Genomic DNA, 57,671 nt, shown 5'->3' with positions numbered 1-57,671 from the left:
AACGATAAGGATAGAGCATGCAAGAGCCTCTGAATTCCTCCTACCCCGTCCTGCCGCTGCGCGATATTGTGGTGTTCCCACATATGATCGTGCCGCTTTTCGTAGGCCGTGACAAATCGGTCCGCGCGCTGGAAGAGGTGATGCAGGACGACAAGCAAATTTTGTTGTCCAGCCAGGTCGATCCCGGCGTTGACGACCCTGATGAAGAAGGCATCTACCGCACCGGCGTTCTGGCAAATGTGCTGCAACTGCTGAAGCTGCCCGATGGCACGGTAAAAGTGCTGGTCGAAGGGCAGGCGCGCGTTCAGATCACCGAGTTTCTGGAGAACGAAGAGTTCTTCGAAGCCCGCGCGGAATACCTGACCGAAATTCCCGGCGACGTCACCACGACCGAAGCACTGTTGCGCACTGTCGCGGACGAGTTCGAGCGTTACGCCAAAGTGCGCAAGAACATCCCCGAAGAGGCACTGACCGCAGTGGGCGATACAACCGAGCCTGCGAAGCTGGCCGACCTTGTGTCGGGGCATCTGGGCATCGAAGTCGAACAAAAGCAGGAGCTTCTGGAAACTCTCAGCGTCAGCGAGCGGCTTGAGAAGGTCTATGGCCTGATGCAGGGCGAGATGTCTGTTCTGCAGGTCGAGAAGAAGATCAAGACCCGCGTCAAATCCCAGATGGAGAAGACGCAGCGTGAATATTATCTGAATGAGCAGATGAAGGCCATTCAGAAGGAACTTGGCGATGGTGAGGACGGCAGCAACGAAGTTGCTGAACTGGAAGCCAAAATCGCCGAGACCAAGCTGTCGAAAGAAGCGCGGGAAAAGGCCGAGGGTGAGCTTAAGAAGCTCAAGAACATGTCGCCCATGTCGGCCGAAGCCACAGTCGTGCGCAACTATCTGGATTGGATTCTTGCTCTGCCTTGGGGCACCAAGTCCCGTGTCAAAAAGGATCTGGGCCGCGCGCAGGAGATTCTGGACGCCGACCATTATGGGCTTGAGAAGGTCAAGGAACGGATCGTTGAATACCTTGCGGTTCAACAGCGCTCGAAAAAGCTGAAAGGGCCGATTCTGTGCCTTGTCGGTCCTCCGGGCGTCGGTAAAACATCGCTGGGTAAGTCGGTTGCGAAGGCAACCGGGCGCGAGTTCATTCGCATCTCATTGGGTGGTGTACGCGACGAATCCGAAATCCGGGGCCATCGTCGGACTTACATTGGCTCGATGCCCGGCAAGATCATTCAGGCGCTGAAGAAGGCGAAAACCACGAACCCGCTGATTTTGTTGGATGAAATCGACAAGATGGGGCAGGATTTCCGGGGTGACCCGGCATCCGCGATGCTTGAGGTGCTGGACCCCGAACAGAACAACACGTTCATGGACCATTATCTTGAGGTTGAATATGACCTGTCCAACGTGATGTTCCTGACCACGTCGAACAGCTACAACATGCCCGGGCCTCTGCTTGACCGGATGGAGATCATCCCGTTGGCCGGTTACACCGAGGACGAAAAGCGTGAGATCGCCAAGCAGCACCTGATCAGCAAACAGGTCAAGAACCATGGTTTGAAAGCCAAGGAATTCGAACTGACCGATGAGGCGCTGCAAAAGATCATCCGCACCTATACCCGTGAGGCGGGCGTACGGAACCTTGAACGTGAAATCGCCAAGGTTGCGCGCAAATCGCTGACCAAGATCATCAAGAAGGACGCGGAAACCGTTAAGGTCACACCCGAAAACCTGCAAGATTTCCTGGGTGTGCCGAAATTCCGTTATGGCCTGGCCGAGCAGGACGATCAGGTTGGTGTTGTCACCGGTCTTGCCTGGACGTCAGTGGGTGGCGACCTGTTGCATATCGAAGCGTTGAAACTGCCCGGCAAAGGGCGGATGAAGACGACCGGTAAGCTGGGCGATGTGATGAAGGAATCCATCGACGCCGCTTCGTCCTATGTGCGTTCGATTTCACCTCAGATCGGGGTAAAGCCGCCGCAGTTTGACAAGATCGACATTCACGTTCACGTGCCGGATGGCGCGACACCCAAGGATGGCCCATCGGCTGGTCTGGCCATGGTCACGTCGATTGTCTCGGTTCTGACCGGTATTCCGGTTCGGAAAGACATTGCTATGACCGGCGAAGTCTCACTGCGCGGGAATGCGATGCCGATTGGTGGATTGAAAGAAAAACTGCTGGCCGCGCTGCGTGGTGGGATAAAGACCGTTTTGATCCCGGAAGAGAATGAAAAGGATCTCGCGGATATCCCGGACAACGTCAAAGAAGGGCTGAAGATCATCCCGGTCAAACATGTCTCGGAAGTTCTGGAACATGCTTTGGTGCGTAAACCGGAACCGATCGAATGGGACGAAGCCGCGGAAGAGGCCGCAGCAGCGGCGGCCGCGTCGCCCGGTAATACCGGACCTTCCGCGACCGCGCATTAAGTCTTTGGTAAATCAAAAAAAGGCGAAGCAATAGCTTCGCCTTTTTTGTTGAGGGATGTAGTGAAGACCGCACCATGCAGCGCCAAGACGCTGCATGAAACCAGCGTTTCATTTTGGGCATCGGTGTGATCTGGAAAATGGTGGGTGATAACGGATTTGAACCGCTGACATCTTCGATGTGAACGAAGCGCTCTACCACTGAGCTAATCACCCATGGGACCGGGTGATATCTTTCCCGAAGGTTGGCTGCAAGGGAAATAGAACCCGTGGCATCCGCAAAAAATCGCGCCGTATACAAAATTCTGGAATCTGGCAAAAAACTTGAAAACGCCGCTTGACGCTGCCCGAGCGTAGCCATAATACACCCAAACGTTCAGCAATGAACATGCAGCGGGCGGTTGTAGCTCAGTTGGTTAGAGTACCGGCCTGTCACGCCGGGGGTCGCGGGTTCGAGCCCCGTCAACCGCGCCACCGCTGCCAACCTTGGTCCAGGCAAAAGGCCACGAAAATAGATGCGCGGTTGTAGCTCAGTTGGTTAGAGTACCGGCCTGTCACGCCGGGGGTCGCGGGTTCGAGCCCCGTCAACCGCGCCATTTTCCTCCTCAAACAGATCAACGGTTGCGCCTTTACGGGCACCTTTTCCCAATCCATTGATCATTGAAGGTTCTAATCGGCGAAATTTCGACTGTTCACTAAATGTTCTAACTTTTCTGTTGGAGTCTTGGTCTGGCTCGCCTATCTCTTAACCACTTGTTTGTTGGGGGCCGCATATGGCTGAGCTGAAGAATATCGAGGTGCGCGGCGCGCGCGAACATAACCTCAAAGGTATAGACGTTGATATCCCTCGGGACCAGTTGGTGGTCATCACCGGACTGTCGGGTTCGGGGAAGTCCTCATTGGCGTTTGACACCATCTATGCAGAAGGCCAGCGCCGGTATGTCGAAAGCCTTTCGGCCTATGCCCGGCAATTCCTGGATATGATGGAAAAGCCGGATGTCGATCATATCAGCGGCCTGTCTCCGGCAATTTCGATTGAACAAAAGACGACGTCCAAGAACCCGCGTTCAACTGTGGGCACGGTAACCGAAATCTATGACTATCTGCGTCTGCTATTTGCCCGCGCCGGAACGCCCTACAGCCCAGCCACCGGGCAACCGATTGAGGCGCAGCAAGTGCAGGACATGGTCGACCGGATCATGGCAATGGAAGACGGCACACGCGGCTATCTTCTGGCCCCCATCGTGCGCGACCGGAAGGGTGAGTACAAAAAAGAATTCCTGGAGCTCCGCAAACAGGGTTTCCAACGCGTCAAGGTGGACGGAGAGTTCTACGAACTGGATCAACCGCCTGTATTGGATAAGAAATTCCGTCACGATATCGATGTGGTTGTTGATAGACTGGTTGTACGGGAAGGAATGGAAACGCGCCTGGCCGACAGCCTGCGCACCGCTCTGGACTTGGCGGACGGGATTGCCATTTTGGAAACTGCCCCGCGTGAAGGTGATCCGGAACGCATCACATTCAGCGAGAATTTTGCCTGCCCGGTCAGCGGTTTTACCATTCCCGAAATCGAACCACGCCTGTTTTCGTTCAACGCGCCGTTCGGTGCCTGCCCGGATTGTGACGGTCTTGGGGTCGAGTTGTTCTTCGATGAGCGCCTGGTGGTGCCGGACCAGACGCTGAAACTCTACGATGGTGCTTTGGCCCCATGGCGCAAGGGCAAATCTCCGTATTTCCTGCAAACCATCGAGGCCATCGCGCGCCATTACGAGTTTGACAAGAACACGCCCTGGAAAGACCTGCCTAAAAATGTGCAGGAGGTCTTTCTGCGAGGGTCCGGGGATGATGAAATTCAGTTCCGGTACGACGAAGGTGGGCGCGTCTATCAGGTGACCCGCAGTTTTGAAGGCGTGATCCCGAATATGGAACGGCGGTACCGCGAAACTGACAGCGCGTGGATTCGTGAGGAATTTGAACGATATCAAAACAATCGCCCCTGCGGTGCCTGCGAAGGCTACAGGCTGCGGGCCGAAGCGCTGGCGGTTAAGATCGCCGGGCTGCACGTGGGGCAGGTGGTTCAGATGTCGATCCGTGAGGCTTTGGCGTGGATCGAAGATGCGCCCAACCATCTGAGCGCCCAGAAAAACGAAATTGCCCGCGCCATCCTCAAGGAAATTCGCGAGCGACTTGGTTTCCTGAATAACGTTGGTTTGGAATACCTTACGCTGTCCCGTTCAAGCGGAACACTGTCGGGTGGCGAAAGCCAGCGTATTCGTCTGGCCAGTCAGATCGGCTCGGGGCTGACCGGGGTCCTCTATGTGCTGGATGAGCCTTCGATCGGACTGCATCAGCGTGACAATGACCGACTTTTAGGCACGCTCAAGAACCTAAGGGATCAGGGCAATACGGTGATCGTTGTAGAACATGACGAGGAAGCCATCCGCGAAGCTGACTATGTTTTCGACATCGGTCCGGGGGCAGGCGTACATGGCGGGCAGGTGGTCAGTCACGGAACGCCTGCGGAAGTCGCGGCAGATGCGGCCTCTATTACTGGGCAGTACCTTGCGGGAACGCGTGAAATCGCGGTTCCGGTGCAGCGCCGTAAAGGCAAAAAGCAGAAAGTCACGGTGGTCAAAGCCACGGGCAACAACCTGAAGAATGTCACAGCCGAATTCCCCTTAGGCAAATTCGTTTGCGTCACAGGTGTGTCGGGCGGGGGTAAATCCACCCTCACGATTGAGACATTGTTCAAAACCGCGTCAATGCGGCTGAACGGGGCGCGTCAGACACCAGCACCTTGTGAAACCATCAAGGGGCTGGAACACCTCGATAAGGTCATCGACATCGACCAGCGCCCCATTGGGCGAACGCCGCGTTCAAATCCGGCGACTTACACCGGGGCCTTCACCCCGATCCGAGATTGGTTTGCCGGCCTGCCTGAGGCTAAGGCACGCGGGTACAAACCCGGTCGCTTCAGCTTTAACGTCAAAGGCGGGCGGTGTGAGGCATGTCAGGGTGACGGTGTCATCAAGATCGAGATGCACTTTCTGCCTGACGTCTACGTGACTTGCGAAACCTGCAAAGGCGCGCGGTATAACCGCGAAACGCTTGAGATCAAGTTCAAGGGTAAATCCATCGCGGATGTGCTTGATATGACAGTGGAAGATGCGCAGGAGTTCTTCAAGGCCGTGCCGTCAATCCGGGACAGGATGGACGCCCTTGCGCGTGTGGGTCTTGGCTATATCAAGGTGGGTCAACAAGCCACGACGTTGTCAGGTGGCGAGGCGCAGCGGGTAAAGCTGTCAAAGGAACTGTCAAAGCGTTCAACCGGGCGAACGCTCTATATTCTCGACGAACCGACAACAGGACTGCATTTCGAAGATGTTCGCAAGCTGTTGGAAGTGCTGCACGAACTTGTCGATCAAGGCAATACGGTCGTAGTGATTGAACATAATCTGGACGTGGTTAAAACCGCGGATCATATCATCGACATTGGACCTGAAGGTGGTGATGGCGGTGGCGAAATTGTCGCCACCGGAACACCGGAAGACATAGCCGATGTTGAACGCAGCCACACCGGGCGATACCTGAAGTCGATGCTGAAAGGCGCGCGCGTCGCGGCAGAATAAGTGCCCAGACGCGGCCTCAGTTCAGGATATCTGCGATCGCGCCGATCAGGTTCAGGACTTTGCGTGTCTCGGGGTCGACCCGGTACACATAATCACCGGCACGGACATAAGAGTAGTTTCGGTTCAACCCATAGCGATAAGGGTCATTGATCCAACGGTAATCATTGGTAATGAAGTCACCATCGCGATAGATTTTCTTTGCCTGACCAGGCGGCACGCAGGGAACGGATTTCTTGGCCAGACCCGGAGGGCAATGCCCGGCCTTGTTCTTTGCAACCGCGGCAACCGGGGAAAGGGCCAAAGCCGCCAGAGTTGCCGTCGTTACCAAAAATCTCGTCATGTCGCCGTCCTTTGCGAATTGGCCAGCCGGGCCTTTTGTTCATGACTGCCTAGATGGTCGCTTGCCCAAGATCTGTCAAATCGTTGGGCAAGATGCCGCCAGTTGTTTCAGTCACGTCCGCGGTTTTCGAACCGTGGCAACATGGCACTGAAATCGCGTCCCTTGCCATCTTCGTTCTCGACAAATTGCTCATAAAGCGCGGTGGCCGCCTGACCCATCGGTGTATCTGCATCTGCACTCTCAGCCGCCTGCTGGCTGAGGCGCAGGTCCTTCAGCATCAGCTCGGCCGCAAAACCGGGGGCGTACCCATTGTCGGCCGGGCTTTGCGGGCCGACACCGGGGGCAGGGCAATAGGCGTTCATCGTCCAGCTGTATCCGGACGACGTACTTACCACGTCAAACATCTTCTGCCGGTCCAGACCCAGTTTGTCGGCCAAAGCGAAGGCTTCACAGGTTGCAATCATGGTGACACCAAGGATCATGTTATTGCAGATTTTGGCAGCTTGACCGGCACCGGCCTCACCACAGTGAACAGCTTTCTGCCCCATGATGTCGAACAGAGGGGATGCCTTGGCAAACGCGGCTTCTGATCCGCCAGCCATGAAGGTCAGCGTGCCAGCCGCAGCACCACCGATGCCGCCAGAAACTGGCGCGTCTACGGACAACAGTCCGGCGTTGATGGCCTGATCCGCAACTGCCCGCGCGCTTTCCACATCAACTGTCGAGCAATCGATTAGCACGGCACCTTGTGCCATTGCAGGAATGATCTGATCCGCAACGGCCCTCAGAATCGCACCGTTTGGCAGCATCGTGATGACAGCATCGGCCGCTGCAACAGCTTCCGAAGCGGTTGCGGCTTGAGAAACCCCGTCAACCGTCACGCCTGCTGTGTCAAAGCCAAGTACTTTATGACCGGCTTTTGCAAGATTGGCTGCCATTGGCGCGCCCATGTTTCCCAGTCCGATGAAACCGATTTGCATCTCTTAATCCTCTTCGAATGTCAGGGCGTCCGCACCCAGGGGCTGAAGCATTTTCGACACGGTAACCAGAGGGACGTTCATGTCAGGAAACTGCCAGTTCGGGTTGCGATCCTTGTCGATGATCTGCGCGCGGATGCCTTCCAGAAAATCGCCATGCTCCATCGCGCGGTGGGTGAAACGATACTCCATCTCCAGAGCTCGGCGTATGGTCAGAGAAGGGGAGCGCAGGCGATGAAGAACCTCGATTGTGCAAGCCACGGAAAGCGGTGCGTTTTTCCTCAGCATGCCCAGAGATTTCGCTGAAAACTCACTGTCGTCGCTGCGCAGACTGTTCAGAACGTCGCCAAGGGTTTCACCGGAAAAATGCTGATCGATTTGCGCCTGCAAGTTCGCCAATTCACCATCAGTCGGTGTATCGGCGTGGTCAGCCAACAGTTCAGCGTTTCCAGAGGCTTCGAGCAACTCGATCAGATCGGACCATTGTGATTGCGGGATGAAAAGGTCGGCAAACCCTGCATAGATCGCATCCGCAGGCCCCATCCGATAGCCCGTTGTTCCCAGAAACTCACCCGCGCGTCCAGGTGCAAGGGCCAGCATCAACGAGCCGCCGACATCCGGCACCAGTCCGATGGAGCATTCTGGCATGGCAATCTTTGCGCTTTCTCCCACAACTCGATGGCTGCCATGGCATCCGATGCCAACACCGCCGCCCATCGCGAATCCCTGAAGAAAGCTGATGACCGGTTTTGGATATTCGAAGATCAGGGCATTCAGACGGTATTCGTCACGCCAGAATATCTGACCGTAAGAAAAATCGCCCTTGGTTCCAGTTTCATAAAGTTCAGCAATATCACCGCCCGCGCAGAAGGCCTTTTCCCCTTCGGCGTCCAGGATGATCAGGTCAATCTCATCGTCCTCGCGCCAGTTGCGCAGCGCTGTGTCGATAGCCATGCACATGTCATATGTCATCGCGTTCAGCGCATGAGGACGGGTCAGGGTGATACGCCCGGCACGGCCTGTGGTGCGGATATCGATATCTGACATGGGTGCCTCAGCGATTGGCAAGCAATTGGCGTGATACAATCACACGCATGATCTCGTTCGTGCCTTCCAATATCTGGTGCACACGAAGATCACGCACAAGCTTTTCGATGCCGTAATCCGCAAGATAGCCATAACCGCCATGCAATTGCAGGCACTGGTCCACAACTTTCGATCCAGTCTCGGTAACGAACTTCTTGGCCATGGCGCAGAACTTCGTGGCATCCGGCGCGCCCTGATCCAGCTTCCAGGCTGCCTGCCTAAGGAACGTTCGCGCGGCCTGCAATTCGATCTCCATATCCGCCAGACGGAACTGAAGGGCCTGAAACTGGTCGATGGATTGGCCAAAAGCCTTACGTTCGGACATGTACTGCAGCGTCATATCCAGCCCGGCCTGAGCGGCCCCAAGCGAGCAGGCAGAAATGTTAAGTCGTCCGCCATCCAGTCCCATCATCGCATATTTGAACCCGTCACCTTCCGTGCCCACAAGGTTTCCAGCCGGGATCTTGCAATCGTCGAACTGAACTTGCGCGGTGGGTTGGCTTTTCCAGCCCATCTTCTGCTCGAGCGCGCCAAAGCTGAGGCCGGGCGTGCCGTCTTCAACGTAAACGGTCGATATCCCTTTGGGCCCATCCTGTCCGGTACGCACCATGCAGACGTAAGCGTCGGAATATCCGCCGCCTGAAATGAAGGCTTTTGTTCCGTTCAGCGTATAGCCTTCGTTGGTCCGTTCAGCGCGTGTTTTCAGCGCCGCCGCATCCGATCCAGAACCGGGCTCGGTCAGGCAATAACTCAACACAGTTTTCAAGCTCAGAACATCGGGCATGATGCGCGCCTTGAGGTCATCGTCGGCAAAGTTGTCGAGCATCTTGGCGCACATGTTATGGATCGACAGGAAGGCCGCGACCGACGGGCAGGCCATCGATAGGGCCTCAAAAACCAGGGTGGCATCCAGACGGGTCAGGTTTGACCCACCGCTGGCCTCGGACACGTAAAGGGCACCGAAGCCAAGCTCTCCGATTTGGGGCCACAAGGCTTTGGGGATTGTTCCATCAGCCTCCCATTGCCGGGCAAAAGGGGCGATATGTTCCTGCCCAAAGGCATGTGCCATGTCGAAAATGGCTGTTTGTTCCTCGCTGAGTGCGAAATCCATGGCGCTCCCTCCCATCGGCAATGAATTGAACAGTTGTTTATTTCTGAATTCTTACAGAAATTTTGCAGGTTCAACAATGGCTCTGGGCAGGGGACTGTTGTCGCCACTGTCTAAAGATCCGCGTGGAACTCTTCGATCAGGTGGCGCACGATGGCCTTGCCGGGATCTTCCCCGCGCGCGGCAGCCTCGGCATGAACGCGACGTTGGCGTGTGGCCGAGGTGCCGTTTTCGGCGATCTGCCGCAGCCGGGCCAGATCCGACATTGTACCCAGTGCCTCGGCATCTTCGGCCAGCAATCCCATCAGATCACCGATCAAATCGGACATGGGTTTGATCGAGCGATCGCCGAAATCGATCAATCCTTCGCCCACACCGTATCGCTGCGCGCGCCAGCGATTTTCACCTATCAGAAAGCGATCATATTGCCGCCAGCGCAAGTTGCGATCTTTCAAGCGGCACAACATTCGCGTCAACGCCTGCACAAGGGCGGCCAGTGAAAGCGTGTGCTCCAACCTTGGTTGGACATCCATAATCCGCGTTTCAAGTGTTGGAAAGCGATGCGAGGGGCGAAGATCCCACCAGATCTTTGTGGTATCTTCAATGACCCCCAGTTCAATCAAAATTCCCGTGGTGCGTTCATATTCGCCCCAGCTTGCAAAGACCGGCGGCAGACCGGTGCGCGGCAGATTGTCAAAGACGGTCAGACGGTACGACGACAGGCCCGTATCTTCGCCGTTCCAGAAAGGCGAGGACGTCGACAACGCCAAAAGATGCGGCAAAAAGTACGACAATTGCGGCATCAGATCAGACCGCAAGGCTTGGCTTTCAACCCCGACATGAACATGCATTCCGCAGATCAGCATCCGGCGGGCCACACCCCCCAGCGCGTGTTGCAGCGCATCATAGCGTTCCTTTCGAGTGTGATGCTGATCCTTCCAGTTCGCAAAAGGGTGGCACGACACGGCTATTGGCGACAGGTTGTATTCCGCGGCCCGTTCCGAAACACAGGAGCGCAGGCGTTTCAGGTCCTCGCGCGCTGAAGCGATGGTTGTATGTGGGCGGGTGCCGACTTCGATCTGGCATTGCAGGAATTCGGGGCTGACCTGTCCTTCGAAATCATTCTGACAGGCTTCCATCAGCGCTTCGGGAGCTTCGGACAATTGGAGGCTGTCGCGGTCTACAAGAAGGTATTCTTCTTCGATCCCGATCGTGAATTCCTGCTGCATGGCGGCCCTCGCGGTAGTTATTTTGATCAGTGAATACGGAAATTTTCTTTTTGCCAAGGGTTTGCCCGGCTTGTCCTTGCAGAGGAACGACCAGCAAAGGTATGGAATAGCGCAGCAAAGACTACGGAGCCAGCGACTTGAAACCCAGAAAATTCCCACAGATCAACGCCGCCCTGGATGAACTGGGGGTAAGACTGGTCGACAAGATCACCGAACAGGATGAGCGCGCGCGGCTGGAAGCCTTTGAGGCTGCCGGAGGTCTGACGCGCCCCGTCTATGCCTTGTCGCCGGGAATGGACGGGTTTGATATCTCTCAGCTGGTCAGTGAATACACTGCGCACAAGAATGCGCTAGAGGCGCTGAAGGATCCTGAACGCAATCAGACCGGCTATCGTGCTGGAAACGGCTATTACGACAGCCCGGACGCGGATGCCCTGTATCTGATGATCCGACGCTTTCAGCCCAGGCGGGTGATTGAGGTTGGATGTGGTAACTCGACCCGAATAACCCGGCAGGCGGCCATCGATGGCGGGTTTGACACCACAATTACGGCAATTGATCCGTATCCCCGCGCTGACATCGCCCAAGTTGTTGATCGGTTCGAACAAAAACGGCTGGAGGACGCCGACCCGGTACTGTTTTCAGAGCTGGAAGCCGGCGACATTCTGTTCATCGACTCCAGCCATGTTGTGCGGATGAGCAACGACGTCGCGCACTTGTTCTGCCGCATCATTCCGACACTGAAGCCCGGAGTCGTGATCCATGTGCACGATGTTTTTCTGCCCTATGAATATCCCAAGCGTTTCTTCTATGACTGCCCGGGCTGGGGTGAGCAGTACATGTTGCACGCTTTGCTGCAATCTGGCGCGTATTCAATGCTTTGGCCGGGATATTACCTGCAACAGGATCGGCCCGATGCTGTCGCCAATTTGCCCTTTTTGGCTGAAGGGCGCGCGCAAAGCATCTGGGTGCAGCTAAAAGAAAAGTGATCTCAGACTGATCCGGCGTGACGAAAGCCCCGTACCTCTTTCCATAACAAGCTGGAGAGGAGAAGACAGCCATGTTACGTCGTACTTTTATGGGCGCAGCCGCCGCATTTGCATTTGCCATGCCGCTCAAGGCGCAGGCAGCAGATATCGTTGATACCGCTGTAGCGGCCGGATCATTCAACACGTTGGTTGCCGCAGTTCAAGCTGCAGGTTTGGTAGATACCCTGAAAGGAAAAGGTCCATTCACCGTCTTTGCCCCAACAGACGAGGCGTTTGCTGCATTGCCCGAAGGCACGGTGGAAACGTTGTTGTTGCCGGAGAACAAAGATCAGCTCGTGTCGATCCTGACGTACCATGTTGTACCAGCCAAGGTGATGTCCGGCGACATAGCTGGCAAGCGCGCGAAGGTTCTGACTGTACAGGGTGATCGGCTGAGCGTGAATGCCAAAAACGGCGTCAAAGTGAATGACGCCAAGGTCATACAGGCGGATATCGAAGCCAGCAATGGCGTGATCCACGTGGTTGACGCTGTTATCCTGCCGGAATGATGCTCTGCTCCTCAAGAAATCAAAGCCCCGGCGTATGACCGGGGCTTTTGCTTTTCTAAGCTGGTAAATTAGACCAAACGAACCTGTGTGCCGACCTTAACCAGTGGATACAATTCTTCAACGTGTTGGTTATACAGGCCAATGCATCCTGACGAGCTCTGCCGACCGATCTTGCGCGTGTCGTGCGTGCCGTGGACGAGATAAGCAGGCCAGTCCAGATACATGGCGCGCGTTCCCAGCGGGTTGCCTGGATCGCCACCTTCCATCCGAATAGGCAGGTTGGGGTCACGCTCGCGCATCGAGGCGGTCGGTGTCCAGCTTGGAAATTCGGTCTTGCGTACAACTTTTGTGTAGCCGCGTTTTGTAAGCTCTTCGCTCATGGGCACAGAGCTGGGGTACAGCTTATAGGTGCCATCCGGCGCCCAATAGTGAACCGCGCGGCTGGTAATGTCGGCCAACAGGCAGCCAACGCCCAGCTCATCAAAGTGATCCTGCCAGTTTTGTTGCGCGAAGGATGATACATTGCGCCGTACCGGTAACTGTGTGCTGATCGCGTCTTCTGTCTCCGGAAACGCGTCCGTGCTTTGGGCCCGAACAAGGGCGGGGGTCGCCATCAGGGATGCAACGCCCAGCAGGGCGGAACGACGGGTTATTCGGGAGTGGGACAAGGGTGCCTCCGGTAAATTCACTGCTCAATGTGTATTTGGCGGCAAGATATTTCCATTGGTCGCAATTTTCCAGAGTGACGCACCTGAATTTCTTGTGAACGTGGGGAATTTGAACGCTGCTCGGCGGAAAAATGCAAAAACCCGGCCCTGAATAGGGCCGGGTTCCATAGTCATGCAGGCTGAAATCAGTCCATGGCTTTGAAGTTGAACTCGCCACCTTCCTTGATGCCCGACGGCCAGCGTGCGGTTACTGTTTTGGTGCGGGTGTAGAACTTGAAGCTGTCCGGGCCATGCTGGTTCAGATCGCCAAACATGGATTTTTTCCAACCACCAAAAGTGTGATAAGCCAGCGGAACGGGGATCGGAACGTTGATACCCACCATGCCGATATTGATCCGGCTGGCAAAATCGCGCGCTGTGTCACCGTCGCGGGTAAAGATCGCTGTGCCGTTTCCGTATTCGTGGTCCATCGCCAGACCGATCGCCTCTTCGTAGGAACCTGCACGGACAGTCGACAGAACCGGGCCAAAGATCTCCTGTTTGTAGATGTCCATGTCCGGAGTGACGTGGTCAAACAGGTGCGGGCCGACAAAGAAGCCGTCCTCATAACCTTGCAGGCTGAAATCACGGTTATCGACGACCAGCTTTGCGCCTTGCTCGACACCCGAATTGATCAGACCAAGGATACGCTCTTTCGCGGCGGCGGTTACTACAGGGCCCATGTCGACATCGTCACCAGCGGTGTAGGGGCCCACTTTCAGCTTTTCGACGCGCGGGATCAGCTTTTCGATCAGCTTGTCCGCGGTTTCTTCACCAACCGGAACCGCAACAGAGATTGCCATGCAGCGTTCGCCTGCTGCGCCAAACCCGGCACCGACCAGCGCGTCGGCGGCCTGATCCAGATCGGCGTCGGGCATGACGATCATGTGGTTCTTGGCACCACCAAAACACTGGGCGCGTTTGCCGTTTGCGGTGGCACGGCTGTAGATATACTGAGCGATCGGGGTAGATCCTACAAAGCTGACACCCTGAATGATCTCGCTGTCGAGGATCGTATCAACGGCCTCTTTGTCACCATTCACGACCTGGAACACACCCTTGGGCAGGCCGGCTTCGACAAACAGTTCGGCCAGCATCAGCGGAACCGAGGGGTCACGCTCGGACGGTTTCAGAACAACGGCGTTACCGCAGGCCAGTGCAGGACCGACATGCCACAGGGGCATCATCGCAGGGAAGTTAAAGGGCATGATCGAACCCACGACACCCAGCGGCTGGCGCATGGAATACATGTCGATGCCGGGGCCTGCGCTGTCGGTGAACTCGCCTTTCAGCATCTGAGGCGCACCGATGCAGTATTCGATCACTTCCAGACCACGCTGCAAGTCGCCTTTGGCATCGGGAATGGTCTTGCCGTGCTCGCGGCTTAGTGCCTCGGCCAGTTTGTCCATGTCGCGGTTCATCAGGCCGACCATTGCCATCATGACACGTGCACGTTTCTGAGGGTTGGTTGCGCCCCATTCGGGCTGGGCAGCGGCTGCGGCCTCAATCGCCGCCGTGGTTTCCGCAGCACTTGCCATCGGGCACTTGTATTGAACCTCGCCCGTTGCCGGGTTGTAGACGTTGTCGAAACGACCGGATGTACCGGCGACCATTTCGCCGTTCAGGAAATGGGTCAGATCTTGCATCAATAACTCCTCCGATAGATTTGTGCGCACAATAGGCTTGCAGAAATCCCGCGAACAGAGGCAATGTCTCAAAAGAGTTTTGCAAAAATGCAAAAGGAAACGGTGTGACTCCAAACTGGGACGATATGCGGATCTTTCTGGCCGTGGCGCGCGAGGAAAGTCTTTCCTCCGCTGGTCGTATCCTGAAAATCGATCCCGCCACCGTGGGGCGACGTGTTGCGCGATTGGAAACGACGCTGGATTCTGCGTTGTTCACCAAGTCGCAGCAGGGCTATGTCCTGACACCGGCAGGGCAGCGCCTGTTGGAGCATGGGTTGCATGCAGAAGAGGCGATGCGCGCAGCGGCCGGAGCCGTGGCGGGATCCACGAAATCACTCAGCGGGCAAATCCGGATCGGCGCGCCAGATGGCAGCGCAAATTACCTGTTGCCCCAGGTCTGCGCCAGGATCAGTGATTCAAACCCGGAACTGGATATTCAGATTCTGGCTCTGCCGAGGGTGATCAACCTGTCCCGTCGCGAGGCCGATATGGCCGTGACCGTCAGCGCGCCAACCGCAGGGCAGCTTTTGGTCAAGAAAGTCAGTGATTACAAACTGCACATGGTCGCGACCGATGAATATTTGAAACGTCACGAACCAATCCACTCGGTCGCTGACCTCAAGGGGCACCGGTTGATCGGTTACATTCCCGACATGATCTTTGACCGCGAACTGGATTACCTGAACGATATTGGGGTTGACCGTGTCGCGCTTGCATCGAACTCGGTCTCGGTGCAATTGCGGCAGGTCAGTTTGGGAACAGGCGTTTGCGTGGCACATGACTTTACGTTGCCGTTCCATCCGGGGCTTCGGAAAATCCTGACGGATCAAGTGAGTCTGACGCGCAGTTTCTATCTGGTTCGGCATGAAGGAGATCAGCGCAACGAACGGTTGAACCGCTTTGCCGATGCCCTGACGCGCGGTATTCGCGAGGAAGTGCTTCGATTGGAAGCAGATGCCGGTGCTTGACAGGTCGCCACAATCGCGCAACGCTTTGGAATAAGTGTTATTATTCCGGAGGAATTCTTCATGTTGGTACAGGCTATCCTGACGTCCAAAGCGACAGACGGCGTTGTAACGGTGGCGCCAATGGCGACAGTTTCAGAAGCCTCGAAGATTCTTGCGGAAAAGCGGATCGGGACGGTTGTTGTTTCTGACGATGGCGGAGAAACCGCGATTGGAATTCTGTCTGAACGCGACATCGTCCGCGAGCTTGCCGCCAGCGGTAGTGGCTGTCTCGACCAGCCTGTAAAATCCTACATGACGCAGGACCTGATCACGACGACGCGTCAGGCCTCTGTTCAGGATATCATGGCCCGCATGACAGAAGGGCGCTTTCGACATATGCCGGTTGTCGAAGACGGTAAACTGATCGGCATCGTCACACTTGGTGACGTGGTAAAGGCCCAATTGGCCGAACTGGCGATGGAAAAGGACGCCCTGGAAGGCATGATAATGGGGCACTAACAGCAAGGGGTGCCAAAGCAATCACTTGCACCTGCAGCAAAGTTGTGTTTGCTTGCGCAGAAATTTTATTGCGCAGGAGGGCGTGATGCGGGTTGGTTTGTATCCGGGAACCTTTGACCCTATCACCATAGGGCACATCGATATCATTCGCCGGGCGGCTGCATTGGTGGATAAACTTGTCATTGGCGTCGCTATCAACCGGGACAAAGGCCCCTTGTTCTCGCTGGAAGAGCGCGTCGCGATGATCGAGGCCGAATGCGCCGAACTGACCGAACAAACCGGCACAGAAATCATCGCTCATCCCTTCGAAAACCTATTGATCGATTGCGCAAGGGATGTCGGTGCACAGATCATCGTGCGCGGTTTGCGCGCTGTCGCGGATTTCGAGTATGAATTCCAGATGGTTGGTATGAACCGCGCACTGGACGACTCGATCGAAACTGTCTTTTTGATGGCCGAGGCACGCCATCAGGCGATTGCTTCAAAACTGGTGAAAGAAATTGCCCGTTTGAACGGAGACGTGTCGAAATTCGTCACGCCCCGTGTCAATGCGGCACTGCGTGAGCGGTTAGGCTAGGGCACCCATAGCGGCGGCCGTATCCAGCATCCGGTTCGAAAATCCCCATTCGTTGTCATACCAGGCCAACACGCGAACCAGCGTACCGTCGGTGACTTTGGTTTCTGCCAGTGACACCGTCGAGCTGTGCGAGTCGTGGTTGAAATCGACAGAGACCAGAGGACGGCTTTCCGCGGCCAGAACACCGGGGATCTTTGCCGCGGCATCAATGAACAGTTGATTGACCTCATCTTCGGTCGTTGGGCGCGAAACCTCGGCAACCAGATCAACGACCGAAACGTTCGGGGTTGGTACCCGGATGGCCTGACCCGTCAATTTGCCCTTGAGTTGCGGCAGTACCAGCCCCACAGCGGCGGCTGCACCGGTTGTGGTAGGGATCATCGACAGGGCTGCGGCGCGCGACAGGTAGGGGTCTTTTCCAACCGTGTCATGCACAGGCTGGCTGGCGGTATAGGCGTGAACGGTGGTCATGTTGCCATGTTTGATGCCAAGACCAGCGTCCAGCGCTGCGGCAACCGGAGAAAGGCAATTCGTGGTGCAGGATGCGTTCGAAACGATCAGATCGTCGGCGGTTAGTTCGCTATCGTTGACACCAAAGACGATGGTTTTCACACCGCCGTCACCCCGTGCAGGGGCTGAGATCAGGACTTTCCGTGATCCGTTCTTGAAGTGACGTTCAGCCGCTTCTCGTGTGCGGAAAACCCCGGTGCATTCCAGAACAACGTCGATATCAGACCAGGGCAGGTCTTCGGGATTACGCTCACTGCTCAGGCGGATCGGGCCGCGGCCCACATCCAGACCGGCGTCTGTAAGCGTGACAGGGTTGGGATAACGGCCATGAACGCTGTCAAATTCGAACAGATGCGCGTTCATGTCGGGCTTGCCCAAGTCGTTGATCGCGACGATTTCAACGTCTTTACGTCCGCTTTCCATCACCGCGCGCAGAACCCCGCGCCCGATCCGTCCAAATCCGTTGATCGCTAGTTTCAGGGTCATGGTTCGCTCCGTACAAATATCTCAGCCATATGAGTTAGCGCTAACAATTACAGATCAAGCGAAATGTCAAGAAAAACCTCTGTCATCGCCAAAAAGCGAGCCAGTCCAGAAAGTCGTATAGCTTCTTACCGAGGAACAACATGTGCTCGGTTCCATACAAGGCTACGTCCAGCATCATGCCCCCAAGCAACAGGACGCCAAGCCAGATAGCGATTTGATTGTTCATGTCGGTTCCGAACGAAAATGCCCGCCCAGATAACCTGAGCGGGCACCAACGTACAAGCGAAGTCCGAAGGGTCAGTTAAGGCGGCCCATGGCGACGGCTACGTCTGCCATGCGAACCGAGAAACCCCACTCGTTGTCATACCAGGCCAGCACGCGCACCATGCGATCATCGACGACACGGGTCTGGTCGGGTGCGAAGATCGAGCTTTCTTCGGTGTGGTTGAAATCGGTTGATACCAGCGGTGCGGGCTCATATCCCAGAACGCGCTGCATCGGGCCCTTGGCTGCTTCTTCGACGATTGCGTTGATCTCGGCCACCGAGGTGTCACGCGACGCGCGGAAGGTCAGGTCAACCGCAGAAACGTTCGGGGTAGGGACCCGGATGGCAGAACCGTCCAGACGGCCTTTCAGGTTTGGAAGAACTTCACCCAAAGCTTTGGCAGCACCGGTTGAGGTCGGAATCATCGACATTGCGGCAGCGCGGGCGCGATAGAGGTCACTGTGACGACGGTCCAGCGTGGGCTGGTCTCCGGTATAGGCGTGAATGGTGGTCATGATACCGTGTTCAATGCCGACACCTTCGTCCAGCACCTTGGCCAGCGGGGCTAGGCAGTTGGTGGTGCAAGAGCCGTTCGACACCATGTTGTCGTTCGCGGTCAGGGTGTTGTGGTTCACACCAAAAACGATGGTTTTGTTCACGTTCTTGCCGGGGGCAGACAGCAGCACCTTGCCGGCACCGCGATCCAGATGTGTTTTGGCCTTGGTGCCGTCATTGAATTTACCGGTGCACTCCAGAACGACGTCACAGCCTTCCCAGTCCAGTTCATTCATATCGTAGGTCGAAAACATCTGCATCGGGCCACGGCCCAGATCCATTGTGTTGCCTTCGATCGAAACTTCGCGCGGGAACCGCCCGTGAACGCTGTCATATTTCAGCAGATGCGCAGAGGTTTCCAATGGGCCGGTTGCGTTGACTTTGATCACTTCGATGTCGTTACGCCCCGACGCGGCGATGTGCGACAGGGTGCAGCGGCCAATACGGCCAAAACCATTGATACCGACCTTGATGGTCATGTGACGTCTCCTGATGCGCTTGCGTTGAGGGCCATATAGCGGCGAAATGGGAATCTCAAAAGGGCAAAAACGGCATATTTTTAAGGTGTTAGCGCAAACCTGCGACGGTTGCGCTAACGCTTGCGCTAGCCGTTGGATCAGGTAGGGTCCAGATGCGGCAGCGAAAGGGAAAGGAAACGCAATGAGTGGTCTTTTGGCCTTGTTGGACGATGTGGCCGGGATCGCCAAGGTTGCGGCGACATCGGTGGATGATGTCGTGGCTGCGGCGGGCAAGGCTGGGGCCAAGACTGCGGGAGTGATCATCGACGACGCCGCAGTGACACCGAAATACGTTCAGGGCTTTGCCCCGGCGCGCGAATTGCCGATCATCTGGCGTATCGCGCGCGGTTCGGTTTTCAACAAAATCATACTCCTGTTGCCGGTAGCCTTGCTGCTGGCCAATTTCGCCCCGTGGCTGATCACCCCACTGTTGATGCTGGGTGGATCATATTTGTGTTTTGAAGGTGCCGAGAAGATTTTTCACGTTCTGTTTCCTCATGGAAGTCACGTCATAGAGGAAGACATGAAAAACCGGGATCCGGGCCATCTGGAAGAGCAGAAGGTCAAGGGCGCGATCAAAACTGATTTTATCCTCTCAGCCGAGATTATGACCATTGCACTGGCGGCGATCGAAGCGCCAAACCTTTGGATGCAGGCCGCAACTTTGGCCGTTGTGGGGATTGGCGTGACTGTGGCGGTTTATGGCTCGGTGGCGTTGATCGTGAAGATGGATGATGTTGGGCTTTATCTGGCGAGTAACGCTCCAACGCCTGTTGGTCGTGGCTTGGGTCGCGGTCTGGTCAAGGCAATGCCGGCTGTGATGAAAACCTTGTCGGTCGTCGGAACTGCGGCGATGCTTTGGGTCGGTGGCTCGATTGTCATCCACGGTCTGGAAGTGCTTGGTTTTGGTTGGCTGCAGCATCAGATCTATGACTGGGCCAAAGCGATTGCGTATTCAGCGCCCGAGGACTGGGCCGCTGCGGTGAAATGGCTGGCCAAAGCGACAATGGACGGAGTTCTGGGCCTAGCCTGGGGACTGGTTTTGATCCCAATGGCCACCAAGGTGATCATGCCTTTGTTCGGCAAGTCCAAAGCGCACTGAAAAGAAACGGAAAAGGGCGGCTGAAGCCGCCCTTTGGTTGATTGTTCTGGTATAAGCTTACAGCCCCAACATTTCCTTGACCTTGGCCACGGTTGCTTCGGCGGTGATGCCGAAATGCTTGTACAGCTCACCGGCAGGGGCCGAGGCACCAAAGCTCGACATGCCGATGAACCCGGCTTTGGCTTCGCGGCCACGTTCACCCAGCAACCAACGATCCCAGCCGCCAGCACGAACCGCGGCTTCGATACCAACGCGGACCGGACCTGCCGGAAGGACGCGCTTGCGGTAGGCTTCGTCCTGTTGCGCGAACAACTCCATGCAGGGCATCGAGACGACGCGGGTGCCGATACCTTCGGCCTCGAGCGTCGCTTTGGCTTCCATGGCCAGCGACACTTCGGAACCTGTTGCAATCAGGATCGCCTGACGCTTACCTTCTGCTTCGGCCAGAACGTAAGCACCTTGTGCGGTCAGGTTCTTGGTCTTGTGCTCGGTACGAACCGTTGGAACACCCTGACGGGTCAGCGACAGGACCGAGGGGCTTTCCTTGAAGGTCAGCGCCAGTTCCCATGCCTCGGCGGTTTCAATGGTGTCAGCGGGGCGGAACACAAAAGTGTTGGGTGTTGCGCGCGAAATCGCCAGGTGTTCGACCGGCTGGTGGGTCGGGCCGTCCTCGCCCAGACCGATCGAGTCATGAGTCATTACGAAGACAGACGGGATCTTCATCAGTGCCGCCAGGCGCATGGACGGGCGGGCATAATCTGTGAAGGCCATGAACGTGCCGCCATAGGGACGGATACCACCATGCAGGGCCATACCGTTCATCGCCGCCGCCATGCCGTGTTCACGGATACCGTAGTGGATGTAGCGGCCCTTGCGGTTTTCCGGCAGGAATACACCCATATCAGCCGATTTTGTGTTGTTCGATCCGGTCAGGTCCGCCGAACCACCAACGGTTTCGGTCATGATCGGGTTCACAACGTTCAGGACCTTCTCCGACGACGAACGGGTGGCCAGTTTTGGCTGATCTTCGGACATCTGTTTTTTGAAGGCACGAATGGCTCCGGCCAGACGTTTGGGGGCCTCGAACGCATAAGCGCGAGTGAACTCAGCCTGCTTGCGCTCGGACAGTTGTGCAAAACGCGCTTCCCATTCCGCACGCTCGGCAGCGCCACGCGATCCGATGGCTTCCCATGCGGATTTGACATTGGCAGGCACGTCAAACGCATCATGCGCCCAGCCATAGGCCTTTTTGGCGTCCTTCAGCTGATCCGCATCGGTCAGCGCGCCGTGCCCCTTTGACGTGTCCTGCGCCGCGTGGCCCAAAGCAATGTGGGTTTTACACGCAATCATGGTCGGCTTGTTCGACTTCTTCGCCTGAACGATGGCCGCGTCGATGGCCTTGGGATCATGACCATCGATTTCGATCACATGCCAGCCCGAGGCCGCAAAGCGACGAACCTGATCGGTGCGGTCCGCGATATCGACGGTGCCGTCGATGGTGATGTTGTTGTTATCCCAGAAGACGATCAGCTTGCTCAGCTCGTGACGACCGGCCAGCGTGATTGCCTCCTGGCTTACGCCTTCCATAAGGCAACCGTCGCCCGCGATGACATAGGTATAGTGGTCAACAACCTTCTTGCCATAATGTGCACGCTGGATTTCTTCGGCCATCGCAAAGCCCACGGCGTTCGAGATACCCTGACCCAGCGGGCCGGTCGTGGTCTCAACACCAGCGACCAGAAAGTTTTCGGGGTGGCCTGCGGTTTTTGCGCCCAACTGGCGGAAATTCTTGATCTCCTCCAGCGTCACATCTGCATATCCCGTAAGGTACAGCAGCGAATAGACCAGCATCGAACCATGGCCGGCGGACAGGATGAAGCGGTCGCGATCCGGCCAGTTCGGGGCCGAGGCGTCAAACTTCAGATGCTTTTCGAACAGGACGGTGGCGACATCAGCCATGCCCATGGGCATACCGGAATGTCCGGAGTTTGCAGCGGCGACGGCATCAAGGGTCAATGTGCGGATGGCCGCAGCTTTGTCCCAGTGTTCGGGGTTGGCATTGCGCAGCGCAGTCAGGTCCACGGGCGTTGTTCCTTTGGATAAAAAGCAGATTGCGGGCTCAATACCACTCAGCACTCAAAGTGCAAGCAGAACCGGGGTTTATCCGCCTGGATTGCTTGAAGTGCGTGGCCCAAGTGGTTGAAAGCAAACAGTGGGTATTTTCTGTCGCATTCCGTTAGACTGGCGGCAGGCGGGATTCGATTTTGATTCGGATCGCTTCGCAACAGAATGAACCTTGATAAAGAGGTGACAGGGGCATGAGCCAACTTGAGGAATTACAGCACCGCATTATTGCGGCGATGGACCGTATCGGAGCGGGCGTCGACGCATTGGGCGGTGCGACCGTAGATGCCCGGCCAGATGACGGCCTCCAGGCAGCGCTTGAAGATGAAAAAGTTGCGAACGCGCAGCTTCAGGAACGTCTGAGAACCCTGAAGGAACAGCACGAACAGGAAGTGGACGGGTTGCGTGCCGATCTTGAGGAGTTGCGAACCGCTCCGGCCGATACAGCCGAAACAGACGCTCTGCGATCCGAGCTGGAAGAAGCCCGTGCGAAAATCGCATCGGTCGAAGCCGCACGCGCTGAACTGGCCGAAGCCAAGGCCGCATTGGACAATAGCACCGAGCTGGAGGCGCTGAAGGCGGAAAACAGCCGTCTAAAGGAAGAACTGTCAGACACTGTCCGCGTCGACGACCTGAGCGCCGAGCTTGAGATGCTGCGCGCTGAACGGACCAGCCACGGCGCTGCAATGTCGCGGCTGGACGACGATCTGCAACGGATGCGCAAGGCAAACGAGCAGTTGCGCACTGCGATAGACGAATTGCGCGCCGCCGCCGCCGAAGGTGTCGCAGATGCCGAGCTGCTGAACCGGGCCACCGTCGCGGAACTGGAAGCAACGCGCGCGGCGCAGGCGTCAGACGCCGCCGAAGCGCAGGCCGTTCTTGCAAGGTTGGAACCTCTGCTCTCGCAGGCGAAACTTGTTGAAGGTGAGGTAGAGTAATGCCCGAAGTGACCATTCATATCGGCGGGCGCGGTTTTGACGTATCCTGCCGGGACGGGGAAGAGCCCTTTCTGCACGCTGCCGCCAAAGTGTTGGACGACGAGGCGCAGGTGCTGTCCGATCAGATCGGTCGTATGCCGGAATCCCGCATGTTGCTGATGGCCGGTTTGATGCTGGCCGACAAGACTGCGGCGACAGAGGACAAGGTCAAGTCGCTCGAAGGGAAACTGGCCGAAGCCGAAGCCGAGCTTCAGGCGCTGCGAAGCGCCCCGGCGCCCGAACCTGAGCGCATTGAAGTGGCTGTGGTTCCACCATCCGTTACAGATACGCTGGCCGAACTGGCCGCACGGGCCGAAGCGCTGGCCGCAGTAGTTGAGGAGAAAAAGGCACGATGAAGTTCCTGAGCAAATTCATCTGTGCGGTGGCGCTGATTGCGCCCGCGACAACAGCATTGGCTGAGATCGATATTCTGTCTGTCACCTTCACCTGCGAGAACGGAATACCGCTGCCTGTCACCTATTTCAACGCGCCGGACAGTACGGGTGCAGCGGCAACCTTGGTGGACAATTCTCTGGTTGTGATGCGTCAGGTCCAAAGCGGGTCTGGTATCCGCTACGAATCCATTGGTGATGGTGGAACCTACATCCTGCGTTCGAAAGGGTGGGACGCGTCCGTAAGCTATTTGGCGGCAGGCGCCGCCGTTGAGCAGGAGATCTACCGGGGTTGTTCCAGCCGTTAGGCTGGATTACGCGTTTGCTTCGCGAATTTTGTCGGCTGCTTCCTTGTTGTAGCCGACGTTGTTTTCATCGAACAACGCATCCAGTTCACCCGACAGCGTCATCTCGGTGATGATATCGCAGCCGCCAACAAACTCGCCTTTGACATAAAGCTGGGGCACGGTCGGCCAGTCGGAATAATCCTTGATCCCCTGACGCACCTCTTCATCGGCCAGAACGTTCACATCCGTGTATTCAACGCCCATGTAGTTCAACACCCCGGCCACGCGCGAGGAGAACCCGCATTGCGGCATTTCCTTGGTGCCTTTCATATACAGCACCACATCGTTGGCTTTGACGGTTTCGTCGATCTGGGTCTTAACGTCGGTCATTTTGTATTTCCTTTTCATCCGCATCTGCGGGGATTGTTCCATCACTGGGCAAGCTGGGTGCCCATCCTTCCGTTTCAAGCCGCCGGTGTTCGGCCTGCGCCATTTTCACCGGATCAAGCCCGTATCTCTCAAGGCCGCCCACTTTGCTGAGTTCACCCGGATCTGGACGCATGTCGGCGAGGTTGCGTTTTCTGCTCCGCTTCACATAGGCTTCGATCAGCGCGGCGGCAACTATCAAAGCTGCGATTGCTGATATCCAAACCTGCCATGAATTCATTTTTTGGGAACCATCGCTTTGGCGTAGGCCTGTGGGTCTCTGGTGACCCGAGACACGGTTACATGACCACCGCCGCCTCCCAACACGGTTCCGTGGTCTATCAATTGGTCTCCGTGACCAGGTTTCACGCCCCGAATTTTGTCGGAGCGCCTATTTTTCATTGCCGATCTGACAATAAAGGCGCTGCCGACAAAGGCAATCAGTCCACAAATGCCGTATATCCAGACGGTTGCACTCACTCAGGTACTTTCGTCGTCAGCGCCAGCGCGTGCAGCTCACCATCTGGGCCATCCATCTTGCCTTTCAGCGCGGCATAAACCGCGCGTTGTTGCTGCACCCGGTTTTTGCCGCGAAAGCTTTCGTCCACCACCATGGCGGACATATGAACACCGTCGTTGCCGCCGACCTGAATATCCGCATCAGGAAAAGCTTCTCGCAGCAGGTGTTCGATTTGATGGGCGCTCATCGGCATGTAGGTAACTCCTGAAGGTCTTTCCAAAGATGTAGAGCGCCTGAACCGGGCGCGCAAGGGCACATGAATGCGCCAAAACGACGAAACCTGCGCTTATTCAGGGCGCAGGTTTCGAGCAAGTTTTATTCAGCCTGATCAGGCGACGGCGTCGGCAAAACTGTTGCGGAAAATGGCCGTCAAGTCTTCCAACGAGGCCTCCGAGCTTCCGATCCTGATCGTTTCGCCGGTGAAACGGCCAACCGAGACCAGCGGCACACCTGCCTGACCCGCCGCGATCATCAACGCCTCGGCCTGATCAAAGTTGCACGCGACCAGATACCGTGCCTGATCTTCCCCGAACAGAAATTCCGTCGGTGCATCATCCAGGCACACGCCAACCCCGGCGGCCTCGGCAAGTTCGAAGGCCGCCAGCGCAAGGCCGCCATCACTCAGGTCAGTGCAGGCCTTGATCATTCCACGATTGGCGCGAATGAAATCACCGTTGCGTTTTTCAGCGTCCAGATTCACATGTGGCGCGTCGCCATCTTCTCGGTTGAAGACTTCGGCCAGAAGGGCTGACTGACCCAAATGGCCTTTGGTTTCACCGATCACCAAAGCCACGTGACCCTCGCGCACCTCGTTGCCGATGATTTCATCGCTGTGGTTCAGCAGCCCGACAGCGCCGATTGTGGGGGTGGGCAGGATCGCCTGGCCGTCGGTTTCATTATACAGCGACACGTTGCCGGACACGATCGGCATATCCAGCGCGCCGACTGCGGCGCCGATTCCCTGAATGGCGCCAACAAACTGGCCCATGATTTCGGGCTTTTCCGGGTTGCCGAAGTTCAGGTTGTCGGTGGTAGCCAACGGTTTCGCCCCAACAGCCGTCAGGTTACGGTAGGCTTCGGCCACCGCCTGTTTGCCGCCTTCAACCGGGTTGGCGCGGACGTAGCGCGGAGTCACGTCAGAGGTAAACGCCAGCACCTTGTCGGTGCCGTGCACGCGCACCATACCCGAACCCAAGCCCGGTGTCCGGTTTGTATCCGCCATCACCATCGTGTCGTATTGCTCATAAACCCACTGCTTGCCCGCGTAGTTGGGCGACGAGAGTAAGGCGCGCAGGCCGTCAATCGGGTCGATCTGAGGCACTTCGGCCAGTTCCTCGGCTTCGGGCGTCGGCACCCAAGGGCGATCATATTCGGGCGCGGTCGAAGACAGTTTGGACAGGACGAGATCGGCCTTGACCTCACCGTTGTGCATGATCAGGAAGCGGTCTTCGGCAATGGTTTCGCCAACGATTGCGAAATCGAGATCCCATTTTTCGAACACGGCGCGGGCCTCGGCCTCAAGTTCGGGTTTGAGAACCATCAGCATGCGTTCCTGAGATTCGGACAGCATCATTTCATAAGCTGTCATGTTCTCTTCGCGCTGGGGGACGTTTTCCAGATCCAGACGTACGCCCAGACCGCCCTTGTCGCCCATCTCAACCGCGGAACAGGTCAGGCCCGCAGCACCCATGTCTTGAATCGAGATCACGGCACCGGTCTGCATCAGCTCAAGCGTTGCTTCCATCAGGCGTTTCTCGGTGAAGGGATCACCCACCTGAACAGTAGGGCGTTTTTCCTCGATGGTGTCGTCAAACTCGGCCGAGGCCATCGTCGCGCCGCCAACACCGTCGCGTCCGGTCTTGGCACCCAGATAAACCACAGGCATGCCCACGCCCGACGCGGCAGAGTAGAAAATCTTGTCGCTGTCGGCCAAACCGGCGGCAAAGGCGTTCACAAGGCAGTTGCCGTTGTAAGCCGGGTGAAAGCGGACCTCGCCCCCAACGCAAGGCACACCGAAACAGTTGCCATAGCCGCCAATGCCTTCGACCACGCCGTTAACCAACTGGCGGGTTTTGTGGTGGCCGGGTTCACCGAAGGACAGCGCGTTCATCGAAGCGATCGGGCGCGCACCCATGGTGAACACGTCCCGAAGGATGCCGCCGACACCCGTTGCCGCGCCTTGATAGGGCTCGATGTAAGACGGGTGATTGTGACTTTCCATCTTGAAAACAACGGCCTGACCGTCGCCGATATCCACGACACCGGCATTCTCGCCCGGTCCGCAAATGACCTGAGGTCCCGAGGTCGGAAGAGTGCGCAACCACTTCTTCGACGACTTGTAAGAACAGTGTTCGTTCCACATAGCCGAGAAAATGCCAAGCTCGGTAAAGGTCGGTTCACGCCCGATGATCTCGAGGATCATGTCGTATTCCTCGGGCTTGAGCCCATGTGCGGCAATCAGATCGGGTGTGATGGCGGGCTCTTGCATCTTCTGTCCTGTGTCCAAGTGGGCCGAGATTGCGCGCCTTGTAGGGCAAGCGCGCGCGTGTGGAAAGGGTCAAGACGGCGCAGGCCGCGTCTTTCAAAGAAAAATGGAACCGGCCTCACGGCCGGTTCCAAAAAACCGCACAGCAGTCCTGCTGCAATTCGCAGACGTAAACCCCGAAGGTTACGCCGATCCCTGGTCCTTGTTGACCTCGGCAGCAGCTGCGGCGCCAACAGCAGCCTTTTGCTCGGGCGTCAGATGCTCGACCTCATCCAGGCCCGGAATCGCAACGCGCACCTCGCGGCGGGCAAAGTCGATGCCGTTTTCCTTGAAGGCTGCTTTGACCCGATTGAAGATTTCCTTGCGCAGGGTGAATTGCTTGCCCGGTTTGGCCATAAATTTACCGCGAATGATCATGCCCACATCATCAAAGTCGAATACACCCTGAGACTTGAAGGGCTGTAGGAAGCCTTCTTTGTGGGTTTCGTCCTCCATCATTTCGGCCCCGATCTTCTTGAAGATTTTCTTGACCTTGTTGGGATCGGTATCGAAGGGCACGGTGAACTTCAGCTTCATAATCACCCAGTCACGGCTGTAATTCGTCAGCTTCTGGATTTCACCATAAGGGATTGTGTGCACAGGCCCCCTGTGATGACGCAGTTGCATTGAACGGATCGAGATTTTTTCGACCGTTCCGGTGGTTCCGCCCACATCGACATATTCGCCGACGCGGAAGGCATCATCGACCAGAAAGAAAACACCACCGACGATATCCGCCACCAGTTTCTGAGCACCAAAGCCGATGGCCAGACCCAGAACACCGGCACCGGCCAGAAGCGGTGTGATGTTGATACCCAGCGCACCCAAGGCCAGCAGGCCAAAGATTACCGAAATTGTGACTTGGGCCGTAATCCGCATCAGCGGCAGAACCGTCGCCAGACGAGAGCCCCCGGCACCGCCGCCTTCACCGCTTGCTTCCTCGTCGACTGCTTCAGCTGCGGTCTGTTCCTTGGCCAGCCTGCGGTTGATCCATAGTGAAACAACCTCGTTCAGGATGTAGCCGACCGCAATGATCAGAAGGAATTCAATAACAGCGCCGCCAACTTCGGCACTGACACCGGCCGAGGCGACATTGCGCAGGTCAAGATGCCACGTGCGGGCGATCATGAAAACCACGACCAAACCCGCAATAACCCGCCCAATCCGGATATAGCTGCGCTTGGCCGCGCGATGAGCGCGTTCGGCCAGCGGGCCTTCTCCTGACATTGGCGGCTGCAAGTGGCGCACCAGCCCGCGGATCAAAGTGTCGAGGGCAGGGGCAATCAGCAACCAGAACATGGTTGTGAAATGCGCACCACCTCCAAGCAATCTGAGCGTCGACGGATCGCGTTGCGCGACCAGGAATTCGACCAGCAGCCAGATTGTCACCGAAACGCCAATGGCGAAGTAGGGATAATAATGCGCAACTTCTTCATCGAATTTTGTGCGGTCCGGGTCTGTTCCCAGCATCATCTGAGACAACCCGTCGCGCGCGGTCCAAGCGATGACGGCGATATAGACATGGATTGCCGCATTCAGCCAGAAGGCGATGCGTGTGTCGTCCCCTGTGATACCATTTAGGGCGTTGAATCGCACAACAAACAGTGTGAACCCGATCAGGATCAACAGCCCGATCAGATTGCGATGCAGATATTTTGCCCAATGGTCGTCAATACTCACCAGCCGATATTTTGGCTTCTCCGGTGCCAGAACAAAACGTGAGGCCGCAGCCCCCAGGCGTGGAATCCAGATCAGATAGAAAACAAACGGAGCGGCATAAGTGATCTGTTCGGGTGTCAGAAGCCCGCGACCAATCGCGCGAATGACAACATAGAACACGATCAGCCCGGCAATTTCGCGGCAGAACCTGCGGAACAGGTAACTGATGGCGCCCCTGAGATCGGCCTCATCCCCAACTTCGGTCGCTTCATGCCAGCGACGGGTCAGGAAAATGAACAGTTTCTCGGCTATGAAACCCGCAATCAACACAGAAAGAATAAGCCCAAACAGGGTAAGGACGCCGGACGTTCCAAACGTGTCGCTGAAATTGCCAAACGCAGTTATCTGTGCCGTGACAATATTGGGAAGCGTGGTCAGAACATGTGTCCAGGACGAGACCATCTCGGCCCATATCTCACTGATTTCGGTCAGCGGGTCTTCCACGTTCGCCTTCTCGGCAGCCTGCTTTTCGGCGACCGCATCAAGGCGCTCTAACAGAATGGCGCGCACCTGGTCATCTGACATGCGGGCAACCAGACCATCGACCTGCTCAGGTGTTAGATCGTCCGGAATGGTCACTGAAGAAGTTGAGCCGGTATCTTGCGCATAAAGCGGAACCGCCAAAAATAGAGTGCAGACAATCGCCAACATAAGGCGGAATGGGTGGAACATGATTCTCCCTCGAACACGAAATTATCTCGTTTTTTTGGGATCATATGCCTATGCGTGTATTTTTCCCAGAGCTTTCGCTGACTTGATGCAACGCCTAGAGCAAAAAAAAGGCCGAGCAATAAGCTCGGCCGTAGTCCAACAGGGAGGTATGAAGATGATGAGCGTTTCAGCATCACCGCCTTCGAGTGCTCATTTAGGGGTCAGATTGTAAACGTTCAAGGAATTTAACCCTGAAATGTCCTCATGCCCGCTATGCCATTTATGCATAGCTAAAGTTTTCCCATCTTTTTCAGTTGTTTGCGCTGTGCGATGATCTCGTCCTGCACAAAGTCGCGGAACGCCCCGACACGTTTGGAGTGTCGGAGTTCTTCGGGATAAGCCAGATAGACCGGCACGTCAGCGGTTTCGACATCCGACAGAACTGGCACAAGATGCGGGAAATCCTGTGTGACGTAATCTGGCAGAACCCCAATGCCGAGATTGTGCAACACTCCCTGAAGGACGCCGAAGTAGTTGTTTACCGTCAACAGGGATGCGGGATTGTAGGTCATAAGGTGGCGAACCATGGCCGCGCTGGCGCCCACCTGGGGTGCCGCGGGTGTTTGACAGATCAGCCGGTGATTTTGGATATCCTCCAGAGATTTCAGCATTCCACCATGGGCTTCGATGTAGTTGTGCGTCGCGTAAAGCGCCATCTGAACCGTCATCAGGCGTTTTCGCACAAGATCTGCCTGGCTGGGTTCCTTCATGCGAATGGCGACATCCGCTTCTCGCATGGGAAGGTCCAGAACTCGTTCTTCCAGCATCAGGTCGATGTTCAGATCAGGATATTGTTCATAAAGCTTGGGCAGGCGAGGGGCGAGCCACAGTGTGCCGAACCCAAAGGTCGTCGTGACCCGAAGAACGCCAAAGACCTCTTCTTCACTGTCGCGAATGCGTGCGGCAGCTGCGTCCAGCCGTTTTGACATGGCGGATGTGGCGTCGAACAACAATTCACCCTGTTCGGTGAGAATCAGCCCCCGGGCGTGACGGTGAAAAAGGGTGGCATCCAACGACTCTTCCAGCGCACGGATCTGTCTGCTCACGGCGGATTGAGACAAATTGAGCTTGTCCCCGGCATGTGTGAGGCTGCCCGCATCGGCCACCGCGTGAAATATTCTAAGCTTGTCCCAATCCATCGCCGCAACTTTCGTTATCTTTTCGAACGCCTATATGAAACAGGTAACAAGTTCTACAATCAAAGGCCGAAATCGTTACAGTTCAGTGCATAAAACCTATACAGGTCAGAAATTATGACCTAAAATGCGCTGAGTACATGCACACTGATCTGGCGAGGGGAGACGTCTGATGAGTCAGCCACAGATTACGTTAAACGACCGGTTCGATCTTGAGAAAAGCCCCGTTCTTCTGAACGGAACACAGGCACTTGTCCGGTTGATGCTGATGCAAAAGGCCAGAGACCGGCAGGCGGGACTGAACACTGCGGGGCTGGTGACTGGATATCGTGGCTCGCCACTTGGCGCTGTTGATCAGCAGATGATGCGGGCGCAAAGGCAGTTGTCCCAAAGCGATGTTACGTTTCAATTCGGATTGAACGAAGATCTGGCGGCAACGGCGCTGTGGGGCAGCCAACAGGCCGGCTTGCGCGGCGACGGCAAGTTCGATGGGGTTTTTGGGCTTTGGTACGGCAAGGGGCCGGGCGTAGACCGGTCCGGTGATGTCATGCGCCACGCGAATATGGCCGGAACCGCCAAGCATGGCGGTGTGCTTATGGCGATGGGTGATGACCATACCGGCGAAAGCTCGACCGTGTTGCATCAGTCCGAATGGTCACTGGTAGATATGTATATGCCTGTCGTCAGCCCGGCGGGTGTGCAGGAAATCCTCGACTACGGAATTTACGGCTTTGCGCTCAGCCGTTTTGCTGGGGTTTGGGTTGGGCTAAAGACCATGAAGGACACAATCGAGGTTACCTCGGTTGTGGATGGTCGCCCCGACCGAATGCAGGTCGTCGTACCTGATTTCGATATGCCGGAAGGCGGTTTGAATATCCGCCTTGGGGACACGCCGCACCTGCAAGAAACGCGTGTCATCGACTACAAAAGGTTTGCAGCCGAGACGTTTTCGCATGCCAACAAGCTGGACAGGCGGATATGGGGCAAACCGGGTGCAAAGATCGGGTTTGTTGCGGCGGGCAAGAACTGGCTGGACCTGACCCATGCGCTGTCGCTTTTGAATATCAATGAATCCGAAGCCGAACGGCTGGGGATCACGACCTACAAGGTGGGGCAGACCTTCCCGCTGGACATGGTCGGGTTCCACGACTGGGCCGAAGGGCTGGACCTGATCGTGATTGTCGAGGAAAAGCGCAAGCTGATCGAGGTTCAAGTCAAAGAGGCTATCTTTGACGACCGTCGCGGCCGCCGGGTTTATGGGTGGTACAAAGGCGGTGCCGGTACGTTGCACCGCGATGAACTGTTCCCGACCCGTGGCGCGCTCGACCCGATCATGATTGCTGAAAAGCTGGGTGAGATCCTGATCGAAGAAGGGCGTGAAACCGATGGTATTCGGGCCGGGCTGGCCTCTTTGTCCGAGGCACGCCGGGCCGACAACGCACAGGAAATCGCAACACGGCTTCCGTATTTCTGCTCGGGCTGTCCGCACAACAGTTCGACCAAAGTCCCGGATGGCAGCCGTGCCTATGCAGGGATCGGTTGTCATTACATGGTTCAGTGGATGGACCGGAACACCACCGGCTTTACCCAGATGGGCGGTGAAGGCGCGAACTGGATCGGTGAAGCACCGTTTTCGACCACCAAACACGTGTTCCAGAACCTTGGCGATGGCACCTATAACCACTCGGGCGTTCAGGCGATCCGCGCGGCGTTGTCAGCAGGCACGAACATCACCTTCAAGATCCTGTTCAACGATGCCGTCGCCATGACGGGCGGGCAGGAGAATGAAGGCGATCTGACCGCAGAACGGATCGTTGCCGAGGTCAAGGCCATGGGTGTCCGTGAGGTTGCTCTGGTCTATGACGAAAAGGAAGACGTGAACTTCAAGGCTTTGCCGTCGAGTGTTCAGACGTTCGAGCGTGCGGAACTGATGCAGGTACAGGAGAAATTTCGCGAGATCGAGGGCGTCTCGGTCATCGTTTATGTTCAGACCTGTGCGGCCGAAAAACGCCGTCGCCGCAAACGCGGCACGTTCCCGGACCCGGACAAGCGCGTATTTATCAATACCGATGTCTGCGAAGGCTGCGGCGATTGCGGGGTGCAGTCGAACTGTGTGTCGATTGTGCCCAAGGAAACAGAACTCGGACGCAAGCGCGCCATCGATCAGTCAAGCTGCAACAAGGATTATTCCTGCCTGAACGGCTTTTGCCCATCCTTTGTCACGCTTGAGGGGGCGAAAATCCGCAAAGAGGCAACGACCGAAATCGACTTGCCGGACCTGCCGATGCCGGTGTTGCCCAAGATCAGCGGCACCCATAACGTGGTGATCACGGGTGTCGGGGGAACCGGTGTTGTCACGCTGGGCGCGATTCTTGCGCAGGCTGCCCAGATTGACGGCAAAGGCGCGGGCATGATGGAAATGGCGGGCTTGGCGCAGAAGGGCGGCGCGGTTCACATCCATTGCCGTCTGGCCAACGCACCCGAAGACATCAGCGCCATCCGTGTCGCAACCGGCGAAGCCCATGCGCTGATCGGCGGTGATCTGGTGGTGTCCGCTGGAGCCAAAACTTTGGGCCTGACGCGCACAGGCCGTACAGGCGCCGTTGTGAACAGCCATGAGACGGTAACAGGCGACTTTACGCGCAATACCGAGTTCCGCATTCCTGCCGATCAGCTGGAACTGGCCCTCCAGGCACGGTTAAAAGAAGGTGTCTCGCTGTTTGACGCGACCGAGTTGGCACGCGCCGTGATGGGCGACTCGATCTATTCCAACATGATGATCTTTGGCGCGGCGTGGCAGCGGGGGTTGTTGCCCGTCAGCCATCAGGCGATCTTTGATGCCATCGAATTGAACGGAACTACGATTGAACGGAACAAGCGTGCGTTCGATATCGGGCGTTGGGCGGTTCTGCATCCCGCTGAAGTGCAGTCCATTCTGTCCCCGACCGTGACCGAGATGCCCAGATCGCTGGATCAGAAGATCGAATTCCGCGCAAGCCATCTGACCGATTACCAAAGTGCGCGGCTGGCCAAACGGTATCGCAAGCTGGTCGACAGTGTTGAGGATGCGGATATCCGCGAGGCGGTGGCAAAAGGCTATCACAAGCTTTTGTCCTACAAGGATGAATACGAAGTCGCGCGCCTTCTTCTGACAAGCCGTGACAAAGCGGCTGCCGAGTTCGATGGTGATTTCAAGATGACGTTCCATCTGGCCCCGCCCTTTTTGGGGGAATCGGGCAGCAACGGCAGACCCCGCAAACGTGCGTTTGGCGAAGCCATCCTTGGCCCACTGAAGCTTTTGACCCGGTTGAAGGCACTGCGCGGTACGCCACTGGATATCTTCGGCTATTCGTCGGAACGCAGGATGGAACGTGCGTTGATCCGTCAATATGAAAAGGACATGCGCGAGGTTCTGCCGCTTGTATCGCAGACAACACGCGATGCGATTGCCGCCCTGGCTCGATTGCCGCTGGATATCCGTGGGTTTGGCCCCGTATTGCGCGAGAACGAGGCCAAAGCAGCCAAACGGCGCGAGGAGTTGCTGGCCGTCATTCGCGGCGGAGGGACAGGGTTGCAGGCTGCGGCGGAATAAAACGTCACAAGCGTGTCACGATAGCTAGGCAAAATTGTTACTTGCACTTATTTTGCAGGCAGCAAACCGGAGACCCATATGCCTTCCCGTCGTCATGCCGTTCGCGACATTTCCTATGCGCATTCCGCCGAAACCAAAGGTGGGCGGATGGTTATCAAGCTGATGGAGAACACGACGGGCCGTATGCGCCTGATCAAACGCGCGGACGGGTACGAGAAAGACGTTGCCAATGGGCGCGACTTTTGGGCTGTGATGGTCGAACGCTATGGGCTGACACTGGACGTGGAGGGGGGATCGCTTTCGAATATCCCGAAAGACGGTCCTCTGATCCTGATTGCCAATCATCCCTACGGAATTCTGGATGGCCTGATGATGGGACATATCCTGTCCGAGACGCGGGGTGATTTCCGCATTCTGGCCCATCGGGTGTTTCGCAAGGCCGAAGACCTGAATCGCATCATTCTGCCAATTTCGTTTGATGAAACGAAAGAGGCGATGCAGCTGAACCTTGAGACCCGCAAAACCGCACTCACATATCTGAGCGAAGGCGGGGCGATCGGCATTTTTCCCGGCGGGACGGTCAGCACCGGGGTTAAGCCGTTTTCCCACCCCATGGATCCGGGTTGGCGCGGGTTTACCGCGCGGATGGTGGCAAAATCTAATGCCACAGTTGTTCCGGTTTTCTTTGATGGCCACACGTCTCGTCTGTTTCAGATCGCCAGCCATCTGCACAGTACTTTGCGGATGGGCCTGCTGATCAAAGAGTTCAAGAAACGCGTTGATACACCGGTGAAGGTCGTAGTCGGAGAGCCGATCAGGCGCGACATTCTGGACCCGCTCAGCAAGGATACGCGCAAGATGATGGATTTCCTGCGCAAAGCCACGTATGAGCTGTCTCCAACGCCGTTGAAGTCTTATGATTACGGCTATGAGTTTGAGGAACGGCATCGCGCCTGAGTGATCTAATGGCAGTAGGTATCTTTGATTCCGGTTTGGGCGGTCTGACCGTCCTGAGTGCCGCACAGCAACGTCTGCCGGACGTTGATTTCCTGTATTTTGCAGACAGTGCACACGCGCCATACGGTGTGCGTGATGCCGAGGATATCTATCAGCTGACCCGCAAGGCGGTTCAAGATCTGTGGTCGCGTGGCTGCAATCTGGTGATTCTGGCCTGCAACACGGCCAGCGCCGCAGCGTTGCGGCGGATGCAGGAAGAAGGCGTGCCCAGCGGCAAACGCGTTCTTGGCGTTTTTGTCCCGTTGATCGAAGCACTGACCGAACGGCAATGGGGCGACAATTCTCCGCCGCGCGAAGTGGCCGTCAAACATGTGGCGTTGTTTGCAACGCCTGCCACCGTGTCCAGCAGGGCCTTTCAGCGGGAACTGGCATTTCGGGCCATCGGAGTAGATGTCGAGGCACAGGCATGTGGCGGCGTTGTGGATGCCATAGAAGACGGTGACATGATCCTGGCCGAAGCCTTGGTGCGCAGCCATGTGGATGCGCTGAAACGCAAAATGCCAGAACCTCAGGCTGCTATTCTGGGCTGCACGCATTACCCGTTGATGGCCGAAGCATTCCAGGCGGCGTTGGGTGACGATGTGCAGGTTTACAGCCAGGGTGCGCTTGTTGCTGACAGTCTGGCAGATTACCTGCAACGTCATCCCACCATGTTGGGCGAGGGCCCAAGTGGTTTTCTGACAACGGGCAAACCCAATGTTGTCAGCGACCGGGCGACGCAGTTCCTCCGACGACAAATCACGTTCCAGGCTGCCTGACTTAGGTCAAGGACGCAGCCGCTCTGCTTCCCTTATTTCAAGGCCGTCGCATCGGCGGTCGAAACATGTGACACTCAAGTGAAAGAGGTCTGACATGACCCATAAAATCGCAATTCTGGGCGCTTCGGGCTATACCGGCGCTGAACTGGTGCGGCTGATCGCCGAGCACCCGAACATGGATATCGTCGCGTTGGCCGCCGAACGTAAGGCTGGCATGACAATGGCGCAGGTCTTCCCGCATCTGCGCCACTTGGATCTGCCGGACTTGTGCAAAATCTCCGAGATCGACTTTGCGCAGGTCGACCTGTGTTTTTGCGCCTTGCCGCACAAAACCAGTCAGGAAGTGATCCGGGACTTGCCGAAAGGCCTGAAAATCATTGACCTGTCCGCAGACTTCCGGCTGGCAGACCCCGACGAGTACGAAAAATGGTACGGTAATCCGCATATCGCGCTAAAACAGCAGGAAGAGGCGATTTATGGTCTCACCGAGTTCTACCGCGAAGACATCAAGGGGGCACGGCTTGTTGCGGGTACCGGGTGCAATGCGGCGACCGGGCAATATGTTCTGCGGCCACTGATATCCGCCGGGGTCATTGATCTGGACGATATCGTTCTTGATCTGAAATGCGCCGTATCAGGGGCAGGGCGGTCACTGAAGGAAAACCTGCTGCACGCTGAACTGAGCGAAGGCAGCAATGCCTATTCCGTCGGTGGGACACACAGGCATCTTGGCGAGTTCGATCAAGAGTTTTCGAAACTTGCCGGTCGGGCTGTGCATGTGCAGTTCACGCCCCACCTTATCCCTGCAAACAGGGGTATTCTGGCCACAACCTATGTGAAGGGTGACCCGCACAGCATCTACGAAACGCTTGCCAAAGCCTATGCGGATGAGCCGTTCATCCAGATGCTGCCGATGGGTGAGACCCCTTCGACCCACCATGTGCGGGGGTCGAATTTCTGTCACGTCGGTGTTGTGGCCGATCGGATTGAGCGGCGCGCAATTGTAATTGCAGCGCTGGATAACCTGACAAAAGGTAGCAGTGGGCAAGCCTTGCAGAACGCGAACCTGATGTTAGGTGAAGATGAAACTCTGGGCCTGATGATGGCCCCGCTTTTCCCGTGAGGATGGTATGAAAACGCTCAAGAAACGTCGGCGCGTACAAGTCATTCTGGTGGCAGTTGTTGCCTTGGTGGCGGCAACAGCGTTGATTGGCTGGGCATTGCAGGATGGGATCAACTTTTTCCGCTCACCCAGTGAGGTGATTGCCGAGCCGCCGAAACCAACCGAGGTGTTCCGGATAGGCGGCTTGGTCGAAGAAGGCTCAATCATTCGCGGACAGGGTGAAACCATTCGTTTTGTTGTAACGGATGGTGGCGAAAGCGTTCCGGTCTCGTTCACAGGTGTCCTGCCTGATCTATTCTCGGAAAATCAGGGGATGATTGGCACGGGCAGTTACGTGAACGGAGTCTTTGAAGCGACTGAAATTCTTGCCAAACACGATGAAACCTACATGCCGAAAGAGGTCATGGACGCTCTGAAAGAGCAAGGTGTCTACAAAGGCGCGGAAGAAAGCTGAAGCTGTTTGAATCTGTTACGGAGCGTTGCGTGCATGGTGCATGCAGCGCTCCGTTTCGTTTTGATTCGTTAATATCTGTCGGAAACGGTGTGGCCACCTAACGTTACGAGGGTGGTATGCAAACGGTTCGCCAAATTGCCAAAGAGATTGTGGCCCGTGAAGGGGGCTTTGTTGATGACCCCGACGATCCGGGCGGGGCAACCAAGTTCGGGGTCACGATTCACACCCTGCGCAGGCTGGGTTTGGATCTGACTGGCGACGGCCGGGTTGACGAGGCGGATGTGCGCGCATTGTCCCGTCGGCAAGCGGTCGACATTTTTGTTCGGCACTATTTCGACAAGCCGCGCATTGTTGAGCTGCCCGAAACCCTGCATGCCTCTGTTTTCGACATGTATGTGAATGCCGGTGCGCAGGCGGTGAAGATCCTTCAGCGGCTGCTACAGGAAATGGGGTTCAACGTCACCGCCGATGGCGTAATCGGGCCGCAAACCGTGGCGGCCTGCGAAAGCGCGGCGCAGCCAGAGCCTGACGTCTTGCGCGACGCTTACGGAATTGCGCGGCGAAACTACTATTTTCGCCTTGCTGATCGGCTGCCTGCATCCAGAAAATACGCGCGTAGCCGATCAGGCGGCAAAGGTGGCTGGATAATACGGGCGGAAGAGTTCCTTTCGCCGCGTTATCACCTGTCGGACAGCGATTTTAACAGAAGGATCGCGGCATGGGGCTGATTTCAGGTGTGTTGGCGCTGCTGTTTGGCAACGGGCGCAACGTCTTGCAGGAAACCGCAGAACTCTATCGCGAAAACACCGAAGCAAGCGCAGTACGCGCTTACGAGGTTCAAACTCAGGCCATGTTGCAGTTCGGTACCGAATTTCAGGCACCTCAGAAGGGCCTGTTTGACCGTGTCATGGACGGCGTAAACAGGTTGCCGCGCCCGGCACTGGCATTGGGAACGCTTGGCTTGTTCGTTGCCGCCATGGTCGACCCAATATGGTTTGCCGCACGGATGCAGGGCATAGCCTTGGTGCCAGAGCCGTTGTGGTGGTTGCTGGGCGTGATCGTTTCGTTTTACTTTGGCGCGCGTCACCAAAGTAAAATGCAGGATTTTCAGCGGGGTATCCGCTCAACCATGACGCAACTGCCAACGGTCATAAGCAATATCGAGGCCTTGCGCACCATGCAGAGCGACAGCCCCGGTATTGCTGATCCCGGTCCGGATGCTGCGCTGAACAGCGATGTCATACGTCCCGAGGAAAACCGGGCGCTGCACGATTGGCGAAAGCTTCGCGGTATCTGACCCGCGACACTTTGTGCGTACAGATCAAGCTAAAGGTCATGGCCCCCGGTTCCGCACCGGCGTATATTCCGGGGCATGATTACAGAACTTGGCCACTTCACCCTGATCCTCGCGTTCTTTGTCGCAATTGTGCAAAGCGTTGTTCCCCTGATCGGCGCCTCAAAACGTTGGACCGGCTGGATGGCTTTTGCAGAGCCTGCCGCCATCGTGCAGTTCCTGCTGACGGCGTTTGCGTTTGGTGCTTTGATCTGGGCGTTTGTAACCTCTGACTTTTCCCTCAGGATCGTGGTCGAGAACAGCCACACGGCAAAGCCGATGCTGTACAAGATCAGCGGAACATGGGGCAACCACGAAGGATCCATGCTGCTTTGGGTGCTGATCGTCACCCTGTTTGGAGCGATGGCGGCTTTCTTTGGTGGCGGCTTGCCACCGACACTCAAAGCCCGTGTTCTGGCCGTTCAATCGGCCATTGCCGTGGCGTTTTTCGGTTTTATCCTGTTAACGTCGAACCCGTTTGACCGGCTGGCCATCGCTCCGTTTGACGGGCGCGACCTGAACCCGCTGCTTCAGGATCCCGGGCTGGCCTTCCATCCGCCGTTTCTGTACCTCGGCTATGTCGGGCTGAGCATGGCTTTCAGCTTTGCGATTGCGGCCCTGATCGAAGGGCGTATCGATGCGGCATGGGGCCGTTGGGTGCGCCCCTGGACGCTGGCGGCCTGGGTTTTCCTGACTATCGGTATCGCGCTGGGGTCCTGGTGGGCCTATTACGAACTCGGCTGGGGCGGTTTCTGGTTCTGGGACCCGGTCGAAAACGCGTCCTTCATGCCCTGGCTGTTGGCGGCGGCGCTGTTGCATTCGGCAATAGTTGTGGAAAAGCGCGAAGCATTGAAAAGCTGGACCATTCTGCTGGCAATCATCGCGTTTGGATTTTCCCTCATCGGTACGTTTATCGTGCGATCAGGGCTACTGACCTCGGTTCACGCATTTGCCAATGATCCGGAGCGCGGTGTATTCATCCTGATCATTCTGGTCTTCTTCATCGGCGGCGCGCTTACCCTGTTTGCCGCGCGGGCACAGGCGATGGAGGCCAAGGGCGTTTTCGGCATGGTCAGCCGCGAAAGCGCGCTGATCGTGAACAATGTCCTTCTGGCGGTCAGTTGCTTCGTCGTCTTTGTCGGGACGATGTGGCCGATGGTGGCCGAGATGATGTTTGACCGCAAACTTTCGGTTGGGGCACCGTTTTTCAACGCGGCGTTTTCTCCGTTCATGGTTTTGCTGGGGTTGATCCTGCCAATCGGGGCGATGCTGCCGTGGAAACGCGGTCGGCTGGGCAAAACGGCTTGGTCCCTGCGCTATGCCTTTGGTCTCGCGCTGGCGATTGCGCTGTTGGTTTGGGCCATGCAGACCGGCCGCAGCGCGTTAGGGCCCGTAGGCCTGTTCCTAGGGGCATGGATCACATTCGGTGCAGCCATTGATTTGTGGAGCCGGACAGGCCGCAATGGCAGCTTCAAACGTCTGATCCGACTTCCGGGAGCCGATTGGGGTAAGGCAGTTGCCCATACCGGTCTTGGGGTCACGATCTTTGCGATTGCCGGTCTGACCGCGTGGGAGGCGGAAGATATCCGTGTGGCGCAACTGAACCAGCCGTTCGAAGTGGGTCAGTTTACACTGACATTGCAGGACGTGCGACGGGTTCAGGGGCCGAACTATTTTTCAACCACGGCTGATGTTCTGGTCGAAAAGGGCGGTCGCGTCATCGGAACGCTGCATCCCGAGAAACGGGATTATCCCGTTGCACGCATGCCGACGACCGAGGCCGCGATTGACTATCGTTTTCTTGGTGATCTTTACGTCGTCATCGGGGATCAGCAGGCAGATGGCGGCTGGGTCATGCGCACCTATATCAAGCCTTTGGCGAACTGGATCTGGGGTGGATGTATCCTGATGGCGCTCGGCGGTGTCCTTAGCCTGAGCGACAGGCGGTTCCGTGTCGCCGCAGGTGCGCGCAAATCCCCCGCTGGCGGAGTACCCGCAGAATGAAACGCCTTGTATTGATCCTGCTGCTGCTGGCAGCGCCGGTGTTTGCGGTACAACCTGACGAAGTTCTGGACGACCCTGTTCTGGAGCAGCGCGCGCGCGACCTGAGTGTTGGGTTGCGATGCCTGGTGTGTCGCAATGAAAGCATTGACGAAAGCAACGCTGAACTGGCACGCGATCTGCGCTTGCTTTTGCGTGAACGCCTGGTTGCGGGTGACAGCGACGAAGAGGCTGTCGCGTTTATCGTTGACCGCTACGGCGAATATGTCTTGCTCAAGCCCACCACCAGCGGTTCGAATCTGCTGTTGTGGCTTGCCGGGCCAATCATGTTGCTGATCGCTGCCGCAGTCGGGTTGAACTTTCTTCGCACACGCGCCAGGGCGCAGGTTTCAGGTGAAACCGAAGCTCTAAGCGCAGAAGAACAGGAACGCCTTCGCCAAATTCTTGAAGACTGACGTTTGGTTCTGCTTTTCCCAACCTGCCCGGACAAGTAAATGTGCTGAAACACGTGGCGCGAGGGAAAAAGTCTTCATGAATTACGAAACGGTTCTATTGGACATATCGGACGGTCTGGCGGTTCTGACCCTGAACAGACCGGACAAGATGAACGCGCTGACCACTCGGATGCGGGCAGAGATTACCCACGCGATGAAAGACGCTGCGGTTAAAGCGCGCTGTATCGTTATCACCGGGGCAGGTCCGGCGTTTTGTTCCGGGCAGGATCTGGGCGATGCATCATCGACCGGTAAGATCGATCTGGAACGATCATTGCGCGACGAATACGAGCCGATGCTGGAAACCATCCACAGCTGTCCGGTTCCGACGATCGCTGCTGTAAACGGACCTGCTGCGGGGGCAGGGGCCAACCTTGCGCTGTGTGCGGATGTGGTTATTGCAACGGAGAGTGCGTACTTCCTGCAGGCGTTTGCACGTATCGGCTTGCTGCCCGATGCCGGGGGCACCTGGTTCATGCCGCGCCAGATGGGCTTGGCCAAAGCGATGGGGGCCGCCTTGTTTGCTGACAAGATCAGCGCCCGGCAGGCCGAAGAATGGGGTATGATCTGGGAAGCTGTGCCCGATGATGCGTTTGCCGCACATTGGCATAAAAGGGCAGAATATCTGGCCAAAGGTCCAACTGCGGCCTATGGCGCGATCAAACGTGCCATTCGCGGGACCTACGAAAACACATTGCAGCAGCAGCTTGCAACCGAGGCGCATCTTCAAGGCGAATGTGGCCGGTCGCGAGATTTTGCTGAAGGTGTGGTGGCGTTCATGGAAAAACGCCCTCCGAAATTCGAAGGGCGTTGATAAGCGTTAGGCGCGGCGGCGGCGACGCGTACGGCGTTCGGGGCCCGCGTCGTCCTCGGTTCCGTCGGAAGCCGACGAAAACGGCCCCAATGCCTCGGTGATCTGATCCAGTGTCGGGCGCTCGCCGCGCGAAGTGGTATCCAGCGCTTCGCGCATTTTGCGCAGATGATCGGGCATGGTGCCGCAGCACCCGCCAATGATTGTGGCGCCCGAATCCCGCGCCATGGCAGCATACCGACCCATCAGTTCGGGTGTCCCGTCATAGTGGATATGGCCATCCACGTATTTCGGAATGCCCGCATTGCCCTTTGAGATTAGCGGGCGCTCGGTGCCTTGCGCAGCAAAACCCAGAACCGTGCGCAGGATATCCGACGCGCCGGTACCACAATTGGCCCCAAAAGCGATCGGTGGGTTTGGCAAGGTTTCAACCAAAAGCGCAAGATCGGCCGAGGTGACACCCATCATTGTGCGCCCGGCCGTGTCAAAGCTCATCGTGCCGCACCAAGGCATGTCGGCCAGTGCAAAGGCCTCGGCTGCCGCGCGGAACTCCTCGGGCGCGCTGATGGTTTCTACCCAAAGAACGTCAACCCCGCCCGCTTTCAAAGCCTCGGCCTGTTCATGGAACATTTCAACCGCTTCGGAATGCGACAGGCTACCGACCGGCTCCATAATCTCGCCGGTGGGTCCAACCGATCCGGCCACGACAACAGGGCGCCCGGCTTTGTCTGCGACTTCACGTCCGAGTTCTGCGCCGATACGGTTCAGCTCGCCCACGCGGTTCTGCGCATCATGCAGTTTCAGACGCGCCGCAGTACCTCCAAACGTATTGGTCAGAAACAGGTCGCTGCCCGCATCGACTGACCCCTGATACAGCGCCCTGATCTTGTCCGGAGCATCCACGTTCCACAACTCAGGCGCATCACCTGATTGCAGACCCATGTTAAATAAGTTGGTCCCCGTTGCACCGTCCGCAAGGATGGCGTCTTTGGTGTCCAGAAGTTTGCTCAGCGCGTTTGTCATAGGGTTATTCCAGAAAAAGCGTATAAACGCTGCAAAAAAACAGAGACGCCCCATGTCTCATGACCAGGGCGTCAAATCAAATTCATAAAACTCATGAAGATCATGAATTTTGCATTTCAGGCAATCAATGCTCGCCTTCCGCCATCACCTGTTCTTTGGCCTCAACCAGAAGCTCGGCCATTTTCGAACGGATCGTGGCTTCATCCGCAAGATCACCCAAGTAGGCTTTGACTGCCTCGACAACATCGTCCTCGCCGACATGCTGCAGGTCGGTATGAACCAGTTCCTGGCCGTATTTCCGTGCCTGTTCAACAGTTTCGCCCTTCAGCGCAGACGCCCAGACAGCCATAAAGCGGTTGCGGCGCATCCGTGCGATGAACTGCATCTTTTCGTCATGGGCGAATTTGCTTTCAAACGCGGCTTCACGTTCGTCGAATGTGGTCATTGGTTGGGGACCCCTTGGATTACCGTTTCTCACTGATGATATGACAATAGGACACTCTGGGTGCAAGGTATTTGCGCTGCGTCAAAGGCCCTCGGGGCAGCGAACTTGCGGGAACGCAGGGCTTGCACTATGAGGACGCCAACGTGAAGGGACTCATTCCCTTTCGCCAGTCTGGAAAGGTCGCTTATGGCGCGTCGCAAGAAAATCTACGAAGGCAAGGCCAAAATTCTGTATGAAGGCCCCGAGCCGGGCACCATCGTACAGTATTTCAAGGATGACGCCACCGCATTCAACGCCGAGAAGAAGGACGTGATTGACGGCAAAGGCGTGCTGAACAACCGTTTGTCCGAGTTCTTCATGACCGGGCTGACCCAGATTGGCATTCCGAACCACTTCATCCGGCGCCTGAATATGCGCGAACAACTGGTGCGCAATTGCGAGATCATTCCGCTGGAAGTGATCGTGCGCAATTACGCGGCGGGTTCGATGTCGAAACGTCTTGGCATTGCCGAAGGGACGCAATTGCCTCGTCCGATCGTTGAATATTGCTTCAAGGATGATGCCTTGGGCGATCCTCTTGTCACCGAGGAACACATCGCCGCGTTTGGCTGGGCCAGCCAGCAGGACATGGACGACATCCTCAGCCTTGCGCTGCGCGTGAACGATTTCCTGAGCGGCGTGATGCTGGCGGTGGGAATCCGTCTGGTTGACTTCAAGATCGAAATTGGGCGCGTGTTTGAAGGCGACTATCAGCGGCTGGTTGTTGCGGACGAAATCAGCCCGGACAGCTGCCGCCTGTGGGATATCAAGACCGGTCAGAAACTGGACAAGGATGTATTCCGCCGCGATCTGGGCAGTCTGACAGATGCCTATTCCGAGGTCGCCCGAAGGCTGGGTGTGCTGCCTGCCAGTAATGTCACCAAGCCGACGCTGATCAACTAAACATTCCATCTCAGCAGCGCCGCCCCCTCAGGGCGGCGTTTTGCCTTTGCCAAGTTGTTGGCAGAGCAGGGTGTTTGCGTGTGGCCGGGCCGTTAAATCAGATGACTATACCGAAGTTTCCAGCTGCTGCGCCAACAAAACTACTCAGGTCCAACTGACGGCGCAGGATCGTCACTCGCCTGCGGCAAACTGCGTTTGAAACAGGGTTGTCGAAACCCATCAGGCGCGCTATCCCCCGCGCAACGAAATGGGCCTTGTATGCGGCCCACAGTTGGAGTTGCCAAAATGAAAGCACGGGTTCATGTGATGCTCAAGAACGGGGTGCTGGACCCGCAGGGCGAAGCAGTACGGCACGCATTGGGTGCAATGGGCTTTGATCAGGTCGAAGGCGTACGTCAGGGCAAAGTCATCGATCTTGAGCTTGCCGATGGCGCGACCGAGGCAGACGTGACCGAGATGTGCGAAAAGCTTTTGGCCAACACCGTCATCGAACGCTACGAGATCGAACTGGTCTGATTAATGCGGGCCGCGCGTCTGATCACCTATCGTCAACCGCTTGAGGTGTCGACGATCCCCGACCCGGTTCCCACCGAAGACGGTGTTGTGGTGCGGGTGCTGGCTTGCGGCGTGTGCCGGTCCGACTGGCACGCCTGGTCGGGCTCAGACCCCGACGTTGTCCTGCCCATGACACCCGGCCACGAGTTTTGCGGCGAGGTGGTCTCGGTCGGTGTGCGCGTCACACGGTGGCGTGTCGGGGACCGGGTGATTGCGCCCTTTATCCTTGCCTGTGGGCATTGCCCGGACTGCGCGCAGGGTCATCAGACAATCTGTCCGAACCAGGTCGTACCCGGCTTTACCTGTGACGGGGCTTTTGCTGAATATATTGCCGTGGCTCATGCCGATGCCAACCTGACATCCTTGCCCGACAGCATCGCGCCTGAAATCGCTGCCGCATTGGGGTGCCGCGTAACCACGGCGTGGCAGGCGCTTGTTAGCCGGGCGCAAGTGCAGGGTGGTGAGTGGATCGCTGTCTTTGGCGGCGGCGGCGTCGGAATATCAACGCTTCTTCTGGGCAAGGCGCTCGGCGCGCGTGTAATCGTTGTCGATATCGCCGAGGACAAGCTGGCCTATGCCGAAACTCTGGGCGCCGATGCGGTGGTCAACGCTGCGACATGTGATGCCCCTCAGGCGGTGAAGGACATCACCGGTGGCGGCGCCGATGTTGCGATCGAGGCGCTTGGCGTCGAAGCCACGACCGTTTCCGCCATGCGATCCCTGCGCAAAATGGGGCGCATGGTGCAAATCGGAATGCCCGCAGGGGACCATGCGCAGATGTTGCTGCCGATGGATGTGCTCTATTCTGGTCAGCTCTCCGTATTTGGCACCCGCGGGATGCCAAGCTGGCGCTATCCGTCGCTGTTGTCGCTGATCGCGGGTCAAGGGGTCGACCTGAGCCCGCTGGTGACCCGGAAAATAACCCTGAACCAGGTAAGCGCCGAGCTTGCCGCTTTTGACCATCCAACGCCTCCGGGTGTTGCGGTTGTCACAGATTTTGTCTCGTAGGAGGGCCCACCATGCGTGCAGCCGTAATCGTATTCCCCGGATCCAACTGTGACCGAGATCTTGCCGTCGCCTTTGAGCAGGCCGGTTTTCAGGTCGATATGGTCTGGCACAAAGACGCGGCTTTGCCTGAAGGTATTGATATCGTGGGTGTTCCCGGCGGGTTCTCTTACGGAGATTACCTGCGTTGCGGCGCAATCGCGGCGCAATCGCCGATTTGCAAGGCCGTGGTCGAACACACGCAACGTGGCGGTTATGCCGTTGGAATATGCAACGGTTTTCAGGTTCTGACCGAAACCGGCATTTTGCCGGGCGCGTTGCTGCGCAATGCCGGGCTGAAATATATCTGCAAGACCGTCGGCCTGAAGGTCGAAACCAGCGACAGCGCGTTTACCAGCGGTTACAACGCAGGCGATGTGATCGGTATTCCGATTGCGCACCACGATGGCAACTATTTTGCGGATGACGCGACACTGGCCGCTTTGAAAGATCAGGACCGGATCGCGTTCACCTATGCCGAAAACCCGAACGGCTCGGTCGGGGATATCGCCGGGATCCTGTCGGAAAACCGCCGCGTGCTTGGAATGATGCCGCACCCCGAACGCGCAGCAGATCAGGGCCATGGCGGCACAGATGGGGTGGCGTTGTTCCGCGCATTGTCAGGTGTGTTTGAAGCGGCGTGACTTGAGGTCTCGCCCGCCGGGGCGTAACCTTTCGCCATGAACCCCGAAGTTCGATCTGGCTGGTCAAATATGTTGAAACCGTTTCGTGGTGCACCGCTGGGCTGGCGGTTGCGGCTGGCGGTTCTTGTTCTGCTGGTCGCGACAATTGCAACGGTGTGGGTCACGAACCGGCTGTTGACCGACAGGTTCACCGAATCCACGCGCAACCGGGCGGAACTGCGGCTGACGCTGTATTCGGGCAACTTGCTGAGTGAACTGCGCCGCAACTCGATTGTTCCGCAATTGCTTGCCCGCGACCCGACGTTGATTTCGGCATTGCAGTCAGGCGATTACACCCTGTCGACACAGCGCCTTATTTCATTCGTGGAAGAGATCGGCGCGGCCTCACTGGTATTGCTGGACAGCGACGGGCGCACAGTTGCCGCGACCGACCGGAACAGGTTGGGCGAGGGGCACCGGAACACACCCTATTTTGTGGATGCGATCCGCTCGAACGCGACGATATTTTCCGTTATTCCCAAGGATGCAGGCGGATACAGCTTTGTGTATTCGCGCCGGTTGGAGAACGGGGCGGAGTTTCTGGGGGTGATCGTCGTCGAGGTTGACCTGCAGAAGTTCGAACGCGCCTGGGCCGGTATCTCGGATGCAGTGATGGTTACCGACAGCACCGGCAACATCATTCTGTCTACTGAACCCCGGTGGCGCGGGCTGGATGAGAACACGGCGATGCTGCGCCAACCGCCACAAGGTGCGATCCAGCGCGCCATCCGGGCAACAACCGATTGGACCGCGCTGCCGCCTGATGCCTATCTTCAGGGCGAAGCGGTGATGCGGATCGAGACGCGTATTCCTTTCCGCGGCTGGCAGATGACCTCGTTCACGACCTATGCCTCGATCCGGGAAAAGGTGAACAGTGTTCTGGCGCTGGAAATCATGGGGTTTGCGATTCTTCTGGCGCTTGCGTTCTATGCGTTGAGCCGCCGTGCCACGTTGCGCATGACCCTGTTCCAGCGCGAGTCGGCAGAGCTTCGCGCATTGAATGCACGGCTACAGCGGGAAATCGCTGAACGTGAACGGGTTGAAAAGACGCTGGATTTGGCCGAACAGACGCTTGCGCAAAGCTCGAAACTGGCCGCCCTGGGCGAGATGTCGGCGGCGGTCAGTCACGAGCTGAACCAGCCACTGGCGGCGATGAAAACCTATCTGGCCGGGGCCCGCCTGTTGCTGCGCCGCAACCGCCCGGAAGAGGCCCTTGCCAGCTTTGGCCGCATCGATGGTCTGATCGAACGGATGGGGGCAATTACCCGGCAGCTGAAGTCTTATGCGCGCAAGGGTGCGGATGCGTTTTCACCAGTAAATCTTGGTGAAGCGCTGGCCTCATCCCTGTCGATGATGGAGCCGCAATTGCGTCAGCGACACGTGAAGATCACACAGATCGTACCAGAGGAACCCGTGATCGTGATGGGGGACCGAATGCGCATCGAGCAGGTCATGGTCAACCTCTTGCGAAACGCGCTGGACGCCACCAAATCAGTGGCGGAGCCAGATGTGGAAATCATCCTGGCAGCTGGTGACACGGCTGTGCTGACCGTACGCGACAACGGGCACGGAATCGAGGATATCGAAAACTTGTTTGAGCCATTCTACACGACCAAACAGCCCGGCGACGGTGTTGGTCTGGGGCTTGCCATCTCGTCAGGGATCGTGAACGACCATGGGGGACGGTTGACTGCGCGCAACGGCCAATATGGCGGTGCGGTGTTTGAAATGCAGTTGCCTGCACTGGGAAGCGACGGCCTTGAAGCCGCGGAATAACGAGGAATGACTATGGCACAAGCCATGAAAATTGCCATTGTTGACGATGAACAGGACATGCGCCAGTCGATCAGTCAGTGGCTCGCTTTGTCCGGATATGACACGGAAACCTTCGCAAGCGCGGAAGATGCGCTCAAGGTGTTGGGCCCGGATTATCCTGGGATTGTTATCTCGGACATCAAGATGCCCGGAATGGACGGCATTCAGCTTCTCAAAAAGCTGATGGGCGCTGACAGCACCTTGCCGGTGATCATGATCACCGGTCACGGCGATGTTCCGATGGCTGTCGAGGCGATGCGTGTCGGAGCCTTCGACTTCCTTGAAAAACCCTTTAACCCGGACCGCATGTCGGAACTGGCCAAACGGGCCAGCAATGCGCGGCGTCTGACGCTGGACAACCGGGCGCTGCGCCGGGAATTGTCCGGTGGCACCCAGATCATGAACAAGCTGATCGGCGCCAGCCCGGTTATGGAACGCCTGCGCGAGGATATCCTCGATCTGGGCCAGGCGGATGGCCATGTGCTGATCGACGGAGAGACAGGGACCGGAAAAACGCTTGTTGCACACGCCCTGCACGCGGTTGGCAGCCGCGCTGGAAAGAAGTTCGTGCTGGTGTCTTGCGCGGCGCTCGAGGAAGACGCGCTGGCCAAACGTCTGTTTGGGCCGATGATGCCGGAAGATGCCCAATTGCCCGCCATCGAAGAGGCGCGGGGCGGGACGCTGGTTCTGGAAGATGTCGAAGCGCTCAGCGATTCCCTGCAAGCCAAGCTGCTTAGCGTGATGAACGAGCAGGGCACACCTGCCGAGACACGCATCGTTGCGATCTCGAACCTGCAGGAGGCTGGAAAAACCTCGGAAGATGTCTTGCGGCCTGACCTGTTCTATCGATTGGCCGCCTTGCGCATCACCATGCCGCCCCTGCGTCAGAGGGGCGAGGATATTCTGACCCTGTTCACCCGTCTGGGCGAGCAGTTCGCGGAAGAATACGGCTGTGATGCGCCTCAGGTAAGCGCTCAGGAAGCGGCACAACTGTTGCAAGCGCCCTGGCCGGGGAACGTGCGCCAGTTGATCAACATTGCCGAACGCGCGGTGCTGCAATCGCGCCGTGGGTCCGGAACGATCGCCTCGCTGTTGATGTCGGATCACGAGGAGATGCAGCCGGTGATGACCACTGAAGGCAAGCCGCTGAAGGAATATGTCGAAGCCTTTGAGCGGATGCTGATCGACAACACGATGCGGCGGCACAAAGGCTCGATTGCGTCTGTGATGGATGAATTGTGCCTTCCGCGCCGGACATTGAATGAAAAGATGGCCAAGTACGGCCTCCAGCGGTCGGACTATCTGTAAACTTTGGGACGGGGGCTCTGCCCCCGTCGCCTGTGGCGACTCCCCCGGGATATTTTTGGCCAGATGAAGGCGATCCCGCACGCCGCGTTAGGGGCGGTGCAGTTTGCCCATTGTCTTTTCCACAGGACTGCTTTTATTGTATCCGGACGGGCCGGGCCGATTTTGTGTCTATAAGCCCCGAATCATTGAGTTTCGCTGCTTTGCTGATGGTGATGACGGATTGTTCGCCGCAATGCAGACCGATTGTGCCCCATTTGGGGCAATGTAGTACCTGAGTCCGACATGTCGGGCGAAAGGAATAATGGGCAGGCGGCGGCGCGAACCGTGCCTGTCGGAGAAGAACCGCGATGACGCGCGCGCAACGATTGAGTGACCGGGCAGGGGGCCACAGCGCCAGACCCTGCCGCGCGCCGTCCAATATCGCCCTGACAAGACACCTCCCCAAATGTGCCTGTCCACCTGGACGGGTCAGGACAACGCGTTTGGCGCGGTGCACCAAGGACACATGGCTAAGAAAATGCTTATCGATGCCACCCACGCGGAGGAAACCCGCGTCGTGGTGGTTGACGGAAATAAGGTCGAGGAGTTCGATTTTGAATCCGAAAACAAGCGCCAGCTTGCTGGCAACATCTATCTTGCAAAAGTAACACGGGTTGAGCCGTCGCTTCAGGCGGCCTTTGTGGATTATGGCGGGAACCGGCACGGCTTCCTGGCGTTTTCGGAAATTCACCCGGACTATTACCAGATCCCCATCGCCGACCGTGAGGCGCTGATGGAGGAAGAGCGCGCTTATGCCGAGGCCATGAAGGCGCGGGATGAGGCCGACGAGGGCAAGCCGAAAAAGCGGCGTTCTCGGTCCCGATCGAAGGCCGCGGATCTGAAGTCGGACGATTTGGTCGAAACGATGGAAGTTTCGACCGAGCCGACCGGTATGGAAACCATCGATTTTGACGACAGTGACGAAGCGGATATGGAGGTGCCCGAGGGGACATCGCCAATGGAAGTCGTCGCTGAAACACCTGTTGAGGAGCCTGAGGACAACGAAGCGCCGGAAGCTGTGTCAGATGACACTGCAGAGGAAACGGCTTCGGAAGACGAGGCTGAGGTTGAAACGGTTGAGGCTTCACAAGACAACGCAGCAGGGGATTCTGATGACGCGGCGGATGTTTCAAGCGCTGACGATGGCGATGAAGCGTCTAAATTGTCTGAAGATGACCAGGACGCAGATGATGGCGACGCGGATGAAGAACACGCTGACGCTGCCGCAAAAGATGACACGATTGAATCCGTTGCCGAGGAAGACGACAGCGAAGACATCCGCCCTCCGCGCAAGCCACGCCCACGCCGGTATAAGATTCAGGAAGTGATCAAAGTGCGCCAGGTGTTGCTGGTGCAGGTCGTCAAAGAAGAGCGCGGCAACAAGGGGGCAGCCCTGACGACATATCTGTCGCTGGCCGGTCGCTATTGTGTTCTGATGCCGAACACCGCGCGTGGTGGTGGGATCAGCCGCAAGATCACCAACGCGGTTGACCGCAAGAAACTTAAGGAAATTGCCGCGGATATTGATGTGCCCACGGGGGCGGGTTTGATTATCCGGACTGCGGGCGCCAAGCGCACCAAATCGGAAATCAAGCGCGACTATGAATACCTGCAACGCCTGTGGGAGCAGATCCGGGCACTGACCCTGGAATCCATCGCACCTGCGAAGATCTATGAAGAAGGCGATCTGATCAAACGGTCGATCCGGGACCTTTATAACCGCGATATCGATGAGGTTTTGGTCGAGGGCGAGGGCGGATACCGCATCGCCAAAGACTTCATGAAGATGATCATGCCGTCGCACGCCAAGAATGTGAAACGGTACGAGGACGCGCTGCCGCTGTTTGCACGCTATCAGGTGGAAAGCTATCTGGCGGGGATGTTCAACCCGACTGTTCAGCTGAAATCTGGCGGGTATATCGTGATCGGCGTGACCGAAGCGCTGGTGGCAATCGACGTGAACTCGGGCCGGGCCACGAAAGAAGGCTCGATCGAGGAAACGGCGCTGAAAACCAACCTTGAGGCTGCGGAAGAAGTGGCCCGCCAGTTGCGTCTGCGTGACCTTGCCGGTCTGATTGTCATCGATTTCATCGATATGGACGAGCGCAAGAACAATGCGTCCGTTGAAAAGCGTCTGAAGGACAAGCTGAAAACCGACCGTGCCCGCATTCAGGTCGGCCGGATTTCAGGTTTTGGCCTGCTCGAGATGAGCCGTCAGAGGCTGCGCCCCGGTATGATCGAGGCGACCACGCAGCCATGCCCGGCATGCCACGGCACCGGCCTGATCCGTTCGGACGACAACATGGCACTGTCGATCCTGCGTCAGATCGAAGAGGAAGGCACCCGCCGCCGCTCGCGCGAGGTTCTGGTGCGCTGCCCGGTCAGTATCGCGAACTTCCTGATGAACCAGAAGCGCGAGCATATTGCACAGATCGAATCGCGCTATGGCCTGTCTGTACGGATCGAAGGCGATGTGCATCTGGTCAGCCCGGATTTCTCGATGGAGAAATTCAAGACCGCCAGCCGCATTGTTCCCGAAGCGACAGCACCTGTCGTGTCGGTCGATGCCTCGCTGATGGATCTGGTCGATTCTTCGGACGAGGAAGAAACCGAAGAGGATATCGCGCCGACCGAAGATGACACCAAACCCAAGCGCAAGCGCCGCCGTCGTCGTCGCAAGAAGGGCGGGGGCAATGGTGACGCGCCGGAACAGGGCGCGGATGACGGTGAAGGGACAGAGCAGGAGGATGCCGCAGGCGAATCCGCTGAAACCGAGACCGCTGTCGAGGCAACCGAAGCCGAAGCGACGGAAGAGGAAAAACCCGCCAAGCCCAAACGCAAGCGCGCTCCGCGCCGTCGTAAGAAAGATGCGGTGGCAGAAGAGGCTTCGGAACAGACAGAAGCAACTGATGCCGATACCGCGGCTGATGCACCGGTAGTTGAAGAGGCGGCCTCAGACGCTGAATCCGAACCTGCCGAGGCGGTTGTCGCCGAGCAAAGCGAAGCGGCTGAGGCTGCTGAAGCTAAGCCGGAAGCAACAGAGGTGGCCGAGCAGACTGAGGAAGTCGCGCAAGCTGAAGCGGTCGTTGCGGTGGAAGAACCTGAAATTCAATCTGCCGATGAGCCGGTCGAAGACGCGCCCGTGGAAGAAACACCCGTGGCAGCAGAACCTGAACCGGTGCTTGAAACTGTGGCAGATGAACCTGAGCCAGAATCCGACAGGCCCAAACGGCGCGGATGGTGGTCGTTGGGCAACTGATGAAAGGGCGGGCAGATTTGCCCGCCTTTTTTATATCATTAAGTCAGTCGGATTTTTGGATCAGATAGACCTGATGTTCGCCATCCAAATCCTGAGACAGCAATGTGTGGCCAGCTTCGGCGCAAAAATGCGGGACATCGATGATGGCTGCCGGGTCATCAGCCAGCACACGCAACACAGAACCTTGCGGCATGGATTTCAGCCGTTTGCGGGCCTTGAGGACGGGCAGCGGGCAAAGAAGGCCCAGCGCATCCAGCGTATCTGTAATCTCTGACATGATTTTCGGGATAGGGCGTAGTTGTAATATTGTCCAGATTCCAAGCACGAGGATGTGACTCATTGGCCCCGTGACGGACCGCCAATCATCACTTATGTGCTTAGACATGTTCGGAATAGAAATCATAGACGCGGGGCTGCTGCCCGCCATGTTTGTTGCCCTGCTGGGTGGCCTGATCAGCTTTCTGTCGCCTTGTGTGCTGCCCATCGTGCCGCCCTATCTGGCATATATGAGCGGCGTCACGATCAACGAAATGCAGGATGAGACCCGCGCCCGGCGCAAGGCAACCATGTCAGCGCTGTTCTTTGTGCTGGGCCTGTCGACGGTTTTTCTGCTGTTGGGCTTTACCGCATCTGCCTTTGGAGTGTTCGTGCTGCAAAATCAGGTGCTTTTTGCCAAGCTGTCCGGGGCCGTTGTCATTGTCTTTGGCCTGCATTTCCTGAATGTCCTCCGCATCCCCTTTCTGGACCGCGAAGCGCGGATCGAAACCGGTGATTCCGGTGGCTCGGTCTTTGGTGCTTATATTCTTGGATTGGCCTTCGCATTCGGCTGGACGCCCTGTATCGGGCCCCAACTGGGCGCGATCCTGTCCCTTGCGGCGACCGAGGCCTCGGTGGCGCGGGGCACGCTGTTGCTGGGTGTCTATGCGGCTGGATTGGGTATTCCGTTCCTGCTCGCAGCCATGTTCCTAAACCGCTCTATGACGGTGATGAACCGGATCAAGCCCTATATGGGCGTGATCGAAAAGGTCATGGGGGGGCTGCTTCTGTTCGTGGGCATCATGCTGGTCACAGGCCTGTTCACCCGCTTCAGCTGGTGGTTGCTGGAAACCTTCCCGGCACTTGCGAATTTCGGCTGAGCGTCTGACCCCCTTACCTTGACCTAAAGCCTGCGTTAACCTGCGCGGCAGAAGGTAAAGGCATGAGCAGTCAGAGAAATCAGTCACAGGTGCGCAAACGCCGGGTGTTCTACATCCCCGGTTATGACCCGATGCCGCCGCGACGATATCGCGAGCTTTACCGAACCGAGTCGCAAGCGCAGGCCCGGATTTCGGGATATGAGATCGCCATGGCTCCCAAGTCCGCGGAGGGTCTGTTCGGCTGGTCCGTGACGTCCATTCAGGACGGTGCGTCCGTCGAGACTGAAATTGAAGTACTGGTCTGGTCAGACATCGTGCGCGACAGCATGTCCGCGTCGATCCCTGCCACCTATGCGCAGTTGGCCCACACGGCGTGGATATACATTTCGACCGGTGCTTTGTGGCGCCTGATGCGGTTGCGCAAAGGCCCGGTGATTGCGGCGCTCTATCCGGTGGCGATGTTGGTGTCTCAGCTGCTGGTTGCGTTTGCAGTCGTGTGGGCATCCGTGGCGATGGCTGGCTGGTGGGGTCTGTTTCCGGGTATCGCCGTTGCGGTTGCGCTGATGCTGTGGTTCCGCAAGATCGACAACCGGTTGTTTGCCTACTACCTGATGCATGATTACGCCTATTCCGCACAGTTAAAGGGGGAAACTCCGCTAAAACTGAAGGAAAGGCTGGCCGCATTCCGCAAAGCGATTGAAGCCGCGCTGATATCCGGTGTGGATGAGGTTCTGGTAGTGGGCCATAGTTCGGGTGCGCATCTGGGGGTGTCTGTTCTGGCCGACCTGATCCGCGACAGGGCCGTGCCGCAACAGGGGGCAGAGTTGTCGTTCCTCAGCCTGGGGCAGGTGATGCCTATGGTGTCCTTTCTGCCAAATGCGCATGGCCTTCGGTCCGACCTTCAATTCCTGTCTTCCAGTCCGGACATCACGTGGGTCGATGTCTCGGCCCCCGGGGATGGCTGCGCATTTGCGCTGTGTGATCCGGTGGCCGTTACAGGGGTGGCCGGGCCGGACAAACGCTGGCCCCTTGTCCTGTCGGCGGCCTTTACGCAAACTCTGGCGCCTGAACGTTGGAAAGCCCTGCGCTGGCGGTTCTTCCGGCTGCATTTTCAGTACCTTTGCGTATTCGATACGCCGGGTGTTTACGACTATTTCCGAATTACGGCAGGACCTTTGACGCTGAAACAGCGGTTCCTTGGGCGCACACCTTCGCGCAGCCGGATTGAGACGCCTGTGTCCAAATACACGTCGGTTCGCCCATGAACCCGCCCAAGCCCCAGCCACGCGCAGACAAGGTTTCCCTATTGCGTTACCTGAAACTGTTTCGTCAGGATCTGCTGTCTGCGCAGCCAGCGCGCCTTTATCGCGCGTGGATGGCCGAATTCAGGACACCCTTCTTCCGGTCTTTCCTGGTCAATGAACCGGACCTGATTGACATCGTCCTCAGGAAAAGCCCCGAAGATTTTCCTAAATCGGGCCGGATCAGCGAAGGCCTGCGCCCCTTGCTTGGAAATTCGGTGTTCCTAACCAATGGAGAGACGTGGAAACGACAGCGGCGCATCATTGACCCGGCATTTGAGGGCGGGCGGCTGAAAGACACGTTTCCCGCCATGCTGGCCGCGGCAGACGCTTGTGTTGAGCGGTTGCGCCCCCATGTCGGTAAACAGATCGAAGTCGAAGAACAGACAAGCCACGCCGCAGCAGATGTGATTTTTCGCACCTTGTTTTCGGTGCCGATCGACCACGCCATAGCCAGCAAGGTGTTTGAAAAGTTCCGCAACTACCAGCGTGAACAACCTCTGCTGAACCTTGCAGCTTTCGTTCCGCTGCCCAAATGGATGCCTCGATTCCACTCCCGGACGACACGGATAAACGCCGAAGACATTCGTAACCTGATCACTGACCTGACCCATGAGCGGGCAGAGGCGATCAAGGCCGGAACCGCCCCCTACGATCTGGCAACCAAGATCATGACGACCGCTGACCCTGAAACCGGTCAGTTTTTCGGGCCCAAGGAAATGGTTGATCAGGTCGCGATCTTCTTTCTGGCAGGCCATGAAACCAGCGCATCGGCCCTGGCGTGGACATTGTATCTGCTGGCGCTTTATCCCGAATGGCAGGAAAGGATTGCTGACGAAGCTGCCGCTCTGGACGATCCGACCTTTGCCTCGGTTTCCAAACTCAAGATCAGCCGCGACGTGTTTCGCGAGGCACTGCGCCTTTACCCGCCGGTTCCCATGATGGTGCGAGAGGCCAAGTGCCCACACCAGTTCCGAAACAGGGACGTTCCCAACGGGTCACAAATCGTAATCAGCCCCTGGCACCTGCACCGTCACGAACGGTTATGGGACAATCCCGATGGCTTTGACCCGACCCGCTGGAACAGTGAAAACGGCAAAACATGCCAGCGTAAGGCATATATCCCGTTTTCCGCAGGTCCCCGCGTCTGTACCGGGGCCGGGTTTGCCATGGTCGAAGGGCCGCTGATCCTGTCGATGCTGGTGCGGAATTTCAAATTCGAAACAATCAGCGGCAAAACGCCGGTTCCGGTGGCCCATCTGACCGTTCGATCCAGGGATGGCATATGGTTGCGGCTGGTTGAGCGCTAACAAACTACCATCGGTCCTGACTGTGATGTATGCGGGGGAAGACATCGGAATCATCATTGAACGGGAAAACATTATGGCCAAAGCAGAACAGCGCGCGCAGATGATCAACGGCGCAGGCTTTATCGCGGCATTGGATCAAAGCGGCGGCTCGACCCCGAAAGCTCTGGCGTTGTACGGCGTTGACGCGTCGACCTACGGCTCGGACGCTG

51 protein-coding genes and 3 tRNA genes (1 of these 54 cut by a window edge) are annotated in these 57,671 nt (G+C 57.2%); 34 read left to right on the top strand and 20 right to left on the bottom strand.

Annotated elements, in window-relative coordinates; translation table 11 throughout:
* The first annotated feature begins 17 nt into the window (after positions 1-17).
* Positions 18-2,426: an endopeptidase La gene (gene lon, locus ACR0CE_RS03945; RefSeq protein ID WP_480485761.1), complete on the top strand. Its 2,409-nt coding sequence runs from the start codon at positions 18-20 to the stop codon at positions 2,424-2,426.
* 138 nt (positions 2,427-2,564) lie between these two features.
* Here lon and ACR0CE_RS03940 read toward each other — a convergent pair.
* Positions 2,565-2,639: transfer RNA gene (locus tag ACR0CE_RS03940), tRNA-Val, on the bottom strand.
* Positions 2,640-2,820: 181 nt separating this feature from the next.
* On the opposite strand from ACR0CE_RS03940, the gene ACR0CE_RS03935 reads away from it, so the two are divergent.
* The 3 genes from ACR0CE_RS03935 (at position 2,821) to uvrA (ending at position 6,055) form a co-directional block, all read left to right on the top strand.
* A tRNA-Asp gene (locus ACR0CE_RS03935) sits at positions 2,821-2,897 on the top strand.
* 45 nt (positions 2,898-2,942) lie between these two features.
* Positions 2,943-3,019 (top strand) — tRNA-Asp (locus tag ACR0CE_RS03930).
* Between the two features lie 177 nt (positions 3,020-3,196).
* Complete coding sequence (uvrA, locus tag ACR0CE_RS03925) at positions 3,197-6,055, top strand: excinuclease ABC subunit UvrA (RefSeq protein WP_480831011.1); 2,859 nt, start codon at positions 3,197-3,199, stop codon at positions 6,053-6,055.
* A gap of 16 nt (positions 6,056-6,071) precedes the next feature.
* On the opposite strand, the gene ACR0CE_RS03920 is transcribed toward uvrA, so the two are convergent.
* The 5 genes from ACR0CE_RS03920 to ACR0CE_RS03900 form a co-directional block, all read right to left on the bottom strand.
* Positions 6,072-6,395, bottom strand: coding sequence for a hypothetical protein (locus ACR0CE_RS03920; protein ID WP_209504052.1), 324 nt, complete (start codon positions 6,393-6,395; stop codon positions 6,072-6,074).
* A gap of 107 nt (positions 6,396-6,502) precedes the next feature.
* Positions 6,503-7,375, bottom strand: a complete 873-nt coding sequence (gene mmsB, locus ACR0CE_RS03915) for a 3-hydroxyisobutyrate dehydrogenase (RefSeq protein WP_480772645.1) — start codon at positions 7,373-7,375, stop codon at positions 6,503-6,505.
* Between the two features lie 3 nt (positions 7,376-7,378).
* Positions 7,379-8,419, bottom strand: coding sequence for a 3-hydroxyisobutyryl-CoA hydrolase (locus ACR0CE_RS03910; RefSeq protein ID WP_480831008.1), 1,041 nt, complete (start codon positions 8,417-8,419; stop codon positions 7,379-7,381).
* Positions 8,420-8,426: 7 nt separating this feature from the next.
* A complete protein-coding gene (locus tag ACR0CE_RS03905; RefSeq protein ID WP_209504049.1) occupies positions 8,427-9,569 on the bottom strand; it encodes an acyl-CoA dehydrogenase family protein in 1,143 nt (380 codons plus the stop codon).
* Between the two features lie 110 nt (positions 9,570-9,679).
* On the bottom strand, positions 9,680-10,795 hold the full coding sequence (locus tag ACR0CE_RS03900; protein WP_480831006.1) for a carboxylate-amine ligase: 1,116 nt from the start codon (positions 10,793-10,795) through the stop codon (positions 9,680-9,682).
* A gap of 137 nt (positions 10,796-10,932) precedes the next feature.
* Here ACR0CE_RS03900 and ACR0CE_RS03895 point away from each other — a divergent pair, with 137 nt between their 5' ends.
* On the top strand, positions 10,933-11,784 hold the full coding sequence (locus ACR0CE_RS03895) for a class I SAM-dependent methyltransferase (protein WP_480831004.1): 852 nt from the start codon (positions 10,933-10,935) through the stop codon (positions 11,782-11,784).
* A 71-nt stretch (positions 11,785-11,855) separates the two neighbouring features.
* Positions 11,856-12,332 carry a fasciclin domain-containing protein gene (locus ACR0CE_RS03890; RefSeq protein ID WP_480831002.1) on the top strand — a complete coding sequence of 159 codons (477 nt, stop codon included), beginning with the start codon at positions 11,856-11,858 and terminating at the stop codon, positions 12,330-12,332.
* Positions 12,333-12,400: 68 nt separating this feature from the next.
* Here the strand turns inward: ACR0CE_RS03890 and ACR0CE_RS03885 are convergent, their stop codons facing one another.
* Positions 12,401-12,946, bottom strand: coding sequence for a L,D-transpeptidase (locus ACR0CE_RS03885; RefSeq protein WP_480486475.1), 546 nt, complete (start codon positions 12,944-12,946; stop codon positions 12,401-12,403).
* A gap of 239 nt (positions 12,947-13,185) precedes the next feature.
* Positions 13,186-14,685 (bottom strand): CoA-acylating methylmalonate-semialdehyde dehydrogenase, encoded by a 1,500-nt coding sequence (locus tag ACR0CE_RS03880; protein ID WP_209596112.1) that lies wholly within the window; start codon positions 14,683-14,685, stop codon positions 13,186-13,188.
* Positions 14,686-14,810: 125 nt separating this feature from the next.
* Here ACR0CE_RS03880 and ACR0CE_RS03875 point away from each other — a divergent pair, with 125 nt between their 5' ends.
* The 3 genes from ACR0CE_RS03875 (at position 14,811) to coaD (ending at position 16,767) form a co-directional block, all read left to right on the top strand.
* The gene (locus ACR0CE_RS03875; protein WP_480476727.1) at positions 14,811-15,692 is read left to right on the top strand and encodes a LysR family transcriptional regulator; all 882 of its coding nucleotides are present in this window, start codon (positions 14,811-14,813) and stop codon (positions 15,690-15,692) included.
* A 60-nt stretch (positions 15,693-15,752) separates the two neighbouring features.
* Complete coding sequence (locus ACR0CE_RS03870; RefSeq protein ID WP_267363439.1) at positions 15,753-16,190, top strand: CBS domain-containing protein; 438 nt, start codon at positions 15,753-15,755, stop codon at positions 16,188-16,190.
* A gap of 85 nt (positions 16,191-16,275) precedes the next feature.
* Positions 16,276-16,767, top strand: a complete 492-nt coding sequence (gene coaD, locus ACR0CE_RS03865) for a pantetheine-phosphate adenylyltransferase (protein WP_209596116.1) — start codon at positions 16,276-16,278, stop codon at positions 16,765-16,767.
* On the opposite strand, the gene gap (ACR0CE_RS03860) is transcribed toward coaD, so the two are convergent.
* On the bottom strand, positions 16,759-17,763 hold the full coding sequence (gene gap / locus ACR0CE_RS03860; RefSeq protein ID WP_480558493.1) for a type I glyceraldehyde-3-phosphate dehydrogenase: 1,005 nt from the start codon (positions 17,761-17,763) through the stop codon (positions 16,759-16,761). The genes coaD and gap (ACR0CE_RS03860) overlap by 9 nt on opposite strands.
* A 297-nt stretch (positions 17,764-18,060) precedes the next feature.
* Positions 18,061-19,062 (bottom strand): type I glyceraldehyde-3-phosphate dehydrogenase, encoded by a 1,002-nt coding sequence (gene gap, locus ACR0CE_RS03855; RefSeq protein ID WP_209504039.1) that lies wholly within the window; start codon positions 19,060-19,062, stop codon positions 18,061-18,063.
* Positions 19,063-19,243: 181 nt separating this feature from the next.
* On the opposite strand from gap (ACR0CE_RS03855), the gene ACR0CE_RS03850 reads away from it, so the two are divergent.
* A complete protein-coding gene (locus ACR0CE_RS03850; protein WP_480537784.1) occupies positions 19,244-20,203 on the top strand; it encodes a DUF808 domain-containing protein in 960 nt (319 codons plus the stop codon).
* A 57-nt stretch (positions 20,204-20,260) separates the two neighbouring features.
* Here ACR0CE_RS03850 and tkt read toward each other — a convergent pair whose 3' ends face one another.
* Positions 20,261-22,285, bottom strand: a complete 2,025-nt coding sequence (tkt, locus tag ACR0CE_RS03845; RefSeq protein ID WP_480831001.1) for a transketolase — start codon at positions 22,283-22,285, stop codon at positions 20,261-20,263.
* Positions 22,286-22,521: 236 nt separating this feature from the next.
* Here tkt and ACR0CE_RS03840 point away from each other — a divergent pair, with 236 nt between their 5' ends.
* The 3 genes from ACR0CE_RS03840 to ACR0CE_RS03830 are packed head-to-tail and all read left to right on the top strand — an operon-like array spanning position 22,522 to position 24,004.
* Complete coding sequence (locus tag ACR0CE_RS03840; protein ID WP_480481109.1) at positions 22,522-23,265, top strand: hypothetical protein; 744 nt, start codon at positions 22,522-22,524, stop codon at positions 23,263-23,265.
* A complete protein-coding gene (locus ACR0CE_RS03835) occupies positions 23,265-23,660 on the top strand; it encodes a cell division protein ZapA (RefSeq protein ID WP_209504034.1) in 396 nt (131 codons plus the stop codon). Before ACR0CE_RS03840 ends, ACR0CE_RS03835 begins: the two co-directional genes overlap by 1 nt.
* The gene (locus tag ACR0CE_RS03830) at positions 23,657-24,004 is read left to right on the top strand and encodes an MliC family protein (protein WP_480623082.1); all 348 of its coding nucleotides are present in this window, start codon (positions 23,657-23,659) and stop codon (positions 24,002-24,004) included. Before ACR0CE_RS03835 ends, ACR0CE_RS03830 begins: the two co-directional genes overlap by 4 nt.
* Positions 24,005-24,010: 6 nt before the next feature.
* On the opposite strand, the gene grxD is transcribed toward ACR0CE_RS03830, so the two are convergent.
* From grxD to ACR0CE_RS03800, 6 genes are all read right to left on the bottom strand, one after another.
* A complete protein-coding gene (grxD, locus tag ACR0CE_RS03825; RefSeq protein WP_209596128.1) occupies positions 24,011-24,373 on the bottom strand; it encodes a Grx4 family monothiol glutaredoxin in 363 nt (120 codons plus the stop codon).
* On the bottom strand, positions 24,360-24,650 hold the full coding sequence (locus ACR0CE_RS03820; protein ID WP_480623081.1) for a hypothetical protein: 291 nt from the start codon (positions 24,648-24,650) through the stop codon (positions 24,360-24,362). Before ACR0CE_RS03820 ends, grxD begins: the two co-directional genes overlap by 14 nt.
* Positions 24,651-24,885: 235 nt before the next feature.
* A complete protein-coding gene (locus ACR0CE_RS03815) occupies positions 24,886-25,122 on the bottom strand; it encodes a BolA/IbaG family iron-sulfur metabolism protein (RefSeq protein WP_267363417.1) in 237 nt (78 codons plus the stop codon).
* A 135-nt stretch (positions 25,123-25,257) separates the two neighbouring features.
* Entirely contained in the window at positions 25,258-27,417 is a 2,160-nt protein-coding gene (gene purL / locus ACR0CE_RS03810; RefSeq protein WP_480830999.1) for a phosphoribosylformylglycinamidine synthase subunit PurL, read from the bottom strand.
* 180 nt (positions 27,418-27,597) lie between these two features.
* Positions 27,598-29,844: a mechanosensitive ion channel family protein gene (locus ACR0CE_RS03805; protein ID WP_480830997.1), complete on the bottom strand. Its 2,247-nt coding sequence runs from the start codon at positions 29,842-29,844 to the stop codon at positions 27,598-27,600.
* Positions 29,845-30,113: 269 nt separating this feature from the next.
* Entirely contained in the window at positions 30,114-31,022 is a 909-nt protein-coding gene (locus ACR0CE_RS03800; RefSeq protein WP_480481095.1) for a LysR family transcriptional regulator, read from the bottom strand.
* Between the two features lie 169 nt (positions 31,023-31,191).
* Here ACR0CE_RS03800 and ACR0CE_RS03795 point away from each other — a divergent pair, with 169 nt between their 5' ends.
* The 10 genes from ACR0CE_RS03795 (at position 31,192) to ACR0CE_RS03750 (ending at position 42,605) form a co-directional block, all read left to right on the top strand.
* Positions 31,192-34,611, top strand: a complete 3,420-nt coding sequence (locus ACR0CE_RS03795) for an indolepyruvate ferredoxin oxidoreductase family protein (protein WP_480772653.1) — start codon at positions 31,192-31,194, stop codon at positions 34,609-34,611.
* Between the two features lie 78 nt (positions 34,612-34,689).
* Entirely contained in the window at positions 34,690-35,568 is an 879-nt protein-coding gene (locus tag ACR0CE_RS03790) for a lysophospholipid acyltransferase family protein (RefSeq protein WP_480772654.1), read from the top strand.
* 8 nt (positions 35,569-35,576) lie between these two features.
* Entirely contained in the window at positions 35,577-36,386 is an 810-nt protein-coding gene (locus ACR0CE_RS03785; RefSeq protein ID WP_480830995.1) for a glutamate racemase, read from the top strand.
* Positions 36,387-36,480: 94 nt separating this feature from the next.
* Positions 36,481-37,509, top strand: coding sequence for an N-acetyl-gamma-glutamyl-phosphate reductase (argC, locus tag ACR0CE_RS03780; RefSeq protein ID WP_480830993.1), 1,029 nt, complete (start codon positions 36,481-36,483; stop codon positions 37,507-37,509).
* A 7-nt stretch (positions 37,510-37,516) separates the two neighbouring features.
* Positions 37,517-37,963 carry a cytochrome c maturation protein CcmE gene (gene ccmE, locus ACR0CE_RS03775; protein WP_209504023.1) on the top strand — a complete coding sequence of 149 codons (447 nt, stop codon included), beginning with the start codon at positions 37,517-37,519 and terminating at the stop codon, positions 37,961-37,963.
* Between the two features lie 116 nt (positions 37,964-38,079).
* Positions 38,080-38,691 carry a holin-associated N-acetylmuramidase gene (locus ACR0CE_RS03770; RefSeq protein WP_480830991.1) on the top strand — a complete coding sequence of 204 codons (612 nt, stop codon included), beginning with the start codon at positions 38,080-38,082 and terminating at the stop codon, positions 38,689-38,691.
* Entirely contained in the window at positions 38,682-39,260 is a 579-nt protein-coding gene (locus ACR0CE_RS03765; RefSeq protein WP_480830990.1) for a holin family protein, read from the top strand. The genes ACR0CE_RS03770 and ACR0CE_RS03765 overlap by 10 nt, the downstream gene beginning before the upstream one ends.
* A 75-nt stretch (positions 39,261-39,335) precedes the next feature.
* The gene (locus ACR0CE_RS03760) at positions 39,336-41,300 is read left to right on the top strand and encodes a heme lyase CcmF/NrfE family subunit (RefSeq protein ID WP_480830988.1); all 1,965 of its coding nucleotides are present in this window, start codon (positions 39,336-39,338) and stop codon (positions 41,298-41,300) included.
* Positions 41,297-41,752 (top strand): cytochrome c-type biogenesis protein, encoded by a 456-nt coding sequence (locus ACR0CE_RS03755; RefSeq protein ID WP_480481083.1) that lies wholly within the window; start codon positions 41,297-41,299, stop codon positions 41,750-41,752. Before ACR0CE_RS03760 ends, ACR0CE_RS03755 begins: the two co-directional genes overlap by 4 nt.
* Before the next feature lie 76 nt (positions 41,753-41,828).
* Complete coding sequence (locus tag ACR0CE_RS03750) at positions 41,829-42,605, top strand: enoyl-CoA hydratase-related protein (protein WP_209504018.1); 777 nt, start codon at positions 41,829-41,831, stop codon at positions 42,603-42,605.
* A 6-nt stretch (positions 42,606-42,611) separates the two neighbouring features.
* Here ACR0CE_RS03750 and bmt read toward each other — a convergent pair whose 3' ends face one another.
* A complete protein-coding gene (gene bmt / locus ACR0CE_RS03745) occupies positions 42,612-43,625 on the bottom strand; it encodes a betaine--homocysteine S-methyltransferase (RefSeq protein WP_267364607.1) in 1,014 nt (337 codons plus the stop codon).
* A gap of 124 nt (positions 43,626-43,749) precedes the next feature.
* Positions 43,750-44,070: a DUF1476 domain-containing protein gene (locus ACR0CE_RS03740; protein WP_267364605.1), complete on the bottom strand. Its 321-nt coding sequence runs from the start codon at positions 44,068-44,070 to the stop codon at positions 43,750-43,752.
* A gap of 186 nt (positions 44,071-44,256) precedes the next feature.
* Between ACR0CE_RS03740 and purC the strand changes: the two genes are divergently transcribed.
* From purC to ACR0CE_RS03705, 7 genes are all read left to right on the top strand, one after another.
* The gene (gene purC / locus ACR0CE_RS03735; RefSeq protein ID WP_209504015.1) at positions 44,257-45,012 is read left to right on the top strand and encodes a phosphoribosylaminoimidazolesuccinocarboxamide synthase; all 756 of its coding nucleotides are present in this window, start codon (positions 44,257-44,259) and stop codon (positions 45,010-45,012) included.
* 285 nt (positions 45,013-45,297) lie between these two features.
* Positions 45,298-45,528 (top strand): phosphoribosylformylglycinamidine synthase subunit PurS, encoded by a 231-nt coding sequence (gene purS / locus ACR0CE_RS03730; RefSeq protein ID WP_117872765.1) that lies wholly within the window; start codon positions 45,298-45,300, stop codon positions 45,526-45,528.
* A gap of 3 nt (positions 45,529-45,531) precedes the next feature.
* A complete protein-coding gene (locus ACR0CE_RS03725) occupies positions 45,532-46,575 on the top strand; it encodes a zinc-dependent alcohol dehydrogenase family protein (protein WP_480830986.1) in 1,044 nt (347 codons plus the stop codon).
* 11 nt (positions 46,576-46,586) lie between these two features.
* A complete protein-coding gene (gene purQ, locus ACR0CE_RS03720) occupies positions 46,587-47,255 on the top strand; it encodes a phosphoribosylformylglycinamidine synthase subunit PurQ (RefSeq protein ID WP_209504013.1) in 669 nt (222 codons plus the stop codon).
* 69 nt (positions 47,256-47,324) lie between these two features.
* Positions 47,325-49,070, top strand: a complete 1,746-nt coding sequence (locus tag ACR0CE_RS03715; protein ID WP_480481076.1) for a sensor histidine kinase — start codon at positions 47,325-47,327, stop codon at positions 49,068-49,070.
* Between the two features lie 12 nt (positions 49,071-49,082).
* Positions 49,083-50,417, top strand: coding sequence for a sigma-54-dependent transcriptional regulator (locus tag ACR0CE_RS03710; RefSeq protein ID WP_209504011.1), 1,335 nt, complete (start codon positions 49,083-49,085; stop codon positions 50,415-50,417).
* 505 nt (positions 50,418-50,922) lie between these two features.
* Complete coding sequence (locus ACR0CE_RS03705; RefSeq protein WP_480830984.1) at positions 50,923-53,715, top strand: Rne/Rng family ribonuclease; 2,793 nt, start codon at positions 50,923-50,925, stop codon at positions 53,713-53,715.
* Positions 53,716-53,758: 43 nt separating this feature from the next.
* Here the strand turns inward: ACR0CE_RS03705 and ACR0CE_RS03700 are convergent, their stop codons facing one another.
* Complete coding sequence (locus ACR0CE_RS03700; protein ID WP_480481072.1) at positions 53,759-53,992, bottom strand: sulfurtransferase TusA family protein; 234 nt, start codon at positions 53,990-53,992, stop codon at positions 53,759-53,761.
* Positions 53,993-54,098: 106 nt separating this feature from the next.
* Between ACR0CE_RS03700 and ACR0CE_RS03695 the strand changes: the two genes are divergently transcribed.
* The 4 genes from ACR0CE_RS03695 to ACR0CE_RS03680 all read left to right on the top strand — a co-directional run.
* Complete coding sequence (locus ACR0CE_RS03695) at positions 54,099-54,851, top strand: cytochrome c biogenesis CcdA family protein (RefSeq protein ID WP_480505282.1); 753 nt, start codon at positions 54,099-54,101, stop codon at positions 54,849-54,851.
* Positions 54,852-54,913: 62 nt separating this feature from the next.
* Positions 54,914-56,116: a hypothetical protein gene (locus tag ACR0CE_RS03690; protein ID WP_480830981.1), complete on the top strand. Its 1,203-nt coding sequence runs from the start codon at positions 54,914-54,916 to the stop codon at positions 56,114-56,116.
* Positions 56,113-57,462: a cytochrome P450 gene (locus ACR0CE_RS03685; protein ID WP_480830979.1), complete on the top strand. Its 1,350-nt coding sequence runs from the start codon at positions 56,113-56,115 to the stop codon at positions 57,460-57,462. Before ACR0CE_RS03690 ends, ACR0CE_RS03685 begins: the two co-directional genes overlap by 4 nt.
* 73 nt (positions 57,463-57,535) lie before the next feature.
* A protein-coding gene (locus ACR0CE_RS03680; protein WP_480830977.1) for a fructose bisphosphate aldolase crosses the window boundary here: on the top strand, positions 57,536-57,671 show its 5' end (the start). The gene runs 746 nt beyond the window's last position; the window shows 136 of its 882 coding nt (coding positions 1-136); it begins with the start codon at positions 57,536-57,538; its stop codon lies beyond the right edge, outside the window.

Source organism: Ruegeria sp. L11, assembly GCF_056531755.1.
This window is presented reverse-complemented; position numbering and strand designations above follow the sequence as displayed.

Bases quoted from the DNA above. Each gene is read 5' to 3' on its own strand.
- lon (WP_480485761.1), top strand. From the start codon at position 18: ATGCAAGAGCCTCTGAATTCCTCCTACCCCGTCCTGCCGCTGCGCGAT.
- uvrA (WP_480831011.1), top strand. From the start codon at position 3,197: ATGGCTGAGCTGAAGAATATCGAGGTGCGCGGCGCGCGCGAACATAAC.
- ACR0CE_RS03920 (WP_209504052.1), bottom strand. From the start codon at position 6,395: ATGACGAGATTTTTGGTAACGACGGCAACTCTGGCGGCTTTGGCCCTT.
- mmsB (WP_480772645.1), bottom strand. From the start codon at position 7,375: ATGCAAATCGGTTTCATCGGACTGGGAAACATGGGCGCGCCAATGGCA.
- ACR0CE_RS03910 (WP_480831008.1), bottom strand. From the start codon at position 8,419: ATGTCAGATATCGATATCCGCACCACAGGCCGTGCCGGGCGTATCACC.
- ACR0CE_RS03905 (WP_209504049.1), bottom strand. From the start codon at position 9,569: ATGGATTTCGCACTCAGCGAGGAACAAACAGCCATTTTCGACATGGCA.
- ACR0CE_RS03900 (WP_480831006.1), bottom strand. From the start codon at position 10,795: ATGCAGCAGGAATTCACGATCGGGATCGAAGAAGAATACCTTCTTGTA.
- ACR0CE_RS03890 (WP_480831002.1), top strand. From the start codon at position 11,856: ATGTTACGTCGTACTTTTATGGGCGCAGCCGCCGCATTTGCATTTGCC.
- ACR0CE_RS03885 (WP_480486475.1), bottom strand. From the start codon at position 12,946: ATGGCGACCCCCGCCCTTGTTCGGGCCCAAAGCACGGACGCGTTTCCG.
- ACR0CE_RS03880 (WP_209596112.1), bottom strand. From the start codon at position 14,685: ATGCAAGATCTGACCCATTTCCTGAACGGCGAAATGGTCGCCGGTACA.
- ACR0CE_RS03875 (WP_480476727.1), top strand. From the start codon at position 14,811: ATGCGGATCTTTCTGGCCGTGGCGCGCGAGGAAAGTCTTTCCTCCGCT.
- ACR0CE_RS03870 (WP_267363439.1), top strand. From the start codon at position 15,753: ATGTTGGTACAGGCTATCCTGACGTCCAAAGCGACAGACGGCGTTGTA.
- coaD (WP_209596116.1), top strand. From the start codon at position 16,276: ATGCGGGTTGGTTTGTATCCGGGAACCTTTGACCCTATCACCATAGGG.
- gap (WP_480558493.1), bottom strand. From the start codon at position 17,763: ATGACCCTGAAACTAGCGATCAACGGATTTGGACGGATCGGGCGCGGG.
- gap (WP_209504039.1), bottom strand. From the start codon at position 19,062: ATGACCATCAAGGTCGGTATCAATGGTTTTGGCCGTATTGGCCGCTGC.
- ACR0CE_RS03850 (WP_480537784.1), top strand. From the start codon at position 19,244: ATGAGTGGTCTTTTGGCCTTGTTGGACGATGTGGCCGGGATCGCCAAG.
- ACR0CE_RS03840 (WP_480481109.1), top strand. From the start codon at position 22,522: ATGAGCCAACTTGAGGAATTACAGCACCGCATTATTGCGGCGATGGAC.
- ACR0CE_RS03835 (WP_209504034.1), top strand. From the start codon at position 23,265: ATGCCCGAAGTGACCATTCATATCGGCGGGCGCGGTTTTGACGTATCC.
- ACR0CE_RS03830 (WP_480623082.1), top strand. From the start codon at position 23,657: ATGAAGTTCCTGAGCAAATTCATCTGTGCGGTGGCGCTGATTGCGCCC.
- grxD (WP_209596128.1), bottom strand. From the start codon at position 24,373: ATGACCGACGTTAAGACCCAGATCGACGAAACCGTCAAAGCCAACGAT.
- ACR0CE_RS03820 (WP_480623081.1), bottom strand. From the start codon at position 24,650: ATGAATTCATGGCAGGTTTGGATATCAGCAATCGCAGCTTTGATAGTT.
- ACR0CE_RS03815 (WP_267363417.1), bottom strand. From the start codon at position 25,122: ATGCCGATGAGCGCCCATCAAATCGAACACCTGCTGCGAGAAGCTTTT.
- purL (WP_480830999.1), bottom strand. From the start codon at position 27,417: ATGCAAGAGCCCGCCATCACACCCGATCTGATTGCCGCACATGGGCTC.
- ACR0CE_RS03805 (WP_480830997.1), bottom strand. From the start codon at position 29,844: ATGTTCCACCCATTCCGCCTTATGTTGGCGATTGTCTGCACTCTATTT.
- ACR0CE_RS03800 (WP_480481095.1), bottom strand. From the start codon at position 31,022: ATGGATTGGGACAAGCTTAGAATATTTCACGCGGTGGCCGATGCGGGC.
- ACR0CE_RS03795 (WP_480772653.1), top strand. From the start codon at position 31,192: ATGAGTCAGCCACAGATTACGTTAAACGACCGGTTCGATCTTGAGAAA.
- ACR0CE_RS03790 (WP_480772654.1), top strand. From the start codon at position 34,690: ATGCCTTCCCGTCGTCATGCCGTTCGCGACATTTCCTATGCGCATTCC.
- ACR0CE_RS03785 (WP_480830995.1), top strand. From the start codon at position 35,577: ATGGCAGTAGGTATCTTTGATTCCGGTTTGGGCGGTCTGACCGTCCTG.
- argC (WP_480830993.1), top strand. From the start codon at position 36,481: ATGACCCATAAAATCGCAATTCTGGGCGCTTCGGGCTATACCGGCGCT.
- ccmE (WP_209504023.1), top strand. From the start codon at position 37,517: ATGAAAACGCTCAAGAAACGTCGGCGCGTACAAGTCATTCTGGTGGCA.
- ACR0CE_RS03770 (WP_480830991.1), top strand. From the start codon at position 38,080: ATGCAAACGGTTCGCCAAATTGCCAAAGAGATTGTGGCCCGTGAAGGG.
- ACR0CE_RS03765 (WP_480830990.1), top strand. From the start codon at position 38,682: ATGGGGCTGATTTCAGGTGTGTTGGCGCTGCTGTTTGGCAACGGGCGC.
- ACR0CE_RS03760 (WP_480830988.1), top strand. From the start codon at position 39,336: ATGATTACAGAACTTGGCCACTTCACCCTGATCCTCGCGTTCTTTGTC.
- ACR0CE_RS03755 (WP_480481083.1), top strand. From the start codon at position 41,297: ATGAAACGCCTTGTATTGATCCTGCTGCTGCTGGCAGCGCCGGTGTTT.
- ACR0CE_RS03750 (WP_209504018.1), top strand. From the start codon at position 41,829: ATGAATTACGAAACGGTTCTATTGGACATATCGGACGGTCTGGCGGTT.
- bmt (WP_267364607.1), bottom strand. From the start codon at position 43,625: ATGACAAACGCGCTGAGCAAACTTCTGGACACCAAAGACGCCATCCTT.
- ACR0CE_RS03740 (WP_267364605.1), bottom strand. From the start codon at position 44,070: ATGACCACATTCGACGAACGTGAAGCCGCGTTTGAAAGCAAATTCGCC.
- purC (WP_209504015.1), top strand. From the start codon at position 44,257: ATGGCGCGTCGCAAGAAAATCTACGAAGGCAAGGCCAAAATTCTGTAT.
- purS (WP_117872765.1), top strand. From the start codon at position 45,298: ATGAAAGCACGGGTTCATGTGATGCTCAAGAACGGGGTGCTGGACCCG.
- ACR0CE_RS03725 (WP_480830986.1), top strand. From the start codon at position 45,532: ATGCGGGCCGCGCGTCTGATCACCTATCGTCAACCGCTTGAGGTGTCG.
- purQ (WP_209504013.1), top strand. From the start codon at position 46,587: ATGCGTGCAGCCGTAATCGTATTCCCCGGATCCAACTGTGACCGAGAT.
- ACR0CE_RS03715 (WP_480481076.1), top strand. From the start codon at position 47,325: ATGTTGAAACCGTTTCGTGGTGCACCGCTGGGCTGGCGGTTGCGGCTG.
- ACR0CE_RS03710 (WP_209504011.1), top strand. From the start codon at position 49,083: ATGGCACAAGCCATGAAAATTGCCATTGTTGACGATGAACAGGACATG.
- ACR0CE_RS03705 (WP_480830984.1), top strand. From the start codon at position 50,923: ATGGCTAAGAAAATGCTTATCGATGCCACCCACGCGGAGGAAACCCGC.
- ACR0CE_RS03700 (WP_480481072.1), bottom strand. From the start codon at position 53,992: ATGTCAGAGATTACAGATACGCTGGATGCGCTGGGCCTTCTTTGCCCG.
- ACR0CE_RS03695 (WP_480505282.1), top strand. From the start codon at position 54,099: ATGTTCGGAATAGAAATCATAGACGCGGGGCTGCTGCCCGCCATGTTT.
- ACR0CE_RS03690 (WP_480830981.1), top strand. From the start codon at position 54,914: ATGAGCAGTCAGAGAAATCAGTCACAGGTGCGCAAACGCCGGGTGTTC.
- ACR0CE_RS03685 (WP_480830979.1), top strand. From the start codon at position 56,113: ATGAACCCGCCCAAGCCCCAGCCACGCGCAGACAAGGTTTCCCTATTG.